Here is a 56,619-nt window from a genome sequence, read left to right as displayed (position 1 = left end):
TGGCTGGGCTACAACGCGATCATCCAGAGCTTCGTCCACGAGGACCGGACCCTCGCCAACCCCGCCAGTGCGCCCTGGAGGCGGCGCCTGGCCAGTAATCTTGCGGACTTCATGGAAGGCTTCATGCACTGACTTCCCTTTTTCCCGACACAGGACTTACCGGTCATGAGCATCACCCAGTTCAAGAACACCGACAGCGCCGTGCTCGATAGCTCCACCCCCGTCGCGGTACCCCTTGGCGAACCCGTGGCAGTGACTTCGGTCACCTGCGTGGAACGCAGCGACGGCGTCGAAACCGGCATCTGGGAGTGCACCCCCGGGCGCTGGCGGCGGCAGATCGTGCAACAGGAGTTCTGCCATTTCATCAAGGGCCGCTGCACGTTCACCCCCGACGGTGGCGAGCCCCTGCTCATAGAAGCCGGAGACGCATTGATGCTACCGGCCAACAGCACCGGCACCTGGGACATCCAGGAGACCGTGCGCAAGACTTACGTACTCATCTTCTGATCCGCTGATCGCCTGCCTTCGATAACAACAGACAAAGCAAGGTAACCCCGACATGCGCATGCTCCTTCTCGCACCCCTGATGCTGGCCGCAAGCTTCGCCGGCGCCGCCGAAACGGTAAAGATCTACAACTGGTCCAGCTACGTCGCCCCCGACACGCTGAAGAACTTCCAGCAGGCCAGCGGCATCGTGCCCACCTACGACGTGTACGACAGCAACGAAACCCTCGACGGCAAGCTGATGACCGGCAACTCCGGCTACGACGTGGTGTTCCCGTCCAACCACTTCATGGCCCGGCAAATCCAGGGCAAGGCCCTGAAGCGCCTGGACAAGTCGCAGTTGCCCAACTGGCACAACCTCAACCCGGTGCTGCTCAAGGCGCTGGAGGTCAACGACCCGGGCAACCAGTACGGCTTCCCTTACCTGTGGGGCAGTACCGGCATCGGCTACAACATCGACAAGGTCAAGGCGGTGCTCGGCGACAACGCCCCGCTGGACTCCTGGGACCTGATCTTCAAGCCCGAGTACATGAGCAAGCTGAAAAGCTGCGGCGTCGCGGTGCTGGACAACGGCCCCGAGCTGCTGCCGATTGCCCTGCACTACCTGGGCCTGCCGCACCACAGCCAGAACCCGGCGGACTACGACAAGGCCAAGGCACTGCTGATGCAGGTACGGCCGTACATCAGCTACTTCCACTCCTCGAAGTACACCGGCGACCTGGCCAATGGCGATATCTGCGTGGTGGTCGGCTTCTCGGGGGATGTGCTGCAGGCGAAGAACCGTGCTGAGGAAGCGAAGAACGGGGTGAAGGTGGGTTACTCGATACCCAAGGAAGGTGCGCCGATGTGGTTCGACATGGTCGCCATGCCGGCCGATGCACCGGATGAAAAGGCCGGGTATGCCTACATGAATTACCTGCTGCAGCCGGAAGTGATGGCCAACATCAGCAACCACGTGCAGTACGCCAACGGCAACCTGAAAGCGGACGGGCTGGTGGAGCCGGCGATGAAGGGTAACTCGATGATTTACCCGAGCGAGGAAGTGATGGGCAAGCTATATGCGCTGGAGGCGATGCCGGCCAAGATCGATCGCATCAGAACCCGCATCTGGACCAGTATCAAGGCAGGCAATTGAAATTGGGGCCGCTTTGCGCCCCTTCGCGGGCGCGCCCGCTCCCACAGGGAATCACTTCATCTGAAGGTTATGCGATACCTGTGGGAGCGGGCATGCCCGCGAAGGGCTGCAAAGCAGCCCCAATTCCAATAGTTAGTGGTGCTCGCGGGTAGCGCGGAACTTGATGTCCGGCCAGCGCTCTTCCATCAGCGCCAGGTTGACCCGGGTCGGCGCCAGGTAGGTCAGGTGCCCGCCACCGTCGATGGCCAGGTTTTCCATGGCCTTGGTCTGGAATTCCTCAAGCTTCTTCTTGTCGTCGCAGCTGATCCAGCGCGCCGACCACACGGTGATCGGCTCGTAGGCACACTCGACCTTGTACTCTTCCTTCAGGCGGCTGGCGACCACGTCGAACTGCAGCACACCGACCGCACCCAGGATGATGTCGTTGCTGCGCTCGGGGAAGAACACCTGGGTCGCACCCTCTTCGGCCAGCTGCTGCAGGCCCTGACGCAGCTGTTTGGATTTCAGCGGGTCTTTCAGGCGTACGCGGCGGAACAGTTCCGGGGCGAAGTGCGGGATACCGGTGAAGCCCAGCGCCTCGCCTTCGGTGAAGGTGTCGCCGATCTGGATGGTGCCGTGGTTGTGCAGGCCGATGATGTCGCCGGCAAAGGCCTCTTCCAGCTGCTCACGCTCGGACGAGAAGAAGGTCAGCGCATCGCCGATGCGCAGGTCCTTGTTCAGGCGCACGTGGCGCATCTTCATGCCCTTCTCGTACTTGCCCGAGCAAATGCGCATGAAGGCGATGCGGTCGCGGTGTTTCGGGTCCATGTTCGCCTGGATCTTGAACACGAAGCCGGTGAACTTCTCTTCCACAGGCTCGACGGTGCGCTCGTGGGCAACACGGCCCAGCGGGCGCGGCGCCCAGTCGACGACCGCGTCGAGCACATGGTCGACACCGAAGTTGCCCAGTGCCGTACCGAAGAACACCGGGGTCAGCTGACCGTTGATGAACTCTTCCTGGTTGAACTCATGGCAGGCGCCCTGCACCAGCTCCAATTGCTCGACGAACGAATCGTACTGGTCGCCCAGGTGGGCGCGGGCTTCGTCCGAGTCCAGCTTCTGGATGATCTTGGCTTCGGTACGCTCATGGCCATGGCCCGGGGTGTACACCACGATGTAGTCGCCGGTGAGGTGGTACACGCCTTTGAAGTCGCGGTAGCAACCAATCGGCCAGGTGATCGGCGCAGCCTTGATCTTCAGCACGGCTTCGATCTCGTCCAGCAGCTCGATCGGGTCGCGGATGTCACGGTCGAGTTTGTTGATGAAGCTGACGATTGGCGTGTCGCGCAGGCGGCACACGTCCATCAGGGCGATGGTCCGCGGCTCTACACCTTTACCGCCGTCGAGCACCATCAGCGCCGAATCCACCGCGGTCAGGGTGCGGTAGGTGTCTTCCGAGAAGTCTTCGTGACCGGGGGTGTCGAGCAGGTTGATCATGTGCTCGCGGTACGGGAACTGCATCACCGAGGTGGTGATGGAGATGCCGCGCTGCTTCTCCATTTCCATCCAGTCGGAGGTGGCGTGGCGGTCGGACTTGCGCGACTTCACGGTACCGGCGACGGCAATGGCCTTGCCCATCAGCAGCAGCTTCTCGGTGATGGTGGTCTTACCGGCGTCGGGGTGGGAAATGATTGCGAAAGTGCGGCGCTTCGCGACTTCGGCGGCCTGGTTGGTCATGGGAAATCGCCTGACTGGGGGATTTAAAAGGGGCGATATCATACCTGAAGTTGGGCGGGGACCAAAATCGGCTGATTGAGTGGCTGCAGGCCCGGCCTCTTCGCGGGCACGCCCGCTCCCACAGGGATCTCCACTTCCCTCAGCCCTGTGCAGTACCTGTGGGAGCGGGCGTGCCCGCGAAGAGGCCGGCACAGACACCACAAATCCACCAAACAATCGCTTTATCACGACAAAAGGCCACAGGGCAGTTAATTCAACGCCTGCAGCGCATTAACCCGCTGTTTTTTCTCGCCAATTTTCCACCCGGCCAGTGATTAACGCTGGCCAAATGCCGCCCCAGATGGGAACCTTTACGCCCACGGAGACGTCCACTCCCCTGCAACCCGCTTCGGTTGGGGACTGGTTTCATCAGCATTTTCGGGCCCGACGGGGTTCGGCTCATGGCCTGATCGCAGCCTTCGGCTTGCATCTCGCTGCTACTCGCGAACACACCAACCGCCGCCAGGACTGGCCGGCAAAAAAGAAGTGTGCTCGCCGACAACACAAGGAGTCCGCCTGTGGCTAAACGCTACGGTAAAGGGCTGTTGGGATGCGCCACCGTGCTCGTCATCCTGGCCCTGCTGATCCACTGGATCGGCATCGACACGATCGCGCGGTATCGCGACGATCTTGGGTTCTACCTGCAAGCGCACCTGGTATTGGTGCTGGCTTCGATGGCGGCGGCGTTGGCCGTGGGCATCCCGGCTGGCATTGCGCTCAGTCGACCGCACCGGGTCGACAAAGCCGAGCGCTTCATGCAGTTCTTCAACGTTGGCAACACCATCCCCCCCCTGGCCGTTCTGGCCATCGCGCTCAGTATCCTGGGCATCGGCGCCGGGCCTGCGATCTTCGCTCTGTTCCTCGCCTCCCTCCTGCCCATCGTGCGTAACACCTACGAGGGCCTGAAAAACGTCCCCGCCTCGCTCAAGGAAGCCGCTACCGGCATCGGCATGACCCCGCGCCAGCAACTGTGGCAGGTGGAGTTGCCCAACGCCGTGCCGATCATCGTCGGTGGTGTACGCGTGGCCCTGGCGTTGAACGTAGGCACTGCGCCGCTGGCGTTCCTGATCGGCGCCAACAGCCTGGGTAGCCTGATCTTCCCCGGCATCGCCCTGAACAACCAGCCACAGCTGCTGCTGGGTGCCGCGTGCACCGCACTGCTGGCATTGGTGCTGGATGCGGCGGTGAGTTTCTCCAGCAAACGCTGGCTGGAACGTGGCCTGGCCCAATAAGGATAGGGAACGTATGAACAAGAGAATCGCCTTGCTGCTGGGCGCGGCCCTGCTGTTCGCAGGATTTGCCCAGGCAGCTGAAAAACCGCTGGTGCGCATCGGCGCGCGGGTATTCACCGAACAGACCGTGCTCGCCGAAATCACTGCGCAATACCTGCGTGCCAACGGCTTCGACGTGCGCGTCACCACCGGCCTTGGCAGCAACATCGCGCGCCAGGCCCAGGAAACCGGCCAGCTCGACCTGATGTGGGAATACACGGGCGTGTCGCTGGTGTCGTACAACCATATCGACGAGCGCATGCCCAGTGCCGAAGCCACCTTTGCCAGGGTGAAGGCGCTGGATGCAAAGAAAGACCTGATCTGGCTGAGCCCGTCGAAGTTCAGCAACACCTACGCGCTGGGCCTGCCCAAACAGGTGGCCGAGGCGTACCCGCAAATCAACACCATCAGCGACCTCAACCAGGTGCTGCGTGACGAAAGCCAGCGCACCCACCTGGTGGCACTGGACACCGAGTTCGCCAACCGCCCCGACGGCCTGGTCGGGCTGCGCGAGATGTACCAGCTGCCACTGGACCGCCGTAACATCCGCCAGATGGACGGCGGCCTGGTCTACACCGCCATGCGCAACAACCAGGTGTTCGCCGGCCTGGTGTACACCACCGACGGCCGCCTGAGTGCGTTCAACCTCAAGCTGCTGGAAGACGACAAGCATTACTTCCCCGACTACACCGCCGCCCCGGTGGTGCGCAAGGCCGTGCTCGACGCCAACCCGCAACTGGCCGGGCTGCTCAAGCCGCTGGCCGAACAGCTGGACGACGAAACCATGCGCCAGCTCAACGCCAAGGTCGACGTCGAGCACCAGAACCCGACCGCCGTTGCCGCCGCGTTCCTGCGTGAGCACCCATTGAACAGCGAGGGCCAGCCATGAACCTGATCGATACCTTCAGCCACCTGGACTGGGCCCAGGTGCTGCAACTGACCTGGCAACACATCATGCTGGTTGGCGTGGCCGTGGGCCTGGCCATTCTGGTCGGGGTGCCGCTGGGCATCCTCATGACCCGCTTCCCGGCGTTTGCCGGCCCGCTGCAGGCCAGCGCCACGGTGCTGCTGACCATCCCTTCGATTGCCCTGTTCGGCCTGTTGCTGCCGTTCTACTCCAAGTTCGGCCAAGGGCTCGGCCCGCTACCGGCGATTACCGCGGTGTTCCTGTACTCGCTGCTGCCGATCATGCGCAACACCTACCTGGCCCTGACCAATGTCGAGCCCGGTATCCGTGAGGCCGCGCGCGGCATCGGCATGACATTCGGCCAGCGCCTGCGCATGGTCGAGCTGCCCATCGCCGTGCCGGTGATCCTTGCCGGCGTACGCACGGCCGTGGTCATGAACATAGGGGTCATGACCATCGCCGCCACCATCGGCGCCGGCGGCCTTGGCGTACTTATCCTCACCTCCATCAGCCGCAGCGACATGTCGATGCTGCTGGTTGGCGCCGTGCTGGTCAGCCTGCTGGCCATCATTGCCGACCTGCTGCTGCAAACCCTGCAACGTGCCCTGACTCCAGAAGGACTGCGCCCATGATCGAACTGAAGAACCTCAGCAAAACCTTCAACGTCAACGGCAAGGATGTCAAAGCCGTCGACTCGGTAAGCCTCACCGTGAACGAAGGCGAGATTTGCGTGTTCCTCGGCCCTTCGGGCTGCGGCAAGAGCACCACGCTGAAAATGATCAACCGCCTGATCACGCCCACCTCGGGGCAGGTTTTCATCAACGGTGAAGACACCACCGGGCTGGACGAAGTGACCCTGCGCCGCCATATCGGCTATGTGATCCAGCAGATCGGCCTGTTCCCCAACATGACCATCGAAGAGAACATCACGGTGGTCCCGCGCCTGCTTGGCTGGGACAAGCAGAAATGCCACGAGCGTGCCCGCGAGCTGATGCACATGATCAAGCTGGAGCCCAAGCAGTACTTGCAGCGCTACCCGCGTGAGCTGTCCGGTGGCCAGCAGCAGCGTATCGGCGTGATCCGCGCCTTGGCTGCAGAAGCGCCGGTGCTGCTGATGGACGAGCCGTTCGGCGCGGTCGACCCGATCAACCGCGAAATGATCCAGAACGAGTTCTTCGAGATGCAGCGGGCATTGAACAAAACCGTGATCATGGTCAGCCACGACATCGACGAGGCGATCAAGCTGGGCGACAAGATTGCCATCTTCCGTGCCGGCAAACTGTTGCAGCTGGACCACCCGGACACCCTGCTGGCGCACCCGGCAGATGACTTTGTGAGCAACTTCGTTGGCCAGGACAGCACGCTCAAGCGCCTGCTGCTGGTACGGGCCGAGGATGCGGCAGACAACGCCCCGTCGGTGAGCCCGGAAACGCCGGTGAGCGATGCACTGGAACTGCTGGATGAGCACGATCGCCGCTACGTGGTGGTGACCGATGCTCAGAACAAGGCGCTGGGCTATGTGCGCCGGCGTGACATGCACCGCCAGCAAGGTACCTGTGGCGACTTCCTGCGCCCGTTCAATGCCACGGCGTCGCATGATGAGCATTTACGCATCCTGCTGTCGCGCATGTACGAGTTCAACCGGGCGTGGTTGCCGGTGCTGGATGCCGAGCAGGTGTTCCTGGGTGAAGTGACGCAGGAGTCGATTGCCGCGTACCTGAGTTCGGGGCGCTCGCGCGGGGCCAAGACCAGCATCATATCGCCGGCCGAGGCGGTGGCCTCTTAAATAGCTGGGGGCGCTTTGCGCCCCTTCGCGGGCTCGCCCGCTCCCACAGGGAAACCACAAGCTTCCAGGCCTGCGTTGTACCTGTGGGAGCGGGCAAGCCCGCGAAGGACGCGACACGAATGTCAGAACCCTACGCTGGCCTGCACATAAAAAGTGCGCGGTTCACCGACATACAAGCCGGCATTGTTGTCGCTGGAACGGGTGAAATACTGCTTGTCGAACAGGTTCTTCACCCCCGCCGCCAACTTCAGGTTGGACATCTCTGGCCCGAACTCATACCCACCGCGGGCATGCCAGGTCACGTAGCCCGGAATATCGCCATACTGCCCGTCGGCACTCGGCTCGGTGATGTAGTCGCCGCTGAAGCTGCCGTCGGCATTGATCCCGGTACCCGGTGCGCGCTGCTTGGACTGGGCGTAGGCATCCAGGTTCCAGGTCCAGCGGTTGACCGCGTAACGCACGCCGGCAGTGGCCACCTGACGTGAGTAGAACGGCAGGTCGCGGCCCTTGAAGCCCGGGATCTCACCCTCATAGGTCGCGCGGGTATAGGTGTACCCACCACTCACCGACAGCCCGTCCAGGCGCGGGTCCAGCCCGGCCAGGTCATAGCGCACCGAAGCCTCGATACCCTGGTGCTTGGTCGCCCCGAGGTTGGTCCAGCCCACATCGTTGCTGATGTACTGCAGTTCATCGTCGAAGTCGATGTAGAACGCAGTCAGTTCACCGGCAAAGCCACCATCGTCATAGCGCGTACCGATTTCGTAGGTCTTGGCCTTTTCTGGCTCCAGGCCATTGGCCGTGCTGTTGCCCGTGCCGCCCTGGCCCAGCTGGAAGTACTGCAGGCTGCCGAACGAGGTCTCGTAGTTGGCGAACACCTTCCACGCGTCGGAGATGTGGTACATCACACTCAGCGCCGGCAGCGGCTCGTTGCTGGTGATGCTGCGCTTTTTCTCCGCTACCGGGCGGTTGTTGGCATCCAGCACCGGGCGGTCGCGCCAGTCGGTGTTGATGTGCTCGAAGCGGATGCCCGGGGTAATGGTCCAGTTGCCCACGTCGATCTTGTCGTCAATGTAGTAGGCGCTGGCCTCGGTGCCGCCGCTACGGTCCTGGAACACGTGGCCATCGGAGGTTGGGGTCACGGTGGGCACGTTGTCGATCAGCGCCAGGCGGGTCGACTGCTCGCGCATCGCTTCCTTGAGGTAGCGATAACCCACGCTGACTTCCTGGGTAGTGGGGCCGGCAAAGAAGATGCGTGACAGCCGCGGCTCGATGGCGAAGGTATGGTAGTTGCGCGGGTACGACGACAGGGTCTTCATGTCGCGCGCGGCAATGGCACTGCCGCGGAAGCTGTCGGTGTAGTAAGTCAGCACTTCGAACTGGGTGGCATCGTCGAGCTGGCGCTGCCACTTGAACGAAACGTCCTTGCGCCGACCAGAAAAGTAGTCGTAGTCACGCACAGACTGATACGGGTTGCTGTCGTACTGGGCCTGGGTCAGGCCACCTGGCATGTCGGCACGGCCATCGTAGTAGTGGAAGTTGAGCCAGAACTCGTCGACGTCGGTGGGTGCCCAATGTGTCTTGAGGATCACGTCATCGATGTCGTTGCCGTTGTTGCTTTCACGGTAACCGTTGCCGTTCACCCCGGTGTACAACAGCGCCACGCCCATGCCGTTCTCCGCGGTGCCGCCGACGAAGGCCGACTCGGTGTGTTTCCAGCCGCCGTGCTGGGAGGTTTCCAAAGTGGTGGACAGCTCCCCCGAGGCCTTTTCAGGAATCGCCCGGGTAACGAAGTTGATCACCCCGCCCACGTTCTGCGGGCCATAGCGTACCGAGCCTGCACCGCGCACCACATCGATGCTGTCGAGGTTGCCCGAGGAAATCGGCGCCATCGACAACTGCGGCTGGCCATACGGCGCGAAGGCGGCCGGAATCCCGTCGATCAATACGGTAGAGCGCGGCGACAGGCGCGAGGTCAGGCCGCGCACGCCCACGTTCAACGACAGGTCACTGCCGCCGGTGCCGTTGGAGTCCTGCACCTGCACACCCGGGATGCCGCGCAGTACATCGCGCACGTTCATCGCGCCCTTCTCCACCATCGCCTCGCGGCGCACCACGGTGCGCGCGCCGGGGTGGTTCTGCACCACGCTCTGCTGGGCATCGCCCAACCAGTCACCGACCACCTTGATGTCGGTAGGCGCCAGCTCCAGGCTGCCGCTGCCCAGGTCAACGGTAGTCGGCAGCGGCTTTACCACGACGGTGTCCTGGGACATCTCGAAGGTCAGCCCGCTGCCTTGCAGCAACTGTTGCAGCGCCTGCACCGGCGCCAGGTTGCCCGACACCGCCGGGGCCTGCTTGCCAGCCACCAGCTCGGGACTGAAGAACAGCTGCAGGTTGGTCTGCTGACCCAGCTGGTTCAGCGCAGAAGCCAGCGGTTGGGCCTGGATCTGGATGGAATTGCCGGCCTGTGCAGCCTGGCTGTTGACGGCCACGGCACTGACCGCCAGGGCCAGCGCCAAAGCGCGAAAGCGTGGGAAAGACTTGTTGTTGTTCACGTCGTCGAAACTTCCTGGATGCGGAATAAACGCCAACCGCGTGCAAATGGAAATGCTTGGCAGTTGCAGCTGGCGAGGAAGACGAACGAGCGAAAAAAAACCTGAATCTATTTCGCAATTATTTCGCGGGAGCCGTCTTCATGGGCCTTGATGGCCACCGGCAGGATGCTCGGCAAGGCCCGCAGCAGCGCGTCGGTGTCGTCGGTGCTGAAGGTGCTGGAAAGGCGCATCTGGGCAACTTTGCCAGGGCTGACCCGCAACGGTTGGCTGCGGTAGCGCGAGGCTTCGGCCACCACCTCGGCCAGGGTGGCGTTGTCGAACACCAGCTTGCCCTGGCGCCAGGCCGTCACGGCGCCAGCATTGACGGTATAAGGTGCGCTCACCACGCCTTGTACATCTATATGCGCCCCCTGCCCGGCGTTAAGCTGCGCAAGCGACGCCCCCTTGCCCTGCACACGCACCGAACCTTGCTCCACGGCTACCCGGGTGCTGGCCGGGTCCAGGCGCACGTCAAAGCGGGTGCCGGTCACCGTTACCCGGCCTTGGGCGGTGTCGACCACGAACGGCCTGTCACTGTCATGGGCGACGCTGAACATCACCTCACCGGCACTCAGGCGGATATGCCGCTGGCCAGCGCTGAAATCGACCTGCAACTGTGTGCTGCCATTGAGTTCCAGTTGCGAGCCATCCGGCAATTCGACCTGGCGACGCTCATTGAAGGCAGTTTGCAAGCTGCCCTGGTGGTTCAGCTGCTGGTAGTGCCAACCGCCCCATCCCAGGCCCAACGCCAGCAGTGCCACACTGGCAGCCAGCGCCTGGCGCACGAAACGCCGACGTGGCAGCTGCTGCACCGGGTCCGGCTGGCACAGTGCTTCAAGGCGCTGGCGTGGAATGAGGGTGGCGGCCTGCCACACGCGGCTGAGGTGTTCGTACTCTTCCCGGTGGCGCTGGTCGCTCGCCAACCAGGCGCGCAACTGTTTCTGCAGCCCGGCATCGCGAGGCGCATCCTGCACGCGGGCAAACCATGCGGCCGCCTGCTCGCGGACGGTATCGGTACCGTGCTGTTTCATCGAAAAGGTCTCCTGACTCTTCATGCCGACACATCCAGGTGCTCACGCAAATGCCGGAGCGTGCGGATCATATACTTTTCGACCATGTTCTTGCTCAACCCCATGCGCTCGGCGATCTCGGCCTGGGTCAGGCCTTCGAGCTTCTGCCAGATGAACACCTGCCGGCAGTTGAGCGGCAACTCGGCCAGCGCCCGCTCGACGCTGTCGGCCAACTCCAGGGCATGCACGTAGGCCTCCGGGTCGCCACCGCCGCTACCGCCCTCGTCGAAAGCGTCCAGCGCCAGGGCCTGGCGGCGGTCCTCGCGGCGGAAACCATCCACGGCAATGTTGCGTGCGGTCTGGTGCAAATACGCCCGCGGCTGCTCAACCTGCTCGCGCGGGTTTTCCAGTACCCGGACAAAGGCATCGTGGGTGAGGTCCTCGGCCTGCTGGCGACTGCGCAGTTTGCGCGTCCAGGTACCGATCAGCTCATGGTAATGGTCGAGGAAGCCTTTGTGTCCGGACACGGTCGGGGTCATCAGGGAGGCGGATAAGGGTGCGAATAGTAATGTTTCTCATCAAAACCAGCAAATCCGCCAGTCGGTAACAAAAAATTTATGCGTTATTTCCTGTACGGGGGTACCAGGAAATCGTGGCCATAAATATGAACACCTGAGGCCTTTTCGCGGGCACGCCCGCTCCCACAGAAAGCGCGCGACGCCTGTGGGAGCGGGCGTGCCCGCGAAGGGGCCAACGCGATCTATTCCACAATTATTTACGCTTGAAACATCGCGGGGAACATCAGCCGGTCACATGGGTCGGTTATTCAAATGGCTGGTGGTCGATCCACGCCGATCACGCCCGGATTACCTGTTGATTCTGCATTCTTCACGCCCTAAAGTGCGCGCCGAACGTCCATGCTGGAAACGATCCATCCGGCTCAAGTACTGAGTAGGCGAACCAAAGTGGGGATACGGAGGACGTTCAGTTTGCAGCCACTTAACTTTTCAGTTTGCCCATGGAGTCCCTGAGCATGTCGATCCAGGTCGAAGACTATTTCGCGCGTGACACCTTCCAGAAAATGAAGGCGTTCGCCGACAAGCAGGAAACCCCGTTCGTACTCATCGATACCCAGATGATCAGCCAGGCCTATGACGACCTGCGCGCCGGTTTCGAATTCGCCAAGGTCTACTACGCGGTCAAGGCCAACCCGGCCGTCGAAATCATTGACCTGCTCAAAGAGAAAGGTTCGAGCTTCGACATCGCCTCGATCTACGAACTGGACAAAGTGCTGGGCCGTGGCGTCAGCGCCGACCGCATCAGCTACGGCAACACCATCAAGAAGTCCAAGGACATCCGCTACTTCTTTGATAAGGGCGTGCGCCTGTACGCCACCGACTCGGAAGCCGACCTGCGCAACATCGCCAAGGCCGCACCGGGCTCGAAAGTGTATGTGCGTATCCTGACTGAAGGCTCCACCACAGCCGACTGGCCGCTGTCCCGTAAATTCGGTTGCCAGACCGACATGGCCATGGACCTGCTGATCCTTGCCCGCGACCTGGGCCTGGTGCCTTACGGCATTTCCTTCCACGTGGGTTCGCAGCAGCGCGACATCAGCGTGTGGGACGCCGCCATCGCCAAGGTGAAGGTGATCTTCGAGCGCCTGAAGGAAGAAGACGGCATCGAGCTGAAGCTGATCAACATGGGTGGCGGCTTCCCGGCCAACTACATCACCCGTACCAACAGCCTGGAAACCTACGCCGAAGAGATCATCCGCTTCCTGAAGGAAGACTTCGGTGACGAGCTGCCGGAAATCATCCTGGAGCCAGGCCGTTCGCTGATCGCCAACGCCGGTATACTGGTCAGCGAAGTGGTGCTGGTTGCGCGCAAGTCGCGTACCGCCGTCGAGCGCTGGATCTACACCGACGTGGGCAAGTTCTCCGGCCTGATCGAAACCATGGACGAAGCCATCAAGTTCCCGATCTGGACCGAGAAGAAAGGCGAAGCAGAAGAAGTGGTCATCGCCGGCCCGACCTGCGACAGCGCCGACATCATGTACGAGAACTACAAGTACGGCCTGCCGCTGAACCTGGCCATCGGTGACCGCCTGTACTGGCTGTCGACCGGCGCCTACACCACCAGCTACAGTGCGGTGGAATTCAACGGCTTCCCGCCGCTGAAGGCCTACTACCTGTAATGAAAACGGGGCCGCAAGGCCCCGTTTTCATTTGTGCTCTCCTGTACCGGCCTCTTCGCGGGCTTGCCCGCTCCCACAGGTGTAGCGTTTCCCTCAGGTTGGTCACCGTCCCTGTGGGAGCGGGCGAGCCCGCGAAGAGGCCGGCACAGGCGACATCAAGTCTCGCGCCTGGCCAGTTCTTCGGCATAACGCCCGGCAAACGCCATCAACACCGGCCCCGCCCCCTGCAAGGTCGCCAGCGCCGCGCGCAGGAAGTTCAGGTTGCCCTCGACCCGCGCCCGCTCCAGCCACTGCCCAGCCTCCGCCAGTTGCCCGCGCTCGACCAGCACCAGCCCCAGGCTGAACATCCCACGGAAATCCCCCGCCTCGGCCGAGCGCCGATACCAGCGCACCGCCCGCGCCGGGCTGGGCGCCGTGGCAATGCCCTGCTCCAGGTAGCGCCCATACAGATTCATCGACTTGGCATGGCCCAACTGCGCCGCCTGCTCATAACACATCAGCGCCTGTGCCTGGTTGGCCGGCACCCCGCGCCCGGTCGCCAGCAGGTTGCCAAGGTTATACAGTCCCCAATCCAACCCGGCATCGGCCGCACGGGCATAGTGCACGGCGGCCTGCGACAAGCTCACCTCGCCCCCCCAGCCATGCTCCAGGCAGCGCCCGAGCATGTTGTGCGCCATGGCGCTGCCGCCCTGTGCAGCAATGCCGAACCAGCGCCGGGCAACACCGGCATCTTCTTCGATACCACGGCCATCGAGCAGGATCTGCCCCAGCAGCAGCTGCGCCTCGACCGCCCCCTGCCCCGCCGCAGCCAGGATTGCCTGGGCGGCCTTGCCCGGGCTTTCTTCAAGCATGGCCTGCAGGCCGGCTACATCCACCACTTCTTCACGTCGCAACAGGTAAGACACGGTTCAGACCTCGGCCCAACGGCGCAGCAGGTTGTGGTAGGTGCCGGTGAGTTGCAGCAACGACGGGTGGTCGGGCACATCGGCGGTCAGTTGCTGGATGGCGTTATCCATCTCGAACAGCAGCGCACGCTGGCTGTCTTCGCGCACCAGGCTCTGGGTCCAGAAGAACGCGGCATAGCGCTGGCCACGCGTTACCGGGTTGACCTTGTGCAGGCTGGTGCCGGGGTACAGCACCAGGTCACCGGCAGCCAGCTTGATCTGCTGTACGCCATAGGTGTCCTGAATCACCAGTTCGCCGCCGTCGTAGCTGTCCGGGTCGCTGAGAAACAACGTGGAAGACAGGTCGGTACGCACGCGCTCCGGGCTGCCCTTGGGCTGGCGCAGGGCATTGTCGATGTGGAAGCCGAAATTGCCACCTTCGCGGTAGCAGTTGATCAGCGGCGGGAACACCTTGTGCGGCAGGGCCGCCGACATGAAGCGCGGGGTTTTCCACAGGCGGTCGATCAGCGCTGTGCCGATTTCCTTGGCCAACGGGTGCCCTTCTGGCAACTGCAGGTTGTGTTTGGCCTTGGCCGACTGGTAGCCGGCAGTGACTTTACCGTCGGCCCAGTCAGCCTGCTCCAGCGCCTCGCGGATACGGGCCAGTTCATCGGCGTCGAACAGGCCGGGGATGTGAAGCAGCATGGGAGCGGCACCGTCAGGAATTGTAAAGGGCCAATGATATTGATTCCCTTTTGCGCTTAACAAGCCCCGTTCGCCGCCTTAGACGTTTCAGCGTGAAAAAACTGTAAAGGCAAATTGTAAAGAATGTAAATTCTTCACGAATGGTAACGAGTCTCAATTGTTAGTCACAATTGCTTACATTAAGATCCGCCGCCTCATCACCTTGGGGAAGGTCCTTAGCAATGCGCCAGTCCGTACCATCTGCTGTGAGTTCACCACGCCTGATCGTGTCTGCCATCGGTGTCGCCATCTCTGCTGGAGCGAGTGCTCAATTTGCGTTTGCAGGTGAACAGGCTGATTCTGTGATTTCTCTCGACGCAACCAGCGTCAACGCGGCGCAGGATGTCACCAGCTACAAGGCGGACACCGCTAGCTCGAAGAAATACACTGCGCCACTGCGTGAAACACCGAAGAGCGTTACGGTGATCCCACAGCAAGTCATTCGAGACACCGGTGCGACCTCGTTGGTAGATGCCCTGCGTACAACTCCAGGCATTACATTTGGCGCAGGCGAAGGCGGTAACCCCGCAGGTGACCGCCCCATCATCCGCGGCTTCAACGCCGAGAGTGACGTGTTCGTCGATGGTATGCGCGACGTCGCTTCGCAAAGCCGTGAAATCTTCAACGTTGAATCCATCGAAGTCGCCAAGGGCCCGGGCTCGGCGTTTACCGGTGCAGGATCGACGGGCGGTAGCCTCAACCTGGTCACCAAGACCGCAAAACTTGGCGACAGCTACAACGGCGGATTCACTTGGGGTTCGGACCAGACCAAACGCACCACCCTTGATCTGAACAAACAATTGACTGACACCTCGGCCTTCCGTCTGAACCTGATGAAGCACGAGGCCAATGTCGCTGGTCGCGACGACGTGGATGTGAGCCGATGGGGTGTGGCACCCTCGTTCGCATTTGGTTTGGGTACCGATACGCGGGTCACAGTGGGTTACTACCACCTGAAAACCGACGATATGCCTGACTACGGCATCCCGCTGAATCGCAGCGCCACGCGCAGCAAGTACGACGTAGACGGGCCCGCTCACGTTGACCGCGACAACTTCTACGGTTTGAACGGTCGCGACTATCGCAAGACCAGCAATGACAGCGGCACGATCCGTATCGAACATGACCTGAACGATAACCTGACCCTGTCCAACAGCTTCCGCATGTCACGTTCAACACTCGACTACATCGTGACAAACCCGGACGACAGCAAAGGTAACGTGGCCAACGGCACGGTCTACCGCGCGACCAAGAACCGTAACTCTACGTCCAAAGGCTGGGTGAACCAGACCGACCTGAGTGCCAAGTTCAATACCGGCTTTATCGAGCACAGTCTGGTCACAGGACTGGAGTTCACCTATAGCGACACCCACAACCGTGGCTATGTCATTACCTCCGCCGCTGGCACAGGCACCGTTTGCAACCCGGCCTTGTTGGCTTCAGGCGACTGCACCAGCCTTTACGACCCATCGCCGGATGACGGCTGGTCAGGCACCATCACCGACAGCCAGGCCTTCACCGACACCGATACCAAGACTAGCGCTGCCTATGTTTTCGACACTCTGACCTTCAACGATCAATGGTCGCTCAACCTGGGCCTGCGGTACGACGATTACCAAACAAAATCAAGCGGATACAGCACGGGTGGCCGTGGCTCCATTGCAGGGGACTTCTCTCGCGAAAACAATGCGCACCTGTGGAACTATCAGGTTGGCGTGGTCTACAAACCACTGCCTAACGGCAGCATCTACGCTGCATGGTCGACGTCCAGCAACCCGTCGGGGGAAACCGGCGGTAACGGTGGCCTGGAACTGGCAGTCAACAACAGCAACCTTGACCCGGAACGTAACCGCAACTACGAAATCGGCACCAAGTGGGATTTCTTCGACGATAACTTGTCGCTGACAGCCGCTCTGTTCCGCACCGACAAGACCAATGCTCGTGTTACCGACCCTGACAATGCCACCTATCAGGTACTCGATGGCGAACAACGTGTGCAAGGTGTGGAGCTGACTTACGCCGGCAACCTGACCAGCAAGTGGAAGGTCTACGGCGGCTACACCTACATGGAAAGCGAGATCGTGAAAACCTCTACTGCTGCGAACGAAGGCAATCACATGCCTAGCACGCCGCGTAACAACTTCACCTTCTGGTCGACCTACGACATCATTCCTCAATTGACCGTGGGTGCCGGTGCCACTTTTGTCGACTCGCGGTTCGGTGACGAAGCCAACTCTGTTGAAGTGCCTTCCTACTGGCGCTATGACGCCATGGCTACTTATCGCCTGACAAAAAATGTCGATCTGCAGCTGAATGTGCAGAATCTGACCGACAAGCGTTATTTCGATCAGGTATTCGCACCGCATTACGCCCACGTAGCGCCTGGCAGAACTGCACTTATGAGTGCCAACTTCCACTTCTAAGGAAGTCAGCCCGAGCCCCGTTCATTCCCATGAGCGGGGCTTTTGTGTATCAAGGCATAATGCACGCCGCGCAGGTAGCGGCAGCAACACAAGGTGAGAGATGTGGTGAAGAAGACGCTGTTCCAATTGCACTGGTTCTTTGGCATCACCGCTGGCCTGGTGCTGGCCTTAATGGGCATTACCGGGGCGCTGTACTCGTTCCAGGAAGAACTGCTGCGGGCATTCAATGCCGATGTGCTCAAGGTGGAAGTGCGCGCCGAAGGCGTGCTGCCGCCCGCCGAGCTGGTCCAGCGCGTCGAGGCCCAGCAACACGACAAGGTGTCGATGCTGTGGGTCGATGTGCGTGAGGGCAATGCCGCACGCATCTTCTTCATGCCAGCACCCGGCGAGCGCCGTGGCACGCTGCGTTATGCCGACCCGTACACCGGTGAACTCAAAGGCGAAGTAGCCGGGCAAGACTTCTTCAACCTCATGCTTACCCTGCACCGCTTCCTGGCTATGGGCGACACCGGCCGGCAGATCACCGGTGCCTGTACCCTGATGCTGGTGTTCTTCTGCCTCTCCGGCCTGTACCTGCGCTGGCCGCGCAAGGCGCTGGACTGGCGCACCTGGCTGACCTTCGACTGGGCGAAGAAAGGCCGTGCCTTCAACTGGGACCTGCACGCCGTGGCAGGCACCTGGTGCCTGCTGTTCTATCTTCTGTTCGCCCTGACCGGGCTGTTCTGGTCCTACGAATGGTACCGCGAAGGCCTGAACAAGCTGCTGGCCGACGCGCCGGCCGCCGGCCAGCAACAAAAACGCGGCGAAGGCCGTGGCCGCCATGGGCCGCAGAAGGTCGACAAGAACGCTCCGCCGCTGGTGGTCGACTACGATGCGATCTGGACCAACCTCAAGGACGCCGCAGGCCCAGGCCTTGCCGCCTACAACCTGCGTCTGCCACCGGTTGGCGGCCAGCCGGCCAACCTGTTCTACCTGCTGGACAACGCCGATCACCCACGCGCCTTCAACACCCTGGTGCTGGACCCGGCCACCGGCCAGGTGAAAAAGCACGACCGCTACACCGACAAATCCTTCAAGGCCCAGCTGCTGCAGAGCGTCTACGCCCTGCACGTCGGCGAATACTTCGGCCTGCCTGGGCGCATCATCGTCACCATCGCCAGCCTGACCATGCCGCTGTTCTTCGTTACGGGCTGGCTGCTTTACCTTGACCGCCGCCGCAAGAAGCGCCAGGTGCGTGCAGCCCGTGGCAACGTCGCCAGCAGCAAAGGCAGCGGCGACAGCTGGCTGATCGGTTTCGCCAGCCAAAGCGGCTTTGCCGAACAACTGGCCTGGCAAAGTGCCGGCCAGTTGCAGGCCGCCGGCCTGCCGGTGCAGGTAAGGGCACTGGCCGAACTGCGTGAAGACGACCTGCGCCAGGCCCGCCGTGCGTTGTTCGTGGTCAGTACGTTTGGCGACGGCGAAGCCCCCGACAGCGCCCGCGCCTTCGAACGCAAGGTGCTCGGCCAGCCGTGGGCACTGAACAACCTCAGCTACGCCCTGCTCGCCCTCGGCGACCGCCAGTACCCGCACTTCTGTGGTTTCGCCCGCCGCTTGCAGGCGTGGCTGGGTGAGCGCGGCGCCAGCAGCGCATTCAGCCCGGTGGAAGTGGACAATGCCGACCAGGCTGCGCTGCAGCAATGGCAGCAGGAACTGGCGCAATTGACCGGTGCCCAACCGGTGGCCGCGTGGCAGCCGCCAAGCTTTGCCAACTGGTCGCTGGTGCGCCGCGAGCTTCTGAACCCCGGCAGCCAGGGTCAGCCGGTGTACCTGCTGGGCTTGCAACCGCAAGAGCCTGCCAGCTGGGAGGCTGGCGACCTGATAGAGATCCTGCCGCTCAATGGCCAGCCTCGCGTTGACGCGTTCCTGAACGGCATGGCACTGGATGCCGGGGCCAAGGTGCAGGTCAATGGCCTTGGCGAAACCCTCGCCCAAGCCCTCGCAGGTCGCCAATTGCCCGGCCGTCGTGATCACCTGATCGGTTTGCAGCCGCAGGCGCTGGTGGATGCACTGGTACCGATCGGCGGCCGCGAATACTCGATTGCTTCCATCGCCAGCGATGGCGTACTGGAGCTGATCGTCCGCCAGGAACGCCACGCTGATGGCAACCTTGGCCTGGGTTCGGGCTGGCTGACCGAATACCTGCCGCTGAACGGCACGCTGAGCCTGCGCCTGCGGCGTAACAGCGGGTTCCACCTGCCGGAAACGGCTGCACCGATGATCCTGATCGGTAACGGCACCGGCCTGGCCGGCCTGCGCAGCCTGATCCGCGCACGGGTGAATGCTGGCGAGCAGCGTAACTGGCTGCTGTTTGGCGAGCGCAACCGGGCGCATGACCTGCTGTGTGGCAATGAGCTGCACGGCTGGCTGGAGAGCGGTGATCTGGCACGGCTGGACCTGGCGTTCTCGCGGGATCAGGCCGAGAAGGTGTATGTGCAGGATGTGTTGCTGCAACAGGCTGATGAGTTCAAGCGCTGGGTGGCGGATGGCGCCTGTGTGTATGTGTGTGGCAGCCTGCAAGGGATGGCAGCGGGGGTGGATGCGGCGCTCACTGGCATGCTTGGGGAAGCTGCTGTGCAGCAGCTGATCGAGGATGGGCGGTATCGACGGGATGTGTATTGATCATCCATTGATGTAGCCAGCACTGGCCCTATCGCCGGCAAGCCAGCTCCCACAGGTGCTGCACAAGTCTTCAGGCCTGTGCAGTACCTGTGGGAGCTGGCTTGCCGGCGATAGGGCCGGTCCTGCTGTCAGTGCAACTCGAAGGTATCGGCATCCAGGTTAGCCGGGAACTTGGCCCGGTAGGCCGCCAGCTCCGCCGCGCTCAATACCGCGGTAAACACCCCGTCGGCCTCCCCGGCACTGAGCAGGCTCTCGCCCTGGAAGTCCAGCACCTGGCTGTCCCCCGAATAGGCAAAGCCTTTGCCATCCGTCCCCACCCGGTTCACCGCCGCCACATAGCACAGGTTCTCGATCCCCCGCGCCGGCAACAGCCGGTTCCAGTGCTGACGGCGTGCAGCCGGCCAGTTGGCGGTGTACAGCAGCAGGTCTGTATCCTGGGCATCACGGCTCCACACCGGGAAGCGCAGGTCGTAGCAGATCAGCGGGCGAATCCGCCAGCCCTTGAGCTCGAACTGCACCTGGCGCTCACCGGGGGTGTAGTGCTTGTGCTCACCAGCCATGCGGAACAGGTGGCGCTTGTCGTAGTGCAGGATTTCGCCATCCGGGCGCGCCCACAGCAGGCGGTTGCGGTGGCTGCCATCGGCAGCCTGGATGATCACGCTACCGGTAATCACCGCGTTGCACTTCTTCGCCTGGGCCTTCAGCCATTTGTAGGTCGGGCCGTTCTCCGGCTCGCACAGGGTTTCCGATTGCATGGAAAAGCCGGTGGTGAACATTTCCGGCAGGATCACCAGGTCCACGTCGCCCACCTGCTCCAGCAACACTTCAAAGTGCGCGTAGTTGGCCTCGCGGTCGTGCCAGGCCAGGGTGGTTTGCACCAGGGCGACTTTCAGGTTCGGCAAGGTACTCAGATCGCGCATAGTCGTTCCGCTGCCTGACGCAGCGTCTCCTCACGTTTGGCAAAGCACAGGCGCACCAGGCGTTGCTCGGGGATGGGTTGCTGGTAGAACACCGACACCGGGATGGTCGCTACGCCGTGCTCACGGGTGAGCCACAGCGACATGTCGACATCGTTCAGGTCGGGGCGGATCTGCGAGTAGTCCACCAACTGGAAATAGGTGCCCGTCGTACGGGTAAAGTTGAATCGCGAACCTTGCAGCAAGCCGCAGAACAGGTCGCGCTTGGCCTGGTAGAAGGCCGGCAACTCATCGATATGCTCCGGGTGCTCGGCCATGAAGTCGGCCAGCGCGCACTGCAACGGCGTCACCCCGCAGAAGTTCACATATTGGTGCACCTTGCGCAGCTCGGCGCTCAGCGCCGGAGGTGCGATCACGTAGCCGGTCTTCCAGCCGGTAACGTGGTAGGTCTTGCCGAACGAGCTGACCACGAAGGCGCGTTGGTACAACTGCTCATGGGCCAGCACGCTGGCATGGCGCACGCCGTCGTAAACCAGGTGCTCGTAGACTTCATCGCTGACCAGGTAAATATCGCGGTCGGCAACAAGCTTTGCCAGCTGGTCAAGGTCTTCGCGGGTGATCAGCGCGCCGCTGGGGTTGTGCGGCGAGTTGAGGATGACCATGCGCGTGCGCGGGCTCAGCGCATCGCTGAACTTCTGCCAGTCGATACGGAAGTCGCCGTCGCTCAGTTGTACATGCACGCAGCGGCCACCGGCCAGTTCCACGGACGGTTCATAGCTGTCGTAGCAGGGGTCGAAGACGATCACTTCGTCACCGGCATGCACCACCGCCTGGATGGCGCAGAAGATCGCCTCGGTAGCGCCGGGGGTGATGGTCACTTCCTGGTCGGCATCCACCTGTGCGCCGTACAACCGCGCGACCTTGGCCGCAACCTGCTGGCGCAGGGCCGGCAGGCCGGTCATCGGCGAATACTGGTTATGCCCGGCGGCCACATGCCGGCCCACTGCATCGAGCAAGGCCTGGGGGCCGTTGAAGTCAGGGAAACCCTGGGACAGGTTGAGCGCACCGGTCTGCACGGCGAGCTGGGACATGGTGGTGAAGATGGTCGTGCCGACATTCGGCAGTTTGCTGCGGATCATGGAGCCCTCTTTCCTGGGGTGTATCCGGCACGGGGTGGAGTCCGAGCATAGCGGATCGAGCGGTCAGGAAAAAGGTTGAAACAATAGAGGGATTGCGCTGGATCAAAGGGCCTCTTCGCGGGCTTGCCCGCTCCCACAGGTCCTTCACAGGATTCAATAGCTGTGCAGTACTTGTGGGAGCGGGCAAGCCCGCGAAGAAGCTGACGCGGAATCAGCGCTTGTCGCGGCGCTTCTTCTCGGCCTTCTTGTGGTGCGACATCAAGCGGCGTTTCTTGTTGACCTGGCGGTCGGTGAGGGTGTTCTTCTTGCCCTCGTACGGGTTCTCACCGCCCTTGTACTCGATGCGGATCGGCGTACCGACCAGCTTCAGCACCCGGCGGTAGGTGTTTTCCAGGTAACGCGAGTACGACTTGGGAATGCTCTCGGTCTGGTTGCCGTGGATCACGATCAGCGGCGGGTTGGCACCACCGAGGTGGGCATAACGCAGCTTGATGCGGCGGCCGTTGACCAGCGGTGGCTGGTGCTCGCTCACAGCATCTTCAAGAATCTGCGTCAGGCGGCTGGTTGGCCAGCGGGTCACCGCCGAGGTGAACGCGGCCTGCACCGACTTGTACAGGTTGCCCACGCCAGTGCCGTGCAGGGCGGAAATGAAGTGGATGTCGGCGAAGTCGACAAAGAACAGCCGGCGCTCCAGCTCGGTCTTCACGTAGGCGCGCTCGCCCGGCTCCATGCCGTCCCACTTGTTCAGGGCAATGACGATGGCCCGGCCCGCTTCCAGGGCAAAGCCCAGCAGGTTGAGGTCATGGTCAACTACGCCTTCACGGGCATCCATGACGAAGATCACCACGTTGGCGTCCTTGATCGCCTGCAGCGTCTTCACCACCGAGAACTTTTCCACTTCCTCGTGGATCTTGCCGCGCTTGCGCACACCGGCGGTGTCGATGAAGGTGTACTTCTCGCCATCGCGCTCGAACGGGATGTAGATACTGTCACGGGTGGTGCCCGGCTGGTCATAGACCACCACGCGCTCTTCGCCGAGCATGCGGTTGACCAGGGTCGACTTGCCCACGTTCGGGCGGCCAATGATGGCGATCTTGATGCCATCTTTCTCGCTCGGGCCAGGGATGCGAACCGCTTCCTCGCCTTCGGCGACTTCCTGGTCCAGGGCCTCTTCCTCTGCGTCACGAGGAATATGACCCAGTACGCTTTCCATCAGCGCGTTGATACCGCGGCCCTGGGAGCCTGCCACCGGAATGGCGTTGCCCATGCCCAGCGGCGAGAACTCGGCGCGGGCGACGTCAGCGTCGATGTTGTCGATCTTGTTGGCGACCAGAATCGCCGACTTGTTGCGCTTGCGCAGGTGCTCGGCAATCATCTGGTCAGCGGCGGTCATGCCGGCGCGGGCATCAACCAGGAACAGCACGTAGTCGGCTTCTTCGATGGCCATGAGCGACTGCTCGGCCATTTTCTCGTCCATGCCCACTTCGTCACCGGTGATACCGCCAGTGTCGATCAGGATGAAGGAACGACCCTGCCAGCTGGCATCGCCATACTGGCGGTCACGGGTCAGGCCCGACAGGTCACCCACGATGGCATCGCGGGTTTTGGTCAGGCGGTTGAACATGGTGGATTTGCCGACGTTCGGGCGGCCCACCAGGGCGATTACGGGAACCATCGGCTCTCCACTCTTGAATTCTTGAAAATGCAAAGGCCGCTGCAAGGCAGCGGCCGGAGTACGGGCGGCGTGTCCTACGCCGCGGCTTGAAGCCCGCCAAGGCTTCAAGCATAGCTTCAGCGGATGGTCAGTGCCTCGAGCTTGCCGCTGTTGCCGAAGACGTAGATGGTGTCGCCAACCACAAGTGGGCGGGCGCGCAGGCCATCGCTGTCAATACGTTCGCGGCCCACGAAGCGGCCGTCCACCTGGCTCAGCAGGTGCAGGTAACCCTCGAAGTCACCCACTGCCACGTAGCTGCTGAACACTTCAGGCGCGGTCAACTGGCGACGAGCCATGCTGTCGTTGCTCCACAGGGCGCTGGAGGAGCGTTCATCGATGCCCTCCACGGTACCCGATGCTTCGCTGACGTAGACGTTACCGAAGCCCTGGGCCACGCCCACATAGCTGGAGGCATCGCGCTGGAACAGCTCGCGGCCGCTTTCCAGGTCCAGGCCCGCTACACGGCCCTGGTAGGTGCTGACGTACAGGGTACCACCAGACAGCAGCAAGCCGCCGTCGATATCAACCACACGGTCCAGCTCGGAGCGGCCTTTAGGGATGGCCACACGGCTTTCCCACACAGGCACGCCGTTGTTGATGTCCACCGCTACCACCTTGCCGGTGGACAGGCCGGCGACGGCCAGGCGGTTGGTGGCGATCGGTGCACCGGTGCCACGCAGGGTCAGCACGGCCGGGGAGTTTTCGTAGATCCAGCGGCGGTCGCCGGTGGCGGCATCCAGGCCGATCAGGCGGTCGTCCTGGGTCTGCACTACCACGACGTCACCGTTGTTGGCAGGCGGGGCCAGCACTTCGCTGGTCACGCGCGAGCGCCAACGCTCTTCACCGGTGCTGGAATCCAGGGCGATCACTTCACCCTTGAGGGTACCGAGCATGACCAGGCCGTAGCCCACGCCAACAGCGCCGGAAACCTGCAGCTCCAGGTCCTTCTTCCACACCACGTCGCCGGTGATGCGGTCGAGGGCGAAGACTTCGCCGTTGACGTCGGAAGCGTAGATACGGTCGTTCTCGATGGCCGGTACCAGGGTGTTGTAGGTTTCACCCTGGCCGTCACCGATCGAACGGCTCCACTGCTTCTTCAGCACCACTTCCTCGGTGAACTTGGTCAGCTCGGCCGGGGGCAGTTCCTTCTTGCTGTTGCTGCTGCAACCTGCGGCCAGCACGGCCAGGGTCAGCACTGCTGCATGTTTCCAACCGATCACTTACGCGTCCCCTTTAGCCAGGTCATCCAGCTTCAATTGCAGGCCACCGACCGCCGCCTCATCAGACAGCGCAGCCTTGGCTTTCTCGTAAGCACTGTGTGCGTCGTCGGCACGACCCAGCTGAACCAGCAGGTCGCCCTTCAACTCTTCACGGCTGGCCAGGAAGGCTTTGTCGGCGTCGCCGTCGAGCAGCTTGAGGGCATCCTCGGCCTTGTTCTGAGCGGCCAGCACACGCGCCAGACGCTGGCGCGAAATCTCGCCCAGGGTCACGTCGGCCGGCTTGTCCAGCACGCTTTTCAGCTCGGCAGCGGCGTCGTCGAGCTTGCCGCTCTCGACTGCGACCTTGGCCACGAACAGGCTGCCGTACTGGGCGTACGCGGTGCCACCGAACTCGCTCTTGAGCTTGCCGGCCAGCTCCGCAACCTTGGTGGCGTCTGGCTGGCCAGTCGGCGTCAGGCTGGTCTCAAGCAACGCCTGATACAGCTGCGAGGCACCTTGCGACTGGTTGCTCTGGTACTTGTGCCAGGTATTCCAGCCCAACACCACCACGCCCGCCAGCAAGGCGCCGGTCAGCAGCGGCTTGCCGTTACGGTTCCACCAGTCCTTGACCCCTGCCAGGTCATCATCATCGGTACTCGACACCCCAATACTCCTTTTCGCCTATTCGCTTGTTGAACCGCGTTACGCCTGCGCGATCGCGGTTTCCAGGTGCCCTGCAAGAGCATCCCAGGCAATGTTCTGTTGTTCGCCCTGGCCACGCAGGGGCTTCAAGCCGATTTCTTGCTTGGCCAGTTCGTCGTCACCGAGGATCAGGGCGAACAGCGCGCCGCTCTTGTCGGCTTTCTTGAACTGGCTCTTGAAGCTGCCACCACCGGCATTCACCGCCAGGCGCAGGCCCGGCAGGCGGTCACGCAAGCCCTCGGACAGGCGCAGCCCCGCCAGTTCGGCCTGCTCGCCGAAGGCACACAGGTAAACGTCGATCTGGCGGCTGATGGACTCCGGCACCTTGCCGAGGGTTTCCAGCAGCAGGATCAGGCGCTCGATACCCATGGCGAAACCAACGCCCGTGGTCGGTTTGCCGCCCATCTGCTCGACCAGGCCGTCGTAGCGGCCACCGGCGCACACGGTACCCTGGGCGCCGAGCTTGTCGGTGACCCACTCGAACACGGTCTTGCTGTAGTAGTCCAGGCCACGCACCAGCTTGGTGTTGATCACGAACGGAATACCGGCGGCGTCCAGGCGGGCCTTGAGGCCCTCGAAGTGCACTCGGGACTCTTCGTCCAGGTAGTCTTCCAGCTTCGGTGCGCCAACCAGCACCGCCTGGGTGTTCTGGTCCTTGCTGTCGAGGATGCGCAGCGGGTTGCTCTTGAGGCGGCGCTGGCTGTCTTCGTCCAGTTGCTCAAGGCGCGCCGAGAGGAACTCGACCAGCGCGTCACGGTAGCGTGCGCGGGCTTCGCTGGTACCCAGGCTGTTGAGCTCCAGCTTGACGGCGTCCTGGATACCCAGCAGGCCCCACAGGCGCCAGGTGAGCATGATCAGTTCGGCGTCGATGTCCGGGCCGTCCAGGTTGAACACTTCCACGCCAATCTGGTGGAACTGGCGGTAGCGGCCCTTCTGCGGGCGCTCGTGGCGGAACATCTGCCCGATGTACCACAGTTTCTGCACCTGGCCGTTGCCGGTGATGCCATGCTCCAGCACGGCACGCACGCAGGCGGCGGTGCCTTCGGGGCGCAGGGTCAGCGAGTCGCCGTTGCGGTCCTCGAAGGTGTACATCTCTTTTTCGACGATATCGGTCACTTCACCGATCGAGCGTTTGAACAGCTCGGTGAACTCGACGATCGGCGTGCGGATCTGGCTGTACCCGTAGGTGTCCAGCAGGCCGGCCACGGTGCCTTCGAAGTAGCGCCACAGTGGCGACTGTTCTGGCAGGATGTCGTTCATGCCACGGATGGCTTGCAGCGATTTGCTCACGAATAGTCCTTACGAATTCTGTGTGTCAGCCACGGGCGATCAGCGCCGCGTCGGCTTCGGCTTTTTCGGCCGCTTTCTGGCGGATGAGCTTTTCCAGCTCATCGACCAGGTTGTCATTGGTCAGTTTCTGCGCCGGCTTGCCGTCGATGTAGATCAGGTTTGGCGTGCCGCCGGTCAAGCCTACATGGGCTTCCTTGGCTTCACCCGGGCCGTTGACCACGCAACCGATCACCGCCACGTCCAGCGGCACCAGCAGGTCTTCCAGGCGCCCTTCCAGCTCGTTCATGGTCTTGACCACATCGAAGTTCTGCCGCGAGCAGCTCGGGCAGGCGATGAAGTTGATGCCACGCGAACGCAGGTGCAGCGACTTGAGGATGTCGTAGCCGACTTTCACTTCTTCGACCGGGTCGGCCGCCAGCGAGATACGGATGGTATCGCCAATGCCTTCGGCCAGCAGCATACCGAGGCCGACGGCGGATTTCACCGTCCCCGAACGCAGGCCACCGGCTTCGGTGATGCCCAGGTGCAGCGGCTGTACGATCTGCCTGGCCAACAGGCGGTAGGCTTCGACGGCCATGAACACGTCGGATGCCTTTACGCTGACCTTGAAGTCCTGGAAGTCCAGGCGGTCGAGGTGCTCGACATGGCGCAAGGCCGACTCGACCAGCGCAGCCGGGGTCGGTTCGCCGTACTTTTTCTGCAGGTCTTTTTCCAGCGAGCCGGCATTGACGCCGATGCGGATCGGGATGCCACGGTCGCGGGCGGCATCGACCACGGCGCGTACACGGTCTTCACGGCCGATGTTGCCCGGGTTGATACGCAGGCAGTCAACGCCCAGTTCGGCCACGCGCAGGGCGATCTTGTAGTCGAAGTGGATGTCTGCGACCAGCGGCACGCTGACCAGTTGCTTGATCTTGCCAAACGCCTCGGCTGCGTCCATGTCCGGCACCGAAACACGCACGATGTCCACGCCGGCATCGACCAGGCGCTGGATCTGCCCGACGGTGGCGGCCACATCGTTGGTGTCGGTGTTGGTCATGCTCTGCACCGCGATGGGCGCATCACCACCCACCGGCACATTGCCGACCCAGATTTTGCGGGATTCGCGACGTTTGATCGGAGATTCGCCGTGCATGACTTACTGTCCCAACTTCAGGCGAGCGGTCTCGCCACTGGTGAACGGGGCAACATCGACGGCCTGGCCGTTGTAGCTGACCTGGGCGCCACGGGCAAAGCCCAGGCGTACCGCAAACGGCGGCTTGCCGGTCAGTTCGAGGTTGTCCCCCTTGCGCTTGATGGCGCTGAACAGCACCTTGCCATTGCCGTCGCTGACCTGGGTCCAGCAATCGGCGACGAACTGGATGGAGACCTTGGCACTGCCGGCAGGCACTGCGGCTGGCTCGGCTGCAGCCGGCGCTGCCGGCGCAACTGCAGCCGGTGCCGGGGTAGCCGGTACTACCGCGGCAGGCGCAACAGCCGATGCGCTGGCAGCAGGTTGCGCGGGTGCCGGAGCCGGCGCTGCGGCAACCGTTGGCGCCGGGCTGGCAGGCGCCTGTTCGGCAACAGCGCCAGGCTGCCCGGCAGTGGTCTGCTCCAGGGCCAGCGGCGCGCTTTCGGGCTGCTGGCCAGCGGTTACGGCCTGGTCTTCAGGCTCGTCAAGCGGGTGAATCTGGGTGGTGCCGTCGGCGCTTTCGACTTCGACGTGCTCCAGGGCCATCTTGGCCAGGTCCTTGCCACGCAGGCTGCCCTGGTCCTGCCACCAGACGAAACCACCACCCACCACAGCCACCAGCAACAGCAGGCTGACGCCGCGCAGTATGTTGTGCGACAGGCGCACCGGCTCTTCGATACGGCCCAGCGAGTGCACTTCGCTGCCTTTGGCGTGGGTGCCGGTGTAGCGGTCGAAGGCCTCTACCAGGGCGGCCTGGTCAAGCTCCATCAATTTGGCATAGGCGCGGATGTAGCCACGGGCGAAGGTATGCCCGGGCAGCTTGTCGAAGGCGCCGGTTTCCACGTGGTTCAACGAACTGACAGTGAGGTTGAGCTTGCGGGCCACCTCGGCTTGAGACCAGTCCCGTTTCTCACGGGCCAGGCGCAAAAGCTCACCGGGGTTCTGGCCAGGCGCTACTGCTACTTCGGGATGCGCGGCGTTCATCGTTGCTCCGACAGGTATTGCTGATATTCCGGCGTACCGGGATAAAGTCGTTGTAATTGCTGGCCCATCTCGGCCAGTGTGCCCTGCTCGTCGAACACCCGGGCAAGGCGACTGCCCAGCAGCAGGCTACGGGCATCGTGGTCGCTCAGCTGGCTGAAACGATCGTAGTAGTCCCGGGCCGGCACATAATGCCTGTTTTCGTAGGACAACTCAGCCATTTCCAACAAGGCTTTTGGTTGCCGCTGGTTGAGTTGCAACGCTTTGTGCAGATACGCGTGCGCCTTATCGCGGCGTTCGAGCTTCAGGGCGGTCAGGCCCAGGTTCTCGTACACGCGTGAGCGCTCAGGATACAGGGTATCGGCACTGGCCAGGCGAAACATCTGCTTGGCCTCGGCAAAACGCCCCTGAGCATAAAGGAAACTGCCGTAGTTGTTGCGAATTCGCGTGTCGCCAGCGCGGGCCTGCAACGCCTTGTGGAAGTGTGCTTCGGCCAGCGCCGGCTCACCTTCGGCCTGGAATACCAGCGCCAGGGCGGCGTGCGCATCGGCATCACGGCTATCCAGGGCCAGGGCCTTGCCCAGCGGCACCTTGGCCTGCTCGGTCAAACCCTGTTGCAAATACCCCAGGCCAAGCTGCACATAAGCCCGCCCCGCCTCCATCCTGCCCTGGCGGCTGGCCAGAGGATCGCCGGTGCCGCCCGACACACAGCCGGCCAGCAGCAAAAGCGCAAGGATCGACAGCGCGGCGCGCAGGCTCATGGGCAGTTTCCGGTCAGTGGCTGGCGGCGCTGTCTTGCAGCTCGACGTCCGCAGACAGCTGACGCACGGCAATGTAGCGCTCACTGCGGCGGGTGCGGTCGTTGACCTGGCCAACCAGCTGGCCACAGGCGGCATCGATATCGTCACCGCGGGTAGTACGGGTGGTGACGTTGAAACCACCGTGGTGCAGCAGGTCCTGGAAGCGACGAATGGCGTTGTTGCTCGGCCGCTCATAACCCGAATGCGGGAACGGGTTGAATGGGATCAGGTTGATCTTGCACGGTACGTCGCGCAGCAACTCGATCATTTGCGCAGCATGCTCAGGCTGGTCGTTGACGTCCTTGAGCAGGGTGTATTCAACCGTGAGCACCCGCTTGCCGCCCAGGGTGGACATGTAGCCCATGCACGATTCCAGCAGCACCGTCAGCGGGTACTTCTTGTTGATCGGCACCAGCTGGTTACGCAGCTCGTCGTTTGGTGCATGCAGCGACAGGGCCAGCGACACGTCGATGTGTTTGGCCAGTTCGTCGATCATCGGCACCACGCCCGAGGTGGACAGGGTGACGCGACGCTTGGAAATGCCATAGCCAAGGTCATCCATCATGATTTTCATGGCGGCGATGACGTTGTCGAAGTTCAGCAAGGGCTCGCCCATGCCCATCATCACCACGTTGGTAATCGCGCGGTCGACTTTGGCAGGAACGGTCCCGAAGGATTTGTTGGCAAGCCACACCTGGCCGATCACTTCGGCGGCGGTGAGGTTGCTGTTGAAGCCTTGCTTGCCGGTGGAGCAGAAACTGCAGTCCAGGGCACAGCCGGCTTGCGACGATACGCACAAGGTGCCGCGGTCGTCGGTAGGAATGTAGACGGTTTCGACGCAGCTGCCGGAGGCAACGCGGATCACCCACTTGCGGGTACCGTCGGCGGAAATGTCTTCACTGACCACTTCCGGTGGGCGAATCTCGGCAACGGCCTCGAGCTTTTCGCGCAAGACCTTGCCTACGTTGGTCATGGCCGCAAAGTCGGACACGCCAAAATGGTGAATCCATTTCATCACCTGGCCGGCACGGAAGCGTTTTTCCCCGATTGAGTCGAAGAATTGTTCCATTTCCGGCTGGGTCAGACCCAACAGGTTGATTTTGCCAGTAGATGTCGTCATGGATTCACCCTCACCCGTAAGCTTTCGCTTAGCGAGTGGTTACCTCGGTAGCAGCGAAGAAGTAAGCGATTTCGCGAGCAGCAGCAGCTTCGGAGTCGGAACCGTGAACGGCGTTGGCGTCGATCGACTCGGCGAAGTCAGCACGGATGGTGCCGGCAGCAGCTTCTTTAGGGTTGGTAGCGCCCATCAGCTCACGGTTCAGAGCGATGGCGTTTTCGCCTTCCAGAACCTGAACAACAACCGGGCCGGAAGTCATGAAGGCAACCAGGTCACCGAAGAAGCCGCGAGCGCTGTGCTCAGCGTAGAAGCCTTCGGCTTCGGCTTTGGACAGTTGCTTGATTTTCGAGGCAACGATTTTCAGGCCGGCTTCTTCGAAGCGGGTGGTGATCTTGCCGATGACGTTTTTGGCTACTGCGTCAGGCTTGATGATCGAGAAAGTACGTTGAACAGCCATGGAAAACTCCAGAATATGAGTGTTACGAAAAATTAAACCCGCGAATTATACGCGGGTTTCAGGGGATTGCCTAACCTGCACACGTCGCTTAGTCGGCTTCGTCAATCCAGGCAGCCTGGATTGCCTCAAGCACTTTCTCACCGCCGCGTGACGGATCGTCGCTGAATTCTGGCAAGGCCAGCACCCAGCGGTGCAGGTCGACAAAATTCACATAACGAGGATCGACCTCAGGCTTGCTTTCTGCAAGCTGGATTGCGATCTCAAGTACATCAACCCATTTCAGACTCATGTACAGGCCCTCAGTGCGGTGCTTCGGCAGCGTGGTTCAGCGAATACTTGGGGATCTCGATGGTCAGGTCTTCATCGGCGACCACCACCTGGCAGCCCAGGCGCGACTGCGCCTCCAGGCCCCAGGCCTTGTCCAGCATGTCCTCTTCCAGCTCGTCGGCTTCTTCAAGGGAATCGAAACCCTTGCGCACGATGCAGTGGCACGTGGTGCAGGCCTTGACGCCGCCGCAGGCGCTTTCCATCTCGATGTGATGGTCGTGGGCCAGTTCCAGGATGTTGGTCCCGGTCGGCACCTCCACGGTCAGCCCCTCCGGGCAGAACTTCTCATGCGGCAGGAATGTCACCAGCGGCATCGGTTACTCCTCGATCTCATTCAGGTTGCGCCCGGCCAGTGCGGCTTTGACCGTCGAATCAAGGCGACGGGCGGCAAATGCGTCGGTCACCTGCGACAGACGCTTGGTCTGTTGCTCGATGGCTGCGCCATCGGTGCCGGCCAGCAAATCACGTAGTTCTTGCATCTGGAACTCAATGGCGTCGCGCTCGTCGCTGCTGAGCAAGCGTTCGCCGTCGGCGTCCAGGGCGCCCTGTACCGCTTCGAGCAGGCGCTCGCCGTCCACCTGGTGCTCACGCAACTGGCGGGCATGCTTGTCGGAACCTGCGTGTTCGAACGAGTCCTTGAGCATGCGGGCGATTTCGCCGTCGGTCAGGCCGTAGGACGGCTTGACCTGGATGCTGGCTTCCACGCCCGAGCCCAGTTCGCGGGCGGCAACGCTGAGCAGGCCGTCGGCATCCACCTGGAAGGTGACGCGAATTTTCGCCGCACCGGCAACCATGGCCGGGATGCCACGCAGCTCGAAGCGTGCCAGCGAGCGGCAGTCGCTGATCAGCTCGCGCTCGCCCTGCAGCACGTGGATCATCATGGCCGACTGGCCATCTTTATAAGTGGTGAACTCTTGAGCACGCGCCACCGGAATGGTGGTGTTGCGCGGGATCACCTTTTCCATCAGCCCGCCCATGGTCTCAAGACCAAGCGACAGCGGAATGACATCAAGCAGCAGCAGTTCGCCCCCTTCGCGGCGGTTGCCGGCCAGGGTATCGGCCTGGATGGCAGCGCCAATGGCAACCACCTGGTCAGGGTCGATCGAGGTCATCGGGGTACGGCCAAACAGCGTACCCACGGCATCACGCACCCGCGGCACCCGGGTAGAACCGCCAACCATGACCACGGCACTGACGTCTTCAAGCTCAACGCCACTGTCGCGCACGGCGCGGCGGCAGGCCTTGAGACTGCGGGCAACCAATGGCTCGATCATGGCTTCGAAGGCAGTACGGCTCAGTTCGCCCTGCCAGGCGCCATGGCTGACGCTGACCACGTCGGCGTCTGTCAGGGCTTCCTTGGCTGCGCAGGCGGCTTGCAGCAATGCACGCTGGGTGGCCGGGTCCAGGTCGGACGACAGGCCAGCCTGCTCGATGATCCAGCCGGCAATGGCGTGGTCGAAGTCGTCACCGCCCAGGGCGGTATCGCCACCGGTGGCAAGCACTTCGAACACGCCAGCGGTCAGGCGCAGAATGGAGATATCGAAGGTACCGCCGCCCAGGTCATAAATGGCCACCACGCCCTCGGCGTTCTGGTCCAGGCCATAGGCAACGGCGGCTGCGGTCGGTTCGTTGAGCAGGCGCAGCACGTTCAGGCCAGCCAGGCGCGCAGCGTCCTTGGTGGCCTGGCGCTGGGCGTCGTCGAAATAGGCCGGCACGGTGATTACCGCGCCTACCAGCTCGCCACCCAGGGTCGCTTCGGCGCGTTCGCGCAGCACCTTGAGGATATCGGCAGACACTTCCACCGGGCTTTTTGGCCCCTGGACGGTGTCGATGAATGGCATGTGCGACTCACCACCCACAAAGCGGTATGGCAGTTGCTCACCCAGTTGCTTGACGTCCGCCAGGCCACGCCCCATCAGGCGCTTGACCGACAGCACGGTGTTCAACGGGTCGCTGGAGGCGGCATCACGCGCAGCCTGCCCCACTTCGATGCGCCCTTCGAGGTAGCGCACCGCGGACGGCAGAATGACGTTGCCCTGCGCGTCAGGCAGGGGCTCGCTACGGCCGCTGCGCAGTGCAGCGACCAGAGAGTTGGTGGTACCCAGGTCGATCCCCACCGCCAGGCGGCGCTGGTGCGGCTGAGGGCTTTGACCGGGTTCGGCAATCTGCAGTAGGGCCATGCTTATCTGAATACCTTAGGCGTCATCACGGGCGACACCGGGTTAATCGTCGAGGCGCTCTTCCAGTTGGCGCACTTCTTGGGCGAGCTTGTCGAGGAATTGCATGCGGCGCATCAGGCGCTCGGCCTTCTCGCGTTCGCCCGGGGCATCCCAGCAGGCGGCAAAGTCCTCGTTCAGTGTGTCCTGGGCAACCTTCAGGCGCTTCTTGAACACACCGACACCATCAAGGTCGGCTTCGTCCTGCAACTCTTCGAGCTCTTCACGCCACTGCATCTGCTGCAACAGGAAGTCCGGGTCGTGGACCGTGACTTCCTGGGGTACTTCATGGCCGCTGATGGCCAGCAGATAACGGGCGCGACGCGGCGCACTGCGCAGCGTCTGGTAGGCATCGTTGAGGGCTGCGGATTTTTCCAGCGCTACACGCTGCTCACGTTCGGAGGCGTCGGCAAAGCGGTCAGGATGGACTTCGCGGGCCAGCTCGCGGTAGCGAGTGGCCAGCTTGTCGAGGTCCAGGCGGAAGCTTGGCTGGAGGTCAAACAATGCGTAATGACAAGGAGTACCCACAGCCAGCCTCAAACGTTGAAGCTTTCGCCGCAGCCACACTCACCGCGCACGTTGGGGTTGTTGAACTTGAAGCCTTCGTTCAACCCTTCCTTGACGAAATCCAGTTCGGTGCCGTCGAGGTAGACCAGGCTCTTGGGATCGATGATCACCTTCACGCCGTGGTTCTCGAACACCGTGTCTTCGTCCGCCAGTTCGTCGACGAACTCCAGCACGTAGGCCAGGCCCGAGCAACCGGTGGTGCGCACGCCCAGGCGAATGCCCTCACCCTTGCCGCGCCCGTCGAGGGAGCGGCGAATGTGGTTGGCGGCGGCTTCTGTCATGCTGATAGCCATCAGGACTCCTTACCTTGCAACAGGCGACTTAGATCAAGCCTTTCTTCTGCTTGTAATCGCGTACGGCTGCCTTGATGGCATCCTCGGCGAGTACCGAGCAGTGGATCTTGACCGGCGGCAACGCCAGTTCTTCGGCCAGCTGGGTGTTCTTGATGGTTTCGGCTTCGTCCAGGGTCTTGCCCTTCATCCACTCGGTGGCGAGGGAGCTGGAAGCGATGGCCGAACCGCAGCCGTAGGTCTTGAACTTGGCGTCTTCGATAACGCCCTGCTCGTTGACCTTGATTTGCAGACGCATCACGTCACCGCACGCTGGGGCGCCGACCATGCCGGTACCGACATCCGGGTCCTCGGCATTCATCTTGCCGACGTTGCGTGGGTTTTCGTAGTGGTCGATGACCTTTTCGCTGTATGCCATGGTGCTATTCCTTCCTCATCAGGGGAGCCGCTCTTGCCGGCGACTGCTTAGTGGGCGGCCCACTCGATCTTGGAGATGTCGACGCCGTCTTTGTACATGTCCCACAGCGGCGACAGTTCACGCAGTTTGTTGACCGCTTCGCAGACTTTCTGCGCGGCGTAGTCGACTTCTTCTTCGCTGGTGAAGCGGCCGAAGGAGAAGCGGATCGAGCTGTGCGCCAGCTCGTCGTTGCGGCCCAGAGCGCGCAGTACGTACGACGGCTCGAGGGACGCGGAGGTGCAGGCCGAACCGGACGATACGGCGATGTCCTTCAGCGACATCAGCAGCGATTCGCCTTCGACGTAGTTGAAGCTCAGGTTCAGGTTGTGCGGTACGCGGGCAGTCTGGCTGCCGTTGACGTACAGCTCTTCAAGGTTGGAGACCTGCTTGAAGAAGCGGTCGCTCAGGGCCTTGATGCGCACGTTTTCCGCGGCCATTTCCTGCTTGGCAATGGCGAAGGCTTCGCCCATGCCGACGATCTGGTGGGTCGGCAGGGTGCCCGAACGCATGCCGCGCTCATGGCCACCGCCGTGAATGATGGCTTCCAGGCGCACGCGCGGCTTGCGGCTGACGTACAGCGCGCCGATGCCTTTCGGGCCGTAGACCTTGTGCGCCGAGAACGACATCAGGTCGACCTTCAGCTTCTGCACGTCGATTTCGACCTTGCCGGCCGACTGGGCGGCGTCAACGTGGAACAGCACGCCGCGCGAACGGGTCAGTTCACCGATGGCAGCGATATCGTTGATCGAGCCCACTTCGTTGTTAACGTGCATCAGCGAGACCAGGATGGTGTCGTCGCGCAGCACTGCTTCAACCATGGCCGGGGTGACGATGCCGTCTTCGCCTGGCTCAAGGTAGGTAACTTCGAAACCTTCACGCTCCAGCTGGCGAGCGGTATCCAGGACCGCCTTGTGCTCGATCTTGGAGGTGATGATGTGCTTGCCCTTGGTCTGATAGAAGTGCGCAACACCTTTCAGCGCGAGGTTGTCGGACTCGGTGGCACCGCTGGTCCAGACAATTTCACGCGGGTCGGCGTTGATCAGCTCGGCAACCTGGCGGCGACCGTTCTCGACCGCTTCTTCGGCTTTCCAGCCGAAAACGTGGGAGCGCGAAGCCGGGTTACCGAAGTTCCCGTCAACCAGCAGGCAGTCGGCCATCTTCTGGGCGACGCGTGGGTCAACCGGAGTGGTCGCGGAGTAATCGAGGTAGATCGGCAACTTCATTTGTCTCTCCTATCAGGCGGTGGCGTCGCTCATCGTCCCTGGGGGATCAATCGACGGCGGACGTCTCAATCTTGTCCAGCTGGGCAGTTCGGCCTGCGACACGACGCAGGTCCTGGCGCTGGGCGACTTCCTGCACCTCACGGCGCATAACGAGGTCGGCCAGGCTGATGCCGCTGAGGAATTCATGGATCTGCTGGCTGAGGTCGCACCACAGGTGGTGGGTCAGGCAGGTATCACCGGCATGGCAGTCCCCGAGGCCCTGGCAACGGGTAGCATCGACCGATTCGTTGACCGCATCGATGACCTGGGCCACCTGGATGGTTTCCATGCCGCGCGACAGCTGGTAACCACCGCCTGGACCACGCACGCTGGAAACCAGGCTGCTGCGGCGCAGCTTGGCGAACAGCTGTTCCAGATAAGAGAGGGAAATGCCCTGGCGCTCGGAAATGTCGGCCAAAGACACCGGCCCATGCTGCGCGTGCAACGCCAGGTCAAGCATGGCGGTCACGGCGTATCGGCCTTTGGTAGTCAGTCGCATGGCTATTGGGTACCACGGGAGTTTCGGGATGTGTACGAGTATGCGATTCCCGAGCATTTAAGTCAACTATTAGACCTACTGCTTTAGTCGGGTTTGCATCGGGGAGGCGGGCGCGATTGTAGCAGACGAGGGGCGTGAGCACACGCCCCGTATGTCACTATGATTTCAGTGCGGAGCAATCAATGCGACTGAGTGTCGCGCTGAGCCGCCTGGGCAACCTCGGTGAAATCGTCTTCAGGCAGGGCCGGCAGCTCCTTGGCGCAATAGTCGCTACCCATCTTGGTCAGGGCGCCACACATCCCCTCCAGCCGCTCGTCGACCGCTTGCAGGTGGTCGAGCATCTGGCCGATGGCACGCGCCACCGGGTCGGGCATGTCGCCGCTGACGCCATACGCATCGAAGCCGATCTTTTCGGCCATGGCCTTGCGCTTGGCCTCGACTTCATTGTCTTCGCTCTTGACGATGATCCGCCCAGGGATGCCCACCGCCGTCGCGCCGGCCGGAACGGCCTTGGTCACCACCGCGTTGGAGCCGATCTTGGCCCCGGCACCGACGGTGAACGGGCCCAGTACCTTGGCCCCCGCCCCTACCACCACGCCGTTTTCCAGGGTGGGGTGGCGCTTGCCCTTGTTCCAGCTGGTGCCACCCAGGGTCACGCCCTGGTAAAGGGTGACGTCGTCGCCGATTTCGGCGGTTTCGCCAATGACGATGCCCATGCCATGGTCAATGAAGAAGCGACGACCGATGGTGGCGCCGGGATGGATCTCGATGCCGGTCATCCAACGGCCAAAGTTGGACACCAGCCGGGCCAGCCACTTGAAATCGCGCTTCCACAGGGCATTGCCCAGGCGGTGCAGCCAGATGGCGTGCATGCCGGGGTAGCAGGTGAGTACCTCGAAGGCATTGCGCGCAGCCGGGTCACGGTGGAATACGCTTTGAATATCTTCACGCAGGCGTTCGAACATCTGTCAGTCCTTCCGTTTATGCGGCTCGCCCCGGACCACTTTCTGGGTCTCGGTGAGGATGCCGCGCAAAATGCTCATTTCCGAACGCTCGACCGCCACCCGCCCGTAGAGCCGGCGCAAGCGCGGCATCAAGTGCTTGGGCTTTTCAGGGTCGAGGAAGCCGATACCCACCAGGGTTTTTTCCAGGTGGTCGTAGAACAGCTCCATTTCGTCCATGGTCGCCAGCTCGCTGGCGTCAACCTTCTCGACTTTCGGCGCTTCACCGGCGGCCAGCCAGGCCATGCGTACCTCGTAGGCGAGCACCTGGACAGCGGCCGCCAGGTTCAGCGAGCTGAAGTCGGGGTTGGACGGAATGTGCACGTGGAAGTGACATCGCTGCAGTTCTTCGTTGGTCAGGCCAGCGTGTTCGCGCCCGAACACCAGGGCGATTTCTTCGCCACCATTGGCATGCTCCACCGCCTTGGCACCGCATTCACGCGGGCCGATCAACGGCCAGGGAATGCTGCGCTCGCGGGCACTGGTGCCCATCACCAGGTTGCAGCCGACCAGCGCCTGTTCAAGGCTGTCGACCACCAGGGCGTTGGCCAGCACATCGTCGGCGCCCGAGGCCCGGGCACTGGCATCCTCGGCGGGGAATTCTTTCGGCTGTACCAGCACCAGGCGCGACAAGCCCATGTTTTTCATGGCACGCGCAGCGCCGCCGATGTTGCCGGGGTGGCTGGTATTGACCAGAACAACACGAATATTTTGCAGCAAGGTGTTGTGCTCACAGATGCAGGAATCAGGGCCTTCGATCTTACAGAACCGACGGACGTAACGCCATGAAAGCAAATGTGACACTTCTGCCGCCAAAGTTTTCTGCTAGAATGGCCGGCTTTCTTCTTTAACATCTCCAGGTGACCCGCCCATGCAGCCTATGCTGAATATCGCCCTGCGCGCCGCTCGCAGCGCCAGTGAACTGATTTTCCGCTCCATCGAACGCCTGGATAGCATCAAGGTGGACGAGAAAGAGGCTAAGGACTACGTTTCCGAAGTTGATCGTGCCGCCGAGCAAAAAATCGTCGACGCGCTGCGCAAGGCCTACCCGAACCACTCCATCCAGGGCGAAGAAACCGGCCTGCACGCGGGTAGCGGCGAAGAAGGCAAGGATTACCTGTGGATCATCGACCCGCTGGACGGCACCACCAACTTCCTGCGTGGCATCCCGCACTTCGCCGTCAGCATCGCCTGCAAATACCGTGGTCGCCTTGAGCACGCCGTAGTGCTCGACCCGGTACGCCAGGAAGAATTCACCGCCAGCCGTGGCCGTGGCGCCCAGCTCAATGGCCGCCGCCTGCGCGTCAGCTCGCGCACCAGCCTGGAAGGCGCCCTGCTGGGCACCGGTTTCCCGTTCCGTGACGGCCAGATGGCTGACATGGACAACTACCTGGGCATGTTCCGCGCCCTGACTGGCCAGACCGCCGGCATCCGCCGCGCCGGCTCCGCCAGCCTGGACCTGGCCTACGTGGCCGCTGGCCGCTTCGACGCCTTCTGGGAGTCGGGCCTGTCCGAGTGGGACATGGCAGCCGGCGTGCTGCTGATCCAGGAAGCCGGTGGCCTGGTGAGCGACTTCAACGGTGGCCACGACTTCCTCGACAAGGGCCACATCGTTGCAGGCAACATCAAGTGCTTCAAGGCCGTGCTGACTGCTATCCAGCCGCACCTGCCAGAGAGCATGAAGCGCTAAGCGCGGATTGCCAGAACGCAAAAAAGCACCCTCGGGTGCTTTTTTTGTGCCTGACAGACTTGTACTACCTGTACTGGCCTCTTCGCGGGCTTGCCCGCTCCCACAGGGATGGCACTAACCTGAAGGACAGCGCTTCACCTGTGGGAGCGGGCAAGCCCGCGAAGAGGCCCGCTCAGGCAACATCAATCACTGGCCAGCTTCACTCAGGATCAGCTTGCCATTCTTGTCCAGCGGAATGGTCGACCCCGGCTCACGGTCCATCTTGACCTTGCCCACCTGGTTACCAATGGAATAGGTCACGTTGTAACCCACCACCTTCTCGCTGATGTCGTTGACCGTATTGCAGCGGGTTTGCGTGGTGGTGTAGGTATCACGCTGCTGCATGCCTTCCTGCACCTTGTTACCGGCATAACCGCCACCGACCGCACCGGCCACGGTGGCGATCTTCTTGCCGGTACCACCACCGATCTGGTTACCCAGCAGGCCGCCGGCAATGGCGCCTACCACGGTACCGGCAATCTGGTGCTGGTCCTTGACCGGTGCCTGGCGCGTCACGGCGACGTCCTTGCACACTTCACGCGGGGTTTTCACTTGCTGCTTGATCGGCTGCACGTCGGTGACCTGGGCGTACTCAGGCCCCTTGTTGACCAAGCTGTAGGTCGCGACAGCACCTCCGGCAGTCACACCGACAGCACCCAGTACCGCACCCACCAGCATTGATTTATTCACGTGAACCTCCTGATCGTACCAGCGGGCATAAACCCGCGCTTCTCCCAGCCTTGGAGCAAAAAAAAAGGCGCGAGTTCAATACTCGCGCCTTTCGCACCGCCAGGCGGTGATGGACTAGCCCTTACGGACGGTCATCCACACCTTCTGCCTTGGTCGGCGGGATCAGGTCTTCGCTGTTCAGGTTCAGCCAGATCAGTACCACGTTGGCGATGTAGATCGACGAGTAGGTACCGGCCATGACGCCGATGAACAGGGCCAGCGAGAAGCCGAACAGGTTGTCACCACCGAAGAACAGCAGCGCGGCAATGGCCAGCAAGGTCGAAACCGAGGTGGCGATGGTACGCAGCAGGGTCTGGGTGGTGGAAACGTTGATGTTCTCGATCAGCGAAGCCTTGCGCATGACGCGGAAGTTTTCACGTACCCGGTCGAACACGACGATGGTGTCGTTCAGCGAGTAACCGATGATCGCCAGCACCGCCGCCAATACCGTCAGGTCGAAGGTGATCTGGAAGAACGACAGGATACCCAGGGTAACCACCACGTCGTGGATCAGCGAGATGATCGCACCCACGGCGAACTTCCACTGGAAGCGGAAGGCCAGGTAGATAAGGATGCCGCCCAGGGCCAGGAGCATGCCCATGCCACCCTGGTCACGCAGCTCTTCACCTACCTGCGGGCCGACGAACTCGACACGCTTGAGCGTGGCGGGGTTGTCACCGCCCGCCTTCTGCAGCGCCGCAGCAACCTTGTTGCCCAGCTGCGGGTCATCACCCGGCATCCGCACCAGCAGGTCGGTGGTAGCGCCAAAGCTTTGCACCACGGCCTCGTGGAAGCCGGAGTCGACCAGCTCGGCACGTACCGCCTTGAGGTCGGCCGGGCGCTCGTAGGTCAGCTCGATCAGCGTACCGCCGGTGAAGTCCAGGCCGAAGTTCAGGCCTTTCTGCCACCAGCTGAACAGCGCCAGCACGGTGAGGAGCACGGTAATGGCGAACGCAACGTTGCGTACGCCCATGAAGTTGATGGTTTTCATCGCAGCTCCCTCAAACCCACAGCTTCTTGATGTCACGCCCGCCACAGGTCAGGTTGACCATTGCGCGGGTCACCATGACGGCGGTGAACATCGAGGTGAAAATCCCGAGGGACATGGTGACCGCAAAGCCCTTGACCGGGCCGGTACCCATGGCGAACAGGATGCCGCCGACCAGCAGGCTGGTCAGGTTGGCGTCGATGATCGCGGTATAGGCGCGGTTGAAACCTTCGTGGATGGCGCGCTGCACCGACATGCCGGCCTTCAGCTCTTCGCGAATACGCGAGAAGATCAGCACGTTGGCGTCCACCGCCATACCCATGGTCAACACGATACCGGCAATACCCGGCAGGGTCAGGGTGGCGCCCAGCAGCGACATCAATGCCAGCAGCAGCACCATGTTGCCCGCCAGGGCGATGGTGGCGATCACGCCGAAGCCCCGGTAGATGGCAATGATGAACAGCGAGACGAACAGCATGCCCCACAGCGACGCATCGATACCCTTGGTGATGTTGTCGGCACCCAGGCTTGGACCAATGGTACGTTCTTCAGCGAAGTACATCGGCGCCGCCAGACCACCGGCACGCAGCAGCAGGGCCAGCTCGGACGATTCACCCTGGCCGTTCAGGCCGGTGATGCGGAACTGGCTGCCCAGCGGCGACTGGATGGTCGCCAGGCTGATGATCTTCTTCTCTTCGACGAAGCTTTGTACGGCAACGTCCTTCTCGACGCCGTCGACGGTCTGCTTGACGTAGCGGGTGACCGGCTTCTGCTCGATGAAGATCACCGCCATGCTGCGGCCAACGTTGCTACGGGTAGCGCGGCTCATCAGCTCGCCACCGTGACCATCCAGACGGATGTTCACCTGTGGGCGGCCGTGCTCGTCAAAGCTGGCCTGGGCGTCGGTTACCTGGTCACCGGTGATGATCAGGCCACGCTCTACCGGGGCGGAGCGGCCGCCTTCGCGGAACTCGAACACCTCGGTAGTGGCTTTGGACGCGCCCGGCTCGGCACCGAAGCGGAACTCCAGGTTGGCGGTTTTACCCAGGATACGCTTGGCTTCGGCAGTGTCCTGCACGCCCGGCAGCTCGACCACGATGCGGTTGGCGCCCTGGCGCTGCACCAGCGGCTCGGCCACGCCCAGCTCGTTGACGCGGTTGCGCACGGTGGTGAGGTTCTGCTTGATCGAGTATTCGCGGATCTCGGCAACTTTTGCCTGGGTCAGCGCCAGACGCAGCACCGCAAGCTCGTTGCGCTCGGTGGTGGTCAGGTCGAAGTCATTGAAATTCTTGCGGATCAGGGCTCGTGCCTGTTCGCGGGTAGCATCGTCAGCGAAGCCCAGCATGATGCCGCCATCCTGCTGAGGCAGGCTGCGGTAGCGGACGCGCTCTTTGCGCAGCAAGGTCTTGACCTCGCCTTCGTAGACTTTCATGCGGGCCGTCATGGCCTTGTCCATGTCCACTTCCAGCAGGAAGTGCACACCACCGGACAGGTCCAGGCCCAGCTTCATCGGGCTTGCACCCAGGTTGCGCAGCCATTGCGGGGTAGTCTGGGCCAGGTTCAGGGCCACGACGTAATCATCGCCCAGTGCCTTGCGCACTACATCCTTGGCTGGCAGCTGGTCTTCCTGATTGGTCAGGCGGATCAGCCCGCTGCCCTTCTCACCCAGGCTTGCGCCCTTGACGGCAATCTTGGCATCGACCAGCGCCTTGCTGACGCGATCGAGGTCGGCCTGGTTCACCTGCAGCGCCGAGCTGGCACCGCTGATCTGCACCGCCGGGTCATCCGGGTAGAGGTTGGGAGCGGAATAAATGAAACCGACCACCAGTACCAGCACGATCAGTGCATATTTCCACAGAGGGTATTTGTTCAGCATCACGCCGCCCGTTCAAGACGCGGGGCGCGTTGCGCGCCCCGACTGGAAAATAAAACCGGTAACTCAGATAGCCTTGAGCGTACCTTTTGGCAGGGTTACCGCAATGGCGCCCTTCTGGAACTTCAGCTCGACAGTGTCGGACACTTCCAGTACCACGAAGTCATCGGAAACCTTGACGATCTTGCCGGCGATGCCGCCGTTGGTGACAACTTCGTCACCTTTCTGCAAGTTGCTCAGCAGGTTCTTCTGCTCTTTGGCACGCTTGGCCTGCGGGCGCCAGATCATCAGGTAGAAGATGACCAGGAAACCGACCAGGAAAATCCACTCGAAGCCGGTACCGGCTGGGCCGGCGGCAGGTGCTGCTGCGTCCGCGTATGCGGCGGGGATCAAGAAGCTCATTGGGCACTCCTAATGTAATTTTCTAATAATGTGTGCGAACAGTCAGTCCAGGGGCGGTACGGGAAGCCCGCGCCTGGCGTAGAAGGCGTCGACAAAGGCGGCCAATTTACCCTGTTGAATAGCCTCGCGTAAACCGGCCATCAAGCGCTGGTAATGGCGCAAGTTGTGGATGGTATTCAGCATGCTGCTCAGCATTTCGCCGCACTTGTCCAGGTGATGCAGATAGGCGCGGGAGAAGTTGGTGCAGGTGTAGCAGTCACAGGTCGGATCCAGCGGCGATTCATCGTGGCGATGGAACGCGTTGCGGATCTTGATCACCCCTGTATCGACGAACAGATGGCCGTTGCGCGCGTTACGCGTCGGCATCACGCAGTCGAACATGTCGACGCCGCGGCGCACACCCTCAACGAGATCTTCCGGTTTGCCTACCCCCATAAGGTAACGAGGTTTGTCAGCAGGCATCTGGCCCGGCAGGTAATCCAGCACCTTGATCATTTCGTGCTTGGGTTCGCCCACCGACAGGCCGCCGATGGCCAGGCCGTCAAAGCCGATGTTTTCCAGGCCTTCCAGCGAGCGCATGCGCAGGTCCTGGTACATGCCGCCCTGGACGATACCGAACAGCGCCGCGGTGTTGTCGGCGTGGGCGTTCTTCGAGCGCTGGGCCCAGCGCAGCGACAGCTCCATGGAGGTGCGCGCCACATCGTGCTCGGCCGGGTACGGGGTGCACTCGTCGAAGATCATTACCACGTCCGAGCCCAGGTCGCGCTGCACCTGCATCGACTCTTCCGGGCCCATGAACACTTTCGAGCCATCGACTGGCGAGGCGAAGGTCACGCCCTCTTCCTTGATCTTGCGCATGGCGCCCAGGCTGAACACCTGGAAGCCACCGGAGTCGGTGAGGATCGGGCCTTTCCACTGCATGAAGTCGTGCAGGCCGTTGTGCTTCTTGATCACCTCGGTGCCCGGGCGCAGCCACAGGTGGAAGGTGTTGCCCAGGATCATCTCGGCGCCAATGGCCTCGATATCGCGTGGCAGCATGCCCTTGACCGTGCCGTAGGTACCCACCGGCATGAATGCCGGGGTTTCCACGGTGCCACGTGGGAAGGTGATGCGGCCACGACGGGCCTTGCCGTCGGTGGCCAGCAGTTCGAAGGACATTCGACAGGTGCGACTCATGCTTGATCCTCGGGGCCACGTGGCGCCGGATTGCGGGTGATGAACATGGCATCACCGTAACTGAAGAAGCGGTACCCGTGCTCGACCGCCGCCGCGTAGGCGGCCATGGTCTCGGGGTAGCCGGCGAAGGCCGAGACCAGCATCAGCAGCGTGGACTCCGGCAGGTGGAAGTTGGTAACCAGGGCATCGACCACATGAAATGGCCGGCCTGGGTAGATGAAGATGTCGGTGTCGCCACTGAAAGCCTTGAGCACGCCATCGCGCGCCGCGCTTTCCAGCGAACGCACGCTGGTAGTGCCCACCGCGATCACCCGGCCACCACGGGCGCGGCAGGCCTCGATGGCATCGACCACATCCTGGCCCACTTCGAGCCACTCTTTATGCATGTGGTGGTCTTCGATCTTGTCGACCCGTACCGGCTGAAAGGTGCCAGCGCCCACGTGCAGGGTCACGAAGGCCCGCTCCACGCCCTTGGCGGCGATCTTTTCCAGCAGCGCCTCGTCGAAATGCAGGCCCGCCGTGGGCGCTGCAACCGCACCGGCACGCTGGGCGTACACGGTCTGGTAGCGCTCACGGTCGGCGCCTTCGTCCGGGCGGTCGATATAGGGCGGCAGCGGCATGTGGCCGACGCGGTCGAGCAGTGGCAGCACCTCTTCGGTGAAGCGCAGCTCGAACAGCGTGTCGTGGCGCGCGACCATTTCGGCCTCGCCACCGCCATCGATGAGGATGACCGCGCCTTCTTTCGGCGCCTTGCTGGCACGCACATGGGCCAGCACCCGGTGGCTGTCGAGCACGCGCTCGACCAGCACTTCCAGCTTGCCGCCGGAGGCTTTCTGGCCAAACAACCGCGCCGGGATCACCCGGGTGTTGTTGAACACCATCAGGTCGCCGGGGCGCAGGTGGTCGAGCAAGTCGGGGAATTGCCGGTGCGAAAGCGCGCCGGTCGGCCCATCGAGCACCAGCAGACGGCTGCCATGGCGCTCGGCCAACGGGTGGCGGGCGATCAGGGAATCAGGGAGTTCGAAGGAGAAATCGGCGACGCGCATGATGATGTTCGGTTCGGCAGGGCCGGGAAGTTTAGCCCAATGTGTGAAAATTGACCATGAAAGCCGATTGACCGACCAGCGGCACCTCTCTATACTGCGCGCCACTGCCCTGATGGCGGAATTGGTAGACGCGGCGGATTCAAAATCCGTTTTCGAAAGGAGTGGGAGTTCGAGTCTCCCTCGGGGCACCAAGATCCGGAAAAAACCGACCTTATGGTCGGTTTTTTTTCGCCTGCGTTTTCTCGCAGCGAGCCCCATGGCTGCCAGCGCCATGCGGCCCCTGTTGGACTTTAGCCACGAACACCGGCAAAGCCGGTGCCAACCACCGCGCTGGATTCTTCGCGGGCTCGCCCGCTCCCACAGGTATTGCGCAATCTTCAGGGTGTTGTCGCGCCTGTGAGAGCAACTGTCTTATTCAAAATCTTCAAGCTCGCGCAATCTCTGTGGGAGCGGGCAAGCCCGCGAACACCGGCAAAGCCGGTGCCATCCACCGCGTCGTCTGCTTCGCGGGCTCGCCCGCTCCCACAGCGAACCCGGCCAGCCGTTAGAAATCCGCCCGCAGGGTAACGGTGTAGTTGCGCGGATCCCCGTAATAGTTCGCCGCATACAGCCAACCAACGCTGGAGAAGTACTTCTTGTCGAACAGGTTGTTGCCGTTCAACGACACGCTGAAGTTCTTGTTGATCTGGTAAGCCACCCGGGCGTTCCAGATGGCATACCCCGCCTGCTCAATCTTGGCTATCCCGTCCGTACCACCAAAGTTGCCGTGGTAGTTGCGGCTCTGGATGTTGGCGCCAGCACCCACGGTCCAAGGTGCCAGTTCGCCAGGCAGGTTGTAGTCCGCCCAGAAGCGCAGCAGGTGCTTGGGCGTATAGGTGTTGAAGGTGCCGCCGGCCTGCGACTCGCCATCAGCCGGGTCGTTGCGGTACTCGGTGTGGGTGTAGGTGTAGCCGGCAAACAGTTGCAGGCGGTCCAGCACCTCGCCGCTGATCTCTGCGTCAAGGCCCTGGGTGCGCACCTTGCCACCGGCCACATAGCAGTTCTCACCACCGTTCACCCCGCACTCCGCGGCCTGGGCGCGGTTTTCCTGGTCGACCTGGAACAGCGCAAAGCTGGTATTCACACGGCCGTCAAACAGCTCACCTTTAAGGCCCATCTCATAGTTGGCGCCGTCGATGGGTTTGAGCGGCGCGTTGTCCACACTCAGTTCGGTTTGCGGCTTGAAGATATCGGCGTAGCTCACGTAGGCCGACCACTGGTCATTCAGCGCGTAGATCAGCCCGCCATAAGGCGTGAACTCGCCGCTTTCGCGCGAATGGGCCGGGGTTGGCGACACGCCGTTGAAACGGTGCAGTTCGTAATCATAGGTGTAATTGCTGGTGCGCCCACCCACTACCAGGGTCAAAGGGTCGGCCAGCTTGTAGCGCGTGACAGCGTACAACCCGTTTTGGCGAATCTTACCTTTGGAAGTGCCGGGGTAGGTGTTGGTAGTGCCATTGCCCAGCAGTTGGTCCTGGGTCGGACGCTGCGGCGAGACCGGGTCGTAGATGTTCATCGGCCCCAGGTTCAGGAAGCCGCCTTGCAAGTCGTCGGTCTTCAAGTCACTGGCGTTGGCGCCTACCACCACTTCGTGCTCCCGGCCAAAGGCGCGCCACTTGCCGGTCAGGTTGATGTCGGCGCCTTTGTTGATGTTCTCGAAGTCGTACATGTAGGCACGCGAGCGCATACCGTCGCCTGTGGCCGGGTCGACGGCACCTCGGCCGAAGCTGTAGAGGATGTAGTTGGTTTCGCGCATGTAGCTGCCGGAAGCCTTCAGGCGCCAGTCTTCGTTGAAGTCGTGGGTAACGTCGGCAAAATAGGTGGTCTGCTTGTTATCCCATTTGTTCCAGTCGGCACCGGTGTAGGTGGAACGGCTGACGTTCACGGCGCTGCCGTCCTTGTTGCGCGGCAGGCCACTGAAGAATGGCGTGGAATGCAGGTCTTCGACACTGGCACCCGCCGCCACCGTGGTGGCGGCGCCGAGGTCGTACTCAAGGATGCCGTAAAGCACGTTCTTGCGGCTTTCGGCGGTGTCGTAGAAGTAGTTCTGGTCTTCGTGACCGGCCACCACACGGCCACGCAGCGAACCATCGGCATTGAGCGGGGCGCCGGCATCGACAGTTTGACGATAGGTATCCCAGGAACCGGCACTGGCAGTAACGGACAAGAACGGGTCGGCTTTCGGCCGTTTGCGCACCAGGTTGATGGCAGCACCGGGGTTGCCGCTGCCCTGCAGCAGGCCGTTGGCACCCCGCAGGATTTCAACACGGTCGTACAACAGCGTGTCGGATGTAAAGCTGCTGCCGATGGCGTAGTACCGGCGGTCGAGTGGCACGCCGTCGTACTGGATGGTTTCCACCTCGAAACCACGGGAGTAGATGTACTTGCCGCCGGACGGGCTTTGCAAGGTGGTAATGCCCGTGGTCTTTTCCAGCACTTCATCCAGGGTATCGAGGCGCTGGTCGTCCATGGCCTTGCGCGTGACCACGCTGACCGACTGGGGGATGTCCTTCAGGCGGTGGGTGCCCTTGCCGATGGTGACGGCGCTGGCGGTGTAGCTGCCCGAGCCTTCGGTGGTTGCACTGTCCTGGATACCGTTGATGTTCAGCGGCTCGAGGTTCAGGGCCTCGCCACCAGAAGCGCCACCTAGCGGCAGGGGCTGCAGGCCATAGACGTTGTTGCCACGACGCACCGCTTGCAAGCCGGTCCCCGCCAGCAATTGCTGGAAACCTTCCTCGATAGCGTAGTGCCCCTGCAGCCCCGGGCTGGACATGCCACGGGTCAGCTCCGAGGTGTATTGCAGGGTAAACCCTCCCTCACTGGCGAAGCGAGCCAGCACCTGGGCCAGGCTGCCGGACGCGATGCTATAGGCTTGCGGCGCCTGCACGGGCGCGGCCAGGGCATGCACGCCGGCACCTTGCAAAGCGATGGCCAGTGCACTCAGGGCGAGCACACGTCGATAACCCGGCACGCGAGCCTTACCCATACGGAAATCGGTCGTGGCGACCGGTGAAGAAGAGCGGATCATTGAGAAATTGTCCCTTTATGTGTGGCAGTTCCACAGGTAAGGACTGATGAGTTGCGAAAACGGGCCAATTCTCATTAACGTTGTTTTACCGTGACCCAGTAGCGGGTGCGGTAATCCACTTGCACCGGCAACGTGGCGGATAGCGCAGCGAGGATGGCGTCGGTGTTTTCCAGCTGGAAGGCGCCACTGATCAGCAGTTGCCCGACTTCGGGCTGGCAACGCAGCCAGCCCGATCGATACCGCCCCAGCTCGCCGAGGAACTTGCGCAAAGGCATCTCGTCGACCACCAGCTGACCGCGGGTCCACTGGCTGTCCTGCTCACGTGAAGGGGCAACGGCGCCCTCCCCTTTGCCATCGAACGTCACTTGCTGGCCAGCGGCAAGGGTTTGCCGTGGCCCATGGTTTGGCGTAATCAGCACCGCGCCCTCAAACACGGCCAGCTGGGTCGCGCCTTCGCGCTGACGAACCAGAAAGCGCGTACCCAAGGCTTCCAGCAGCCCCTGCTCGCTGGTAACCCTCAGTGGCCGATGTCGGGGGCTGCTGCTGTCCGGCCCGCTTTCGATCAGGATCTCGCCACGGCGCAGGCTGATCAGGCGTTGCCGGGCATCGAAATCCACATCCACTTCGGTATCGGTATTCAGGTCGAGCAACGTGCCATCTGCCAGCGTTAGCTGTTTGTGCTGGCCAACACCGGTGGCGTAGGCGCCGTAAGGCACGATTTGGCGATATCCCACGTAGCCAAGCGGCGCGACGATAGCCAACGCCAGCATCTGCTTCATCAACTGCCGGCGTTCACGGTTCAAGGTGCCCATGGCCAGTTGCTGCGGCAACATGCCCAACCGGGCCTGAACCCGTAGTGCCTTCTGCCAGGCCCGCTCATGCTCGGGCGCCGCCGCGCGCCAGCGGCTACAGGCAGCGCGCTGGGCCGGGCTGACGGCCTCGTCGAGCATCAACATGTGCCAGTTGGCGGCTTGCCGAGCTACTTCCGGGGTGATGCGCAGTTGCTGGCTGGGCATCAGAAATCGTCTTCGAAGAGGATGCAGGCTTGCAGGGCGTTGGCCATGTGCCGCTTGACCGTGCGCTCGCCAATGCCCAGACGGCGCGCTACCTCGATGTAGGTCAGGCCCTCCAGTTGCACCAGCAGGAACACCGAGCGCACCACCGGCTTGAAGGTGTCGAGCAGTGCGTCCAGCTGCTGCAGGGTTTCGCGCATTTCCCACTGGTCTTCGGCGGACAGCGCGAACAACTCAGGCAATTGCGCGAGCATTTCCAGATAGGCACGCTCCAGTGACTGGCGGCGGAAATGGTCATGGACCAGGCGCCGGCTGACCGTTGCCAGGTAGGCACGGGGGCGTTGCAGGCTGAAGCTCGCGCCAGCTTTCTGCTGGGCCTGTAGTATCCGCAGGAAGGTGTCCTGTGCCAGGTCGGCAGCTTGCGCCGAGCAGCCCAGCCGGCGGTACAGCCACTGCTTGAGCCATCCATTGTGCTCGGCATAGACCTGACTCAGATCGTCGTTAATCACGGGGCATCCCTCCGGGCGAGGATGGCACCTTAGATGATAACGATTATCAGATCAATTATTCCTGTACGGGCTCTACCTCCAGTCATCGCGACTCGATGGGCCCACGGCTCTATCCCGATCGAAGCCTTAGTCACCTCAAGACCAATAACAGATACGCTGATTTACGTATTTCTACATACTCAAAATGCTACTACTTCAACCTCATCGAGATGCTCCTCAAAGTAAGATGCCACTTTAGCTGACGCATCAGGTAAAAATATGGTTATTTTCTTACCTAACTTCCGCTTCATCTTGATAATTTCTTGCGCCCACGGGACATCACTGTAAGTCACATGTTTTGGGGCCACTACGTACAGCCTGTTGCACTTTAACAAATTTTCGTCACCCAAATCGTCCTCCATCAGCTTCATCCAAAGTTCGAATCTGGGAAGATCAATAACACAAGGATTGTACTCAGCCAATTCAGACGAATTATTTGCGAAAGGAATATAAATTGTATTTATTCCTCTATCATCATGGCATGCACTGATAGCATTCACTCTCAGCACGTCAAGTAACGCACGATAAGCTTCGCCTCCTCCGCGCCCCGCCCCAGGCGTGGCTAAAACTTCCCAATCGAATGGTTCTGAGGAATACAAAATCTTAACTGAGCCTTTGCCGAACGCAACATCTACTTCAGTAGAAACAGTGTGATCAAAAACATTTCTAACACACTCTATTAAAAAGTCCTTCAAAGCATCATATGTAGGCTTTCCCCATATTGCCTTGACGCAACAATCTGAAATGGCATCCGCGATTAACTCCCTATACTCAGCCCCTCTCTCAAGGCGTAGTGTACTAGGCGCCATACCAATAGCGAACAATTGACTACTTCCGTCAAGCTCAACGCCTTGAAAAAATTGCCTGATTTCGGCTTTTTTTTCCGCTATCCTTTTCCATATTTTCAGTTGCTCAACGGTGTACTTCACTTCATCACAGTCGATCAATCTGCCGTGGGTGGCGCAGCACCAAATCCCATTCTCAATAGATGAACGCTGCTCGGAAGTCTGTTCTGGGTCATACCTCCTCGCACCTCTACCAGAGGATGCCGAGCAGATGTGCGCCGCTGTGCCAGTATTGGCTGAGGCAGACGAACTTTCTTCACTAGGACCACTGGTAGCGAGCCCGCACCCTGGCATTGAGCAAACATTTCCGGCTCTAGCAGCAAGTCTACGCTTTGTATCTTCAGAGAAATCGTCTCTTGCCATTAAATGATCCTTCGCAAAATAGCTTTGCCTAGTTTAACCGCCACATTTGAGCTTACCTCCAGAGCAAGCTCGCAATCACAAATCCATAAACTCGACACCTTCATGAAATCAACTCTAGCAGGGTCGTCCGGCACCGATCCAGTCACTGACCTGCTTCATGCTCAGCCGATACCGGGCACAATTATGGAGCGCGAGAGCATCCAGCTCCGCTCGCAGGAGAGGCTCGAATCGCAACTTCTCCTGATCCGACAACAGCAGTTCAGCCACAACCTCCCCCGCACACCGCTTTTCGCGCACAACGGCACCAATAGCCTCGTTCAGTGCTTCTCGGTATTGCAAGCGAACCGGGTCAGGAACACCCATGGCCTCAAGCATCACCCCATACTTGCTGATGGATCGTCGATAAACCCAGACGAACAGATCCACTGCCATGGCCATATTGCGTTGCTCATAAACTCCCATCATGGCTAACGCATAGTCCTCCATCGGCACATCCAGGAATGACAGCGGCGCGCAGTTGTAGAGCATCAAGGGGATGTTCGCAGCCAACCGACTTGTACGTTTGTTGCCATCCTCAAAGGGTTGCAAATACGCGAGGTTAACCCATAAAAAGAAGGCTGCCTCGACAGGGCTCTTGATCCTCCGGGCCTTGTCGAGAATCTCCTCGAACATCTCTTCCAGCAGCGAGGGAAGCTGGGTGGGAAAGTAAGTGGTGCCACTGATATTGACCACTGTCTGGCGTATACTGCCCAAGGCACAGCTGTCCGCCAGCAGATCCTGCATCAGAAGGGAATGCAGGTTACGAACTACCGCTGCATTCAGGCCGTATTCCGGGACAGCATCAACCATGAACTCGATGGCCGCCTTGTGGTTCAGCAGCATGACTGCATCCAGGTCGCCATCAGTAACACCGTTCTTGAACAGCAGCTCGGTGTCGAGCAGGCTGTAGCGGTTACCTTCCAGCCGTGAAGATGACCAGGAGAGATCAATCAGCAAAGGTTCCAGTACCTTGCGCGCGTAGGTGCCTGCCGGCTGTTGCCCTTTCATTCGGCCCTCAACCTCAAGCACGGCGGCAAGCTCACTCGGAAGCCAGACAGTTTGATTGGGAAGGTAGCTGTCAACGAGGCTTCGCTGATAGGTGACTATCTCTCGCATCGCAAGCGGTTGAAGCAGGGACGCTCGAAGAGAGCAACTCTCTGGCGACCAAAGAAAGCCCGTCTGCACAACATCCGGGAAAGATTGGGATGGGGGCGAGACAAGCCGGTAACGGGCAGTCCTTCCCTCTCTTTGCCTTTCAATCTCGCCAGCCCCCAACAGTACATCCAGATGCCGCTTGACTGTTGACCAACTGACGCTCAAGCGCTCTGCAAGCTCTCGTGAACTGAGGGTCTGTCCATTCGTCAGGGCTAGCAAGATCTTGCTCGTCAACATTATGAGGTCTCCGCACACAGCTCAATATAGCTCAATATAGCTCAATATAGCTCAATATAGCTCAATACAGCCCAACACAGCTCATTCTTGCCAGAACAGCCACTCGCTTTTTTCCCAAATTGGCGCCGCGCCATTGACCTCAGGGCCTGCAGCCATACCCGCATTCTATTGGCCGCCCACCTGACTAGCACTTAAGCTGTCATTCATCGGATATATGCCGAAAGTATTGATACCTTAATGGCACTTAGCCATAGTTGCGCTCACTTCCCACCACGCCCTGTGTGACCCATGAAAACAATCGCGCCCTGCATGGCGGCAATGATGCTGCTCAGTGGGTGCAATGGAGTGCCAACCTCGTACGTTTCCGATCCCGTCTACAGCCAGGCTTTCGTGGTCACCTCCGGTGCCCCGTTGCCGATGTTGCTGATGGCCAGTGCCATCCAGTGGAACGAGGATTACGCGGTAACCGCCAAACACACCCCCTTCCTGCGCAACGTGGTCCACGAGGGCCTCGGTGACGTGGTGTTCTTCAAGCACAAGGCCAGCAGCGTGCCGCTCTGGCGCCAGTATGTGCCTGGCGAGGCGGTGACAGCGGTGGGTTTCAACAGCTTCATGATGCCGATGCAGGGCAAGGGCCATGCAATGCCATCACTGGTAAGGCTTGAGGGCACGCCAGGCAGCGTCTTCTACTCGGTGCACGACGGCCCGATCACCAAAGGCATGTCGGGTGGGCCAGTGTTCGCCGATGACGGCAAGGTGCTCGGGATCAACGTCGCCATCATTCCTACGAGCGAAATCGATGCCGGCAAGCGCCCGGATCTGGCTGGCAAGGAGCGCATCAGCGTGTTCATGTCGTTCAACGAGATCGACAAGGAATGGCGGCGCTTTCAGTACCTGACGGCAAACAAGGGCAAGCCTCAGGCACCGGCTGCGGTCAAAGGCTACGTGGCGGTTGCCGCCAAGCGGTGAGGCCGGCCGGGTCGCGCTTGTGGATGGAAAGCGGCTTATGATGTGAGGCTGATGGCCCTTTCGCGGGCAAGCCCGCTCCCACAGGACCTGCACAGGCTTCGAGACCTGTGCAGTACCTGTGGGAGCGGGCTTGCCCGCGAAGAGGCCCTGACAGCCAGCGCAAGAAGGACCTGCCATGCACCTGACCCACCGCCCCGTCCAGCCCGACGACATCCCCGCCATCTGCAGCTTCCCGCAAAGCCCGGACGAACTGTTCTACATGTTCCCCAAAGCCACTTACCCCCTCACCCCGGCCCAGTTGAGCGATGCCATCGCCCAGCGCAGTGGGTCCACGGTGGTGGAAGGCAACGGCAAGATCCTGGCCTTCGCCAATTTCTACAAAGCCGAACACGGCGGCGTGTGCGCCCTGGGTAATGTGGTAGTGGTGCCCAGCGTGCGCGGCCTTGGGGTAGCGCGCTACCTGGTTAGCGCCATGATAGAACTTGCCCGCCAGCAATATGCAGCCACAGAAATGTGGGTGTCATGCTTCAATCACAACACTGCGGGGTTGCTGCTTTATCCACAACTGGGCTTTGTGCCGTTCGGCATCGAGGAACGGCAGGCCTGGAATGGCACGCGGGTGGCGCTGGTGCAGATGAGGCAGGTGTTCAGCTAACGGGGCACGGCATGCGGCTGAACGAGAAGGTCGACACCCAAGGCTCGAATGACTTTCAAGACAGTGTCAAACCGCGGCTTTGCGCCAGGGCTCAGAGCCTTGTAAAGGCTTTCTCTCCCCAAGCCGCTTTCAGCAGCGATCTGGGTCATCCCTCGTGCACGCGCGATATGTCCCAATGCTCGAATGATTTCCTCGGTATCACCATCTGATAGCACCTGGCTAAGGTACTCACTGATCGCCTCATCACTGTTCAACAGCGCTGCAATATCAAACGGAATCAGTTTTTCGCTCATTTCATCTCCTTCAGCAGCTTTCGGGCCTTGAGAATATCGGCAGCTTGGGTGGACTTGTCGCCGCCAACCAGCAACACAACCAGCCTGTTTCCCTTTTGCGTGAAATAGACACGATACCCGGCTGCCACATCGACCCGCAGCTCACCAATACCGCCTCCAAGCCATTTGAAGTCACCTAGATTGCCCATCGCCGCTCGCTCCAGTCTGCGACCAATCGCAAGCTGAGCCCTTAAATCTCTCAAGCTGGACAGCCAAGCTGCAAAACTCTCCGTCTGTTCTACGAGAAACACCAAGCGCTCACCCAATCGTATCCGTACGGATACACATTTTTCAAGTATTGAAGTGTTCAACTCTGTCGCCCCTCATCCGTGATGGGAATTCAGGCACTTCTCATAACCAGGTCAGACTTTTCTCTTCACATCAGCTCCTAAATCCCTTGCAACATTCGGCACCCGAACCTTCGACGCCCCTCGGCGTCCGATCCTGCATCCCCTGCATTCCGAGGTACCCCGCGTGAAAGACATCATCACCCGCAAGTACCGCCTGGTCGTAAAGACCATCGGCTACATCGGCTGGTCGCTGTTCTGGCTGCTGATCTGGGATGTGCTGGTCACCATCGACTTCATGCTGTTCTTCAACAGCAAGTTCACCTTGCCGCTGATCCCGTTGACCTTGCTGGGCTCGGCGCTGGTGGTGCTGGTGAGTTTTCGCAACAGCAGCGCCTACAACCGCTGGTGGGAGGCGCGTACCTTGTGGGGGGCGCTGGTGAACGGGTCGCGCAGTTTTGCGCGGCAGACGCTGACCCTGATCGATGACCCTGACGACGGCCTGAACCCGGTCAAGGCCACGCTGTTGCGCAGGCATATCGCCTATGTGAACTGCCTGGCGGCTCACTTGAAGGGTGAAAGCTGCCCGGATGAACTGATGGCCTTCATACCGCCGGCCGAGTTTGAACGGCGTAACCGCTCGAACAACTTCGCCAATGACATTCTCGGCGGTTCGGCGGCCCTGTTGGCGCGGGAATACCAGGCCGGGCGGCTGGACAGCATTCGCCTGGCACGACTGGAGTCGACATTGGTCGACCTGTCCAATGCCCAGGGCGGCATGGAGCGGATTGCCAATACGCCGCTGCCCTACCCTTATGTGTATTTTCCGCGGCTGTTCATCACCCTGTTCTGTTTGATTGTGCCAGTGGGGCTGGTGGAGTCGCTGGGCTGGTTCACGCCGCTGGCTTCGACGGTGGTGGGGTTCATGTTGCTGGCCATCGAGCGGATTGGCACGGATTTGCAGAGCCCGTTCCGGTTCAGTGAGCACCAGATCCAGATGGACAGCATTTGCGAGACGATCGAGCGCAACCTGGAGTCGATGCAGCGGGAGGCGCAGTGTGCCGAGGTGGCGGGAGCCTGAAAGAACTTGGGGCTGCTTTGCAGCCCATCGCGACACAAGGCCGCTCCTATGTATGGACTCGCCCACACTGTCTAATTGCTTTTGAACATAGGAACCCGGTTGCATCTATGTATC

54 protein-coding genes and 1 tRNA gene (1 of these 55 only partly in view) are annotated in these 56,619 nt (G+C 61.5%); 15 read left to right on the top strand and 40 right to left on the bottom strand.

All coding sequences use genetic code 11. From position 1 onward, the window contains the following. The 3 genes in view from ACIQUI_RS15450 to ACIQUI_RS15440 are tightly spaced (at most 52 nt apart) and all read left to right on the top strand, a layout consistent with a single transcriptional unit that may run on beyond the window. Nucleotides 1–132, top strand: the 3' end of a protein-coding gene (locus ACIQUI_RS15450) for an NAD(P)/FAD-dependent oxidoreductase (RefSeq protein ID WP_403199996.1). 1,275 nt of this gene lie to the left of the window's left edge; the window shows 132 of its 1,407 coding nt (coding positions 1,276–1,407); the start codon falls outside the window, past its left edge; it ends in the stop codon at nt 130–132. Between the two features lie 33 nt (nt 133–165). Then, nucleotides 166–507 (top strand): cupin domain-containing protein, encoded by a 342-nt coding sequence (locus ACIQUI_RS15445; protein WP_403199994.1) that lies wholly within the window; start codon nt 166–168, stop codon nt 505–507. Between the two features lie 52 nt (nt 508–559). Next, nucleotides 560–1,639 carry a polyamine ABC transporter substrate-binding protein gene (locus ACIQUI_RS15440; RefSeq protein WP_403199991.1) on the top strand — a complete coding sequence of 360 codons (1,080 nt, stop codon included), beginning with the start codon at nt 560–562 and terminating at the stop codon, nt 1,637–1,639. Nucleotides 1,640–1,771: 132 nt separating this feature from the next. Here the strand turns inward: ACIQUI_RS15440 and ACIQUI_RS15435 are convergent, their stop codons facing one another. After that, on the bottom strand, nt 1,772–3,355 hold the full coding sequence (locus ACIQUI_RS15435; protein WP_003248481.1) for a peptide chain release factor 3: 1,584 nt from the start codon (nt 3,353–3,355) through the stop codon (nt 1,772–1,774). Nucleotides 3,356–3,912: 557 nt separating this feature from the next. Between ACIQUI_RS15435 and ACIQUI_RS15430 the strand changes: the two genes are divergently transcribed. Genes ACIQUI_RS15430 through ACIQUI_RS15415 form a run of 4 tightly spaced genes read left to right on the top strand, consistent with a single transcriptional unit; the run spans nt 3,913 to nt 7,358 of the window. Beyond that, a complete protein-coding gene (locus tag ACIQUI_RS15430; protein ID WP_043196954.1) occupies nt 3,913–4,626 on the top strand; it encodes an ABC transporter permease in 714 nt (237 codons plus the stop codon). A gap of 13 nt (nt 4,627–4,639) precedes the next feature. Beyond that, nucleotides 4,640–5,554 (top strand): glycine betaine ABC transporter substrate-binding protein, encoded by a 915-nt coding sequence (locus ACIQUI_RS15425; protein WP_403199988.1) that lies wholly within the window; start codon nt 4,640–4,642, stop codon nt 5,552–5,554. Next, nucleotides 5,551–6,204: an ABC transporter permease gene (locus ACIQUI_RS15420; protein WP_403199985.1), complete on the top strand. Its 654-nt coding sequence runs from the start codon at nt 5,551–5,553 to the stop codon at nt 6,202–6,204. Before ACIQUI_RS15425 ends, ACIQUI_RS15420 begins: the two co-directional genes overlap by 4 nt. Next, complete coding sequence (locus ACIQUI_RS15415) at nt 6,201–7,358, top strand: betaine/proline/choline family ABC transporter ATP-binding protein (protein ID WP_403199982.1); 1,158 nt, start codon at nt 6,201–6,203, stop codon at nt 7,356–7,358. The genes ACIQUI_RS15420 and ACIQUI_RS15415 overlap by 4 nt, the downstream gene beginning before the upstream one ends. A gap of 122 nt (nt 7,359–7,480) precedes the next feature. Here the strand turns inward: ACIQUI_RS15415 and ACIQUI_RS15410 are convergent, their stop codons facing one another. From ACIQUI_RS15410 to ACIQUI_RS15400, 3 genes are all read right to left on the bottom strand, one after another. Then, nucleotides 7,481–9,910, bottom strand: coding sequence for a TonB-dependent siderophore receptor (locus ACIQUI_RS15410; RefSeq protein ID WP_403199979.1), 2,430 nt, complete (start codon nt 9,908–9,910; stop codon nt 7,481–7,483). Nucleotides 9,911–10,017: 107 nt separating this feature from the next. Continuing rightward, nucleotides 10,018–10,980: a FecR family protein gene (locus ACIQUI_RS15405; RefSeq protein ID WP_403199977.1), complete on the bottom strand. Its 963-nt coding sequence runs from the start codon at nt 10,978–10,980 to the stop codon at nt 10,018–10,020. A gap of 20 nt (nt 10,981–11,000) precedes the next feature. Then, entirely contained in the window at nt 11,001–11,498 is a 498-nt protein-coding gene (locus ACIQUI_RS15400; protein ID WP_403199974.1) for a sigma-70 family RNA polymerase sigma factor, read from the bottom strand. 494 nt (nt 11,499–11,992) lie between these two features. On the opposite strand from ACIQUI_RS15400, the gene ACIQUI_RS15395 reads away from it, so the two are divergent. Next, a complete protein-coding gene (locus ACIQUI_RS15395) occupies nt 11,993–13,156 on the top strand; it encodes a type III PLP-dependent enzyme (RefSeq protein ID WP_403199971.1) in 1,164 nt (387 codons plus the stop codon). A 155-nt stretch (nt 13,157–13,311) separates the two neighbouring features. On the opposite strand, the gene ACIQUI_RS15390 is transcribed toward ACIQUI_RS15395, so the two are convergent. Further along, on the bottom strand, nt 13,312–14,061 hold the full coding sequence (locus ACIQUI_RS15390; protein ID WP_403199970.1) for a tetratricopeptide repeat protein: 750 nt from the start codon (nt 14,059–14,061) through the stop codon (nt 13,312–13,314). 3 nt (nt 14,062–14,064) lie between these two features. Next, nucleotides 14,065–14,745, bottom strand: a complete 681-nt coding sequence (locus tag ACIQUI_RS15385) for a Fe2+-dependent dioxygenase (RefSeq protein ID WP_403199968.1) — start codon at nt 14,743–14,745, stop codon at nt 14,065–14,067. 221 nt (nt 14,746–14,966) lie between these two features. On the opposite strand from ACIQUI_RS15385, the gene ACIQUI_RS15380 reads away from it, so the two are divergent. Then, on the top strand, nt 14,967–17,207 hold the full coding sequence (locus ACIQUI_RS15380) for a TonB-dependent receptor (RefSeq protein WP_403199965.1): 2,241 nt from the start codon (nt 14,967–14,969) through the stop codon (nt 17,205–17,207). A gap of 102 nt (nt 17,208–17,309) precedes the next feature. Further along, nucleotides 17,310–19,865, top strand: a complete 2,556-nt coding sequence (locus ACIQUI_RS15375) for a PepSY domain-containing protein (RefSeq protein ID WP_403199962.1) — start codon at nt 17,310–17,312, stop codon at nt 19,863–19,865. 128 nt (nt 19,866–19,993) lie between these two features. Here the strand turns inward: ACIQUI_RS15375 and ACIQUI_RS15370 are convergent, their stop codons facing one another. The 21 genes from ACIQUI_RS15370 to trmJ form a co-directional block, all read right to left on the bottom strand. Next, nucleotides 19,994–20,785: an amidohydrolase gene (locus ACIQUI_RS15370; protein ID WP_403199960.1), complete on the bottom strand. Its 792-nt coding sequence runs from the start codon at nt 20,783–20,785 to the stop codon at nt 19,994–19,996. Next, nucleotides 20,773–21,921 (bottom strand): pyridoxal phosphate-dependent aminotransferase, encoded by a 1,149-nt coding sequence (locus ACIQUI_RS15365; RefSeq protein ID WP_403199957.1) that lies wholly within the window; start codon nt 21,919–21,921, stop codon nt 20,773–20,775. Before ACIQUI_RS15365 ends, ACIQUI_RS15370 begins: the two co-directional genes overlap by 13 nt. Nucleotides 21,922–22,132: 211 nt before the next feature. Beyond that, nucleotides 22,133–23,596 carry a ribosome biogenesis GTPase Der gene (gene der, locus ACIQUI_RS15360; protein WP_391124458.1) on the bottom strand — a complete coding sequence of 488 codons (1,464 nt, stop codon included), beginning with the start codon at nt 23,594–23,596 and terminating at the stop codon, nt 22,133–22,135. Nucleotides 23,597–23,712: 116 nt separating this feature from the next. Next, complete coding sequence (gene bamB / locus ACIQUI_RS15355; protein ID WP_403199953.1) at nt 23,713–24,855, bottom strand: outer membrane protein assembly factor BamB; 1,143 nt, start codon at nt 24,853–24,855, stop codon at nt 23,713–23,715. Continuing rightward, nucleotides 24,856–25,497 (bottom strand): tetratricopeptide repeat protein, encoded by a 642-nt coding sequence (locus tag ACIQUI_RS15350; RefSeq protein WP_403199951.1) that lies wholly within the window; start codon nt 25,495–25,497, stop codon nt 24,856–24,858. Nucleotides 25,498–25,536: 39 nt separating this feature from the next. Then, nucleotides 25,537–26,826, bottom strand: a complete 1,290-nt coding sequence (gene hisS, locus ACIQUI_RS15345; RefSeq protein ID WP_403199949.1) for a histidine--tRNA ligase — start codon at nt 26,824–26,826, stop codon at nt 25,537–25,539. Nucleotides 26,827–26,851: 25 nt separating this feature from the next. Beyond that, complete coding sequence (gene ispG, locus ACIQUI_RS15340) at nt 26,852–27,961, bottom strand: flavodoxin-dependent (E)-4-hydroxy-3-methylbut-2-enyl-diphosphate synthase (protein WP_201198628.1); 1,110 nt, start codon at nt 27,959–27,961, stop codon at nt 26,852–26,854. A gap of 3 nt (nt 27,962–27,964) precedes the next feature. Then, a complete protein-coding gene (locus ACIQUI_RS15335; RefSeq protein ID WP_403199945.1) occupies nt 27,965–28,981 on the bottom strand; it encodes a RodZ domain-containing protein in 1,017 nt (338 codons plus the stop codon). Beyond that, entirely contained in the window at nt 28,978–29,739 is a 762-nt protein-coding gene (pilW, locus tag ACIQUI_RS15330) for a type IV pilus biogenesis/stability protein PilW (protein WP_403199943.1), read from the bottom strand. The genes ACIQUI_RS15335 and pilW overlap by 4 nt, the downstream gene beginning before the upstream one ends. A gap of 13 nt (nt 29,740–29,752) precedes the next feature. After that, a complete protein-coding gene (rlmN, locus tag ACIQUI_RS15325; RefSeq protein ID WP_403199940.1) occupies nt 29,753–30,898 on the bottom strand; it encodes a 23S rRNA (adenine(2503)-C(2))-methyltransferase RlmN in 1,146 nt (381 codons plus the stop codon). Nucleotides 30,899–30,926: 28 nt separating this feature from the next. Continuing rightward, nucleotides 30,927–31,352, bottom strand: coding sequence for a nucleoside-diphosphate kinase (gene ndk, locus ACIQUI_RS15320; RefSeq protein WP_008092560.1), 426 nt, complete (start codon nt 31,350–31,352; stop codon nt 30,927–30,929). An 88-nt stretch (nt 31,353–31,440) separates the two neighbouring features. Then, nucleotides 31,441–31,641, bottom strand: a complete 201-nt coding sequence (gene iscX / locus ACIQUI_RS15315; protein ID WP_003248529.1) for a Fe-S cluster assembly protein IscX — start codon at nt 31,639–31,641, stop codon at nt 31,441–31,443. 10 nt (nt 31,642–31,651) lie between these two features. Further along, entirely contained in the window at nt 31,652–31,993 is a 342-nt protein-coding gene (fdx, locus tag ACIQUI_RS15310; RefSeq protein WP_012270595.1) for an ISC system 2Fe-2S type ferredoxin, read from the bottom strand. 3 nt (nt 31,994–31,996) lie between these two features. Then, complete coding sequence (gene hscA, locus ACIQUI_RS15305; protein ID WP_403199938.1) at nt 31,997–33,859, bottom strand: Fe-S protein assembly chaperone HscA; 1,863 nt, start codon at nt 33,857–33,859, stop codon at nt 31,997–31,999. A gap of 42 nt (nt 33,860–33,901) precedes the next feature. Beyond that, nucleotides 33,902–34,423: a co-chaperone HscB gene (gene hscB / locus ACIQUI_RS15300; RefSeq protein ID WP_391124437.1), complete on the bottom strand. Its 522-nt coding sequence runs from the start codon at nt 34,421–34,423 to the stop codon at nt 33,902–33,904. Nucleotides 34,424–34,431: 8 nt separating this feature from the next. Then, on the bottom strand, nt 34,432–34,755 hold the full coding sequence (gene iscA / locus ACIQUI_RS15295) for an iron-sulfur cluster assembly protein IscA (protein WP_060511418.1): 324 nt from the start codon (nt 34,753–34,755) through the stop codon (nt 34,432–34,434). A 28-nt stretch (nt 34,756–34,783) separates the two neighbouring features. Next, a complete protein-coding gene (gene iscU, locus ACIQUI_RS15290; RefSeq protein WP_003248539.1) occupies nt 34,784–35,170 on the bottom strand; it encodes a Fe-S cluster assembly scaffold IscU in 387 nt (128 codons plus the stop codon). A gap of 47 nt (nt 35,171–35,217) precedes the next feature. Further along, nucleotides 35,218–36,432, bottom strand: coding sequence for an IscS subfamily cysteine desulfurase (locus ACIQUI_RS15285; protein ID WP_391124432.1), 1,215 nt, complete (start codon nt 36,430–36,432; stop codon nt 35,218–35,220). A 46-nt stretch (nt 36,433–36,478) separates the two neighbouring features. After that, nucleotides 36,479–36,970, bottom strand: a complete 492-nt coding sequence (iscR, locus tag ACIQUI_RS15280) for a Fe-S cluster assembly transcriptional regulator IscR (RefSeq protein WP_008092572.1) — start codon at nt 36,968–36,970, stop codon at nt 36,479–36,481. Nucleotides 36,971–37,149: 179 nt separating this feature from the next. After that, nucleotides 37,150–37,935, bottom strand: coding sequence for a serine O-acetyltransferase (cysE, locus tag ACIQUI_RS15275; RefSeq protein WP_391124428.1), 786 nt, complete (start codon nt 37,933–37,935; stop codon nt 37,150–37,152). Between the two features lie 3 nt (nt 37,936–37,938). After that, complete coding sequence (trmJ, locus tag ACIQUI_RS15270; RefSeq protein WP_403199932.1) at nt 37,939–38,691, bottom strand: tRNA (cytosine(32)/uridine(32)-2'-O)-methyltransferase TrmJ; 753 nt, start codon at nt 38,689–38,691, stop codon at nt 37,939–37,941. A gap of 151 nt (nt 38,692–38,842) precedes the next feature. Between trmJ and suhB the strand changes: the two genes are divergently transcribed. Beyond that, a complete protein-coding gene (gene suhB, locus ACIQUI_RS15265) occupies nt 38,843–39,661 on the top strand; it encodes an inositol-phosphate phosphatase (protein WP_391124422.1) in 819 nt (272 codons plus the stop codon). 186 nt (nt 39,662–39,847) lie between these two features. On the opposite strand, the gene ACIQUI_RS15260 is transcribed toward suhB, so the two are convergent. The 6 genes from ACIQUI_RS15260 to queA form a co-directional block, all read right to left on the bottom strand. Next, nucleotides 39,848–40,390 carry a glycine zipper 2TM domain-containing protein gene (locus ACIQUI_RS15260; protein ID WP_403199929.1) on the bottom strand — a complete coding sequence of 181 codons (543 nt, stop codon included), beginning with the start codon at nt 40,388–40,390 and terminating at the stop codon, nt 39,848–39,850. Between the two features lie 121 nt (nt 40,391–40,511). After that, a complete protein-coding gene (gene secF, locus ACIQUI_RS15255; protein ID WP_009682047.1) occupies nt 40,512–41,420 on the bottom strand; it encodes a protein translocase subunit SecF in 909 nt (302 codons plus the stop codon). A 10-nt stretch (nt 41,421–41,430) separates the two neighbouring features. Then, a complete protein-coding gene (gene secD / locus ACIQUI_RS15250; protein WP_060501849.1) occupies nt 41,431–43,293 on the bottom strand; it encodes a protein translocase subunit SecD in 1,863 nt (620 codons plus the stop codon). Nucleotides 43,294–43,356: 63 nt separating this feature from the next. Then, nucleotides 43,357–43,692, bottom strand: a complete 336-nt coding sequence (yajC, locus tag ACIQUI_RS15245; RefSeq protein WP_403199925.1) for a preprotein translocase subunit YajC — start codon at nt 43,690–43,692, stop codon at nt 43,357–43,359. 42 nt (nt 43,693–43,734) lie between these two features. Continuing rightward, complete coding sequence (tgt, locus tag ACIQUI_RS15240) at nt 43,735–44,850, bottom strand: tRNA guanosine(34) transglycosylase Tgt (RefSeq protein ID WP_403200189.1); 1,116 nt, start codon at nt 44,848–44,850, stop codon at nt 43,735–43,737. Nucleotides 44,851–44,864: 14 nt separating this feature from the next. Beyond that, the gene (queA, locus tag ACIQUI_RS15235) at nt 44,865–45,914 is read right to left on the bottom strand and encodes a tRNA preQ1(34) S-adenosylmethionine ribosyltransferase-isomerase QueA (protein ID WP_403199922.1); all 1,050 of its coding nucleotides are present in this window, start codon (nt 45,912–45,914) and stop codon (nt 44,865–44,867) included. Between the two features lie 106 nt (nt 45,915–46,020). Between queA and ACIQUI_RS15230 the strand changes: the two genes are divergently transcribed. Next, nucleotides 46,021–46,105 (top strand) — tRNA-Leu (locus ACIQUI_RS15230). 353 nt (nt 46,106–46,458) lie between these two features. Here the strand turns inward: ACIQUI_RS15230 and ACIQUI_RS15225 are convergent. From ACIQUI_RS15225 to ACIQUI_RS15205, 5 genes are all read right to left on the bottom strand, one after another. Further along, nucleotides 46,459–48,939 (bottom strand): TonB-dependent siderophore receptor, encoded by a 2,481-nt coding sequence (locus ACIQUI_RS15225; protein ID WP_403199920.1) that lies wholly within the window; start codon nt 48,937–48,939, stop codon nt 46,459–46,461. Between the two features lie 116 nt (nt 48,940–49,055). Then, on the bottom strand, nt 49,056–49,997 hold the full coding sequence (locus ACIQUI_RS15220) for a FecR domain-containing protein (RefSeq protein ID WP_403199918.1): 942 nt from the start codon (nt 49,995–49,997) through the stop codon (nt 49,056–49,058). Continuing rightward, a complete protein-coding gene (locus ACIQUI_RS15215) occupies nt 49,997–50,503 on the bottom strand; it encodes a sigma-70 family RNA polymerase sigma factor (RefSeq protein ID WP_403199915.1) in 507 nt (168 codons plus the stop codon). Before ACIQUI_RS15215 ends, ACIQUI_RS15220 begins: the two co-directional genes overlap by 1 nt. 179 nt (nt 50,504–50,682) lie before the next feature. Then, a complete protein-coding gene (locus ACIQUI_RS15210) occupies nt 50,683–51,750 on the bottom strand; it encodes a hypothetical protein (protein ID WP_403199912.1) in 1,068 nt (355 codons plus the stop codon). Between the two features lie 114 nt (nt 51,751–51,864). Beyond that, nucleotides 51,865–53,181: a Fic family protein gene (locus tag ACIQUI_RS15205; RefSeq protein ID WP_403199910.1), complete on the bottom strand. Its 1,317-nt coding sequence runs from the start codon at nt 53,179–53,181 to the stop codon at nt 51,865–51,867. 321 nt (nt 53,182–53,502) lie between these two features. Between ACIQUI_RS15205 and ACIQUI_RS15200 the strand changes: the two genes are divergently transcribed. Continuing rightward, nucleotides 53,503–54,150 carry a trypsin-like peptidase domain-containing protein gene (locus ACIQUI_RS15200; RefSeq protein WP_403200186.1) on the top strand — a complete coding sequence of 216 codons (648 nt, stop codon included), beginning with the start codon at nt 53,503–53,505 and terminating at the stop codon, nt 54,148–54,150. A 175-nt stretch (nt 54,151–54,325) separates the two neighbouring features. Next, nucleotides 54,326–54,805, top strand: a complete 480-nt coding sequence (locus tag ACIQUI_RS15195; protein ID WP_403199907.1) for a GNAT family N-acetyltransferase — start codon at nt 54,326–54,328, stop codon at nt 54,803–54,805. On the opposite strand, the gene ACIQUI_RS15190 is transcribed toward ACIQUI_RS15195, so the two are convergent. Both ACIQUI_RS15190 and ACIQUI_RS15185 read right to left on the bottom strand, forming a co-directional pair. Then, nucleotides 54,802–55,098 (bottom strand): addiction module antidote protein, encoded by a 297-nt coding sequence (locus ACIQUI_RS15190; RefSeq protein WP_391124405.1) that lies wholly within the window; start codon nt 55,096–55,098, stop codon nt 54,802–54,804. The genes ACIQUI_RS15195 and ACIQUI_RS15190 overlap by 4 nt on opposite strands. Next, nucleotides 55,095–55,388, bottom strand: a complete 294-nt coding sequence (locus ACIQUI_RS15185) for a type II toxin-antitoxin system RelE/ParE family toxin (RefSeq protein ID WP_403199903.1) — start codon at nt 55,386–55,388, stop codon at nt 55,095–55,097. The genes ACIQUI_RS15190 and ACIQUI_RS15185 overlap by 4 nt, the downstream gene beginning before the upstream one ends. A gap of 223 nt (nt 55,389–55,611) precedes the next feature. On the opposite strand from ACIQUI_RS15185, the gene ACIQUI_RS15180 reads away from it, so the two are divergent. Then, nucleotides 55,612–56,505 (top strand): bestrophin family protein, encoded by an 894-nt coding sequence (locus ACIQUI_RS15180; RefSeq protein WP_403199901.1) that lies wholly within the window; start codon nt 55,612–55,614, stop codon nt 56,503–56,505. The last annotated feature ends 114 nt before the right edge of the window (nt 56,506–56,619 follow it).

The sequence above is a fragment of the Pseudomonas sp. NPDC090592 genome, assembly GCF_044769185.1.
Classification (GTDB): domain Bacteria; phylum Pseudomonadota; class Gammaproteobacteria; order Pseudomonadales; family Pseudomonadaceae; genus Aquipseudomonas.
The sequence above is the reverse complement of the archived record's forward strand: the minus strand, read 5'-3'. Positions and strand labels throughout refer to the sequence as shown.

Excerpts from the sequence above, each read along its gene's own strand:
- ACIQUI_RS15445 (WP_403199994.1), top strand. The coding sequence starts at position 166 with ATGAGCATCACCCAGTTCAAGAACACCGACAGCGCCGTGCTCGATAGC.
- ACIQUI_RS15440 (WP_403199991.1), top strand. The coding sequence starts at position 560 with ATGCGCATGCTCCTTCTCGCACCCCTGATGCTGGCCGCAAGCTTCGCC.
- ACIQUI_RS15435 (WP_003248481.1), bottom strand. The coding sequence starts at position 3,355 with ATGACCAACCAGGCCGCCGAAGTCGCGAAGCGCCGCACTTTCGCAATC.
- ACIQUI_RS15425 (WP_403199988.1), top strand. The coding sequence starts at position 4,640 with ATGAACAAGAGAATCGCCTTGCTGCTGGGCGCGGCCCTGCTGTTCGCA.
- ACIQUI_RS15420 (WP_403199985.1), top strand. The coding sequence starts at position 5,551 with ATGAACCTGATCGATACCTTCAGCCACCTGGACTGGGCCCAGGTGCTG.
- ACIQUI_RS15415 (WP_403199982.1), top strand. The coding sequence starts at position 6,201 with ATGATCGAACTGAAGAACCTCAGCAAAACCTTCAACGTCAACGGCAAG.
- ACIQUI_RS15405 (WP_403199977.1), bottom strand. The coding sequence starts at position 10,980 with ATGAAACAGCACGGTACCGATACCGTCCGCGAGCAGGCGGCCGCATGG.
- ACIQUI_RS15400 (WP_403199974.1), bottom strand. The coding sequence starts at position 11,498 with ATGACCCCGACCGTGTCCGGACACAAAGGCTTCCTCGACCATTACCAT.
- ACIQUI_RS15395 (WP_403199971.1), top strand. The coding sequence starts at position 11,993 with ATGTCGATCCAGGTCGAAGACTATTTCGCGCGTGACACCTTCCAGAAA.
- ACIQUI_RS15385 (WP_403199968.1), bottom strand. The coding sequence starts at position 14,745 with ATGCTGCTTCACATCCCCGGCCTGTTCGACGCCGATGAACTGGCCCGT.
- ACIQUI_RS15380 (WP_403199965.1), top strand. The coding sequence starts at position 14,967 with ATGCGCCAGTCCGTACCATCTGCTGTGAGTTCACCACGCCTGATCGTG.
- ACIQUI_RS15370 (WP_403199960.1), bottom strand. The coding sequence starts at position 20,785 with ATGCGCGATCTGAGTACCTTGCCGAACCTGAAAGTCGCCCTGGTGCAA.
- ACIQUI_RS15365 (WP_403199957.1), bottom strand. The coding sequence starts at position 21,921 with ATGATCCGCAGCAAACTGCCGAATGTCGGCACGACCATCTTCACCACC.
- der (WP_391124458.1), bottom strand. The coding sequence starts at position 23,596 with ATGGTTCCCGTAATCGCCCTGGTGGGCCGCCCGAACGTCGGCAAATCC.
- ispG (WP_201198628.1), bottom strand. The coding sequence starts at position 27,961 with ATGCACGGCGAATCTCCGATCAAACGTCGCGAATCCCGCAAAATCTGG.
- ACIQUI_RS15335 (WP_403199945.1), bottom strand. The coding sequence starts at position 28,981 with ATGAACGCCGCGCATCCCGAAGTAGCAGTAGCGCCTGGCCAGAACCCC.
- pilW (WP_403199943.1), bottom strand. The coding sequence starts at position 29,739 with ATGAGCCTGCGCGCCGCGCTGTCGATCCTTGCGCTTTTGCTGCTGGCC.
- rlmN (WP_403199940.1), bottom strand. The coding sequence starts at position 30,898 with ATGACGACATCTACTGGCAAAATCAACCTGTTGGGTCTGACCCAGCCG.
- ndk (WP_008092560.1), bottom strand. The coding sequence starts at position 31,352 with ATGGCTGTTCAACGTACTTTCTCGATCATCAAGCCTGACGCAGTAGCC.
- iscX (WP_003248529.1), bottom strand. The coding sequence starts at position 31,641 with ATGAGTCTGAAATGGGTTGATGTACTTGAGATCGCAATCCAGCTTGCA.
- fdx (WP_012270595.1), bottom strand. The coding sequence starts at position 31,993 with ATGCCGCTGGTGACATTCCTGCCGCATGAGAAGTTCTGCCCGGAGGGG.
- hscA (WP_403199938.1), bottom strand. The coding sequence starts at position 33,859 with ATGGCCCTACTGCAGATTGCCGAACCCGGTCAAAGCCCTCAGCCGCAC.
- iscA (WP_060511418.1), bottom strand. The coding sequence starts at position 34,755 with ATGGCTATCAGCATGACAGAAGCCGCCGCCAACCACATTCGCCGCTCC.
- iscU (WP_003248539.1), bottom strand. The coding sequence starts at position 35,170 with ATGGCATACAGCGAAAAGGTCATCGACCACTACGAAAACCCACGCAAC.
- ACIQUI_RS15285 (WP_391124432.1), bottom strand. The coding sequence starts at position 36,432 with ATGAAGTTGCCGATCTACCTCGATTACTCCGCGACCACTCCGGTTGAC.
- iscR (WP_008092572.1), bottom strand. The coding sequence starts at position 36,970 with ATGCGACTGACTACCAAAGGCCGATACGCCGTGACCGCCATGCTTGAC.
- cysE (WP_391124428.1), bottom strand. The coding sequence starts at position 37,935 with ATGTTCGAACGCCTGCGTGAAGATATTCAAAGCGTATTCCACCGTGAC.
- suhB (WP_391124422.1), top strand. The coding sequence starts at position 38,843 with ATGCAGCCTATGCTGAATATCGCCCTGCGCGCCGCTCGCAGCGCCAGT.
- secF (WP_009682047.1), bottom strand. The coding sequence starts at position 41,420 with ATGAAAACCATCAACTTCATGGGCGTACGCAACGTTGCGTTCGCCATT.
- secD (WP_060501849.1), bottom strand. The coding sequence starts at position 43,293 with ATGCTGAACAAATACCCTCTGTGGAAATATGCACTGATCGTGCTGGTA.
- yajC (WP_403199925.1), bottom strand. The coding sequence starts at position 43,692 with ATGAGCTTCTTGATCCCCGCCGCATACGCGGACGCAGCAGCACCTGCC.
- tgt (WP_403200189.1), bottom strand. The coding sequence starts at position 44,850 with ATGTCCTTCGAACTGCTGGCCACCGACGGCAAGGCCCGTCGTGGCCGC.
- queA (WP_403199922.1), bottom strand. The coding sequence starts at position 45,914 with ATGCGCGTCGCCGATTTCTCCTTCGAACTCCCTGATTCCCTGATCGCC.
- ACIQUI_RS15225 (WP_403199920.1), bottom strand. The coding sequence starts at position 48,939 with ATGGGTAAGGCTCGCGTGCCGGGTTATCGACGTGTGCTCGCCCTGAGT.
- ACIQUI_RS15220 (WP_403199918.1), bottom strand. The coding sequence starts at position 49,997 with ATGCCCAGCCAGCAACTGCGCATCACCCCGGAAGTAGCTCGGCAAGCC.
- ACIQUI_RS15210 (WP_403199912.1), bottom strand. The coding sequence starts at position 51,750 with ATGGCAAGAGACGATTTCTCTGAAGATACAAAGCGTAGACTTGCTGCT.
- ACIQUI_RS15205 (WP_403199910.1), bottom strand. The coding sequence starts at position 53,181 with ATGTTGACGAGCAAGATCTTGCTAGCCCTGACGAATGGACAGACCCTC.
- ACIQUI_RS15200 (WP_403200186.1), top strand. The coding sequence starts at position 53,503 with ATGCTGCTCAGTGGGTGCAATGGAGTGCCAACCTCGTACGTTTCCGAT.
- ACIQUI_RS15195 (WP_403199907.1), top strand. The coding sequence starts at position 54,326 with ATGCACCTGACCCACCGCCCCGTCCAGCCCGACGACATCCCCGCCATC.
- ACIQUI_RS15190 (WP_391124405.1), bottom strand. The coding sequence starts at position 55,098 with ATGAGCGAAAAACTGATTCCGTTTGATATTGCAGCGCTGTTGAACAGT.